We start from the raw sequence: 55,275 nt of genomic DNA on the forward strand, positions 1-55,275 counted from the left end.
GGCGTCGAACTTCTCACCGGTCAAGAAGTAGCGGCTCGCGGCCCGCTGGTCCAGCCGCGGCACCAGGGTGAGCGAGATCATGAACGGCGCCATCCCGATGCGCACCTCGGTGAGCGCGAAACTACTGCCCGGCCCCGCGACGACGAGGTCGCAGGCCCCGATGATGCCCATGCCACCGGCGCGGACATTGCCGTCGATCTGCGCGATCACCGGCTTGGGCGAGGCGAGGATGCCGCGCAGCACGTCGATCATCACGCGGGTGCGCTCGTCGGCCGCCACCGCGGGATCGGCGGTGCTCGCCTCCTTGAGGTCTGCGCCCGCGCAGAAGGTGTCGCCGGTGTGGGCCAGGACGATGCCGCGCACCGCGGGATCGGTTGCCGCGGCATCTAATCCGGCGAGCAGCTCACGAACGAGCTTGGACGAGAGCGCATTACGGTTGTGCGGCGAATCGAAGGTCAGCGTGGCGAAACCGTCGACGACCTCGTAGCGGACGAACGGTGTTTCCGTCGCGTCACTCATCGGGACTCCTGTTCATCCGGTAGAGGGTGGTCGCCCCGCCGTCGAGGCGACCACCGAGTGTCCTAGTACGAGCGCGGCAGACCGAGCGAGTGCTGGGAGACGAAGTTGAGGATCATCTCGCGGCTCACCGGGGCGATGCGCATGATCCGCGCCGCTTGGAGCATGGCCGCCAGGCCGACCTCACGGGTCAGACCCGAACCGCCGTGGGTCTGGATCGACTGATCGAGGGCCTTGATGCTGGCCTCGGCCGCCGCGTACTTGGCCATATTGGCGGCCTCGGCGGCGCCGAACTCGTCGCCCGTGTCGTAGAGGGTCGCGGCCTTCTGCATCATCAGCTTGGCCAGTTCCAGCTCGATCTTGATCTGCGCGAGGGGATGCGAAATGCCCTGGTGCGCACCGATCGGGGTCTTCCAGACCGTACGCTCCTTGGCGTATTCCACCGCGCGGTCGATGGCGTAGCGGCCGAGGCCGATCGCCATGGCCGAGCCCATGATGCGCTCGGGGTTCAGCCCGGCGAACAGCTGCGCCAGCGCCGCGTCCTCGGAGCCGACCAGGGCGTCGCCGGGCAGGCGCACGTCGTCGAAGAACAGCGTGTACTGGTGGTCGGGTTCGATGACGTCCATCTCCTGGACGTTCTTCACCAGGCCGGGCGCGTCGACCGGCACGATGAACAGCGCGGGCTTGAGCTTGCCGGTCTTGTGGTCGGAGGTACGCGAGACCACCAGGATGGCCTCGGCCTGATCGACACCGGAGATGAAGATCTTGCGGCCGTTGAGGATCCAGTCGTCACCGTCGCGGCGGGCCGTGGTGGTGATCTGGTGCGAGTTGGAGCCCGCGTCGGGCTCGGTGATCGCGAAGACCATCTTCGAGGTGCCGTCGGCGAGCTTGGGCAGCCAGGTCTGCTTCTGCGCGTCGGTGCCGTACTTGGTGATGATGGTGCCGCAGATAGCCGGGGACACGACCATCAGCAGCAGGCCCGCACCCTGGGCCGAGAGCTCTTCCTGCACGAGCGCCAGCTCGTACATGCCCGCGCCACCGCCGCCGAACTCCTCCGGCAGGTTCACGCCGAGGAAGCCGAGCTTGCCCGCTTCGTCCCACAGTTCGGTGAGCGGCTCGCTCTTGCGCGAGAGCGGCAGCACGTAGTCGCGGTAGTTGTACTTCGACGCGAGCGACGCGACCGCCGCCCGCAGCGCCTTCTGCTCTTCGGTTTCGATGAAACTCATGCCTGCTCCTGCTCTTCTTCCTCGACGACGGCGAGGACGGTTCCGACCTCGACCTGCTGGCCGACGGTCACATTGAGTGCACTGAGAATGCCGGTGGCGGGCGCGGCGATGGTGTGTTCCATCTTCATCGCCTCCAGCCACAGGATCGGCTGCCCCTGCTTGACCTGGTCTCCTTCGGCGGCGCCGAGGCGGATCACGCTGCCCGGCATCGGCGCGAGCAACGAACCCGCCGCGACCTGCTCGGACGGGTCGGTGAAGCGCGGCAACCTGCGCACGGCCACCGGGCCGAGCGGGGAGTCGATCGCGACGAGGTCGTCGTAGCGGGCGATCTCGAATTGCCTACGCACCGAGCCACGTTCGCCGGGAACACCGAGAACGACGCGGTCGGCGGCCACCGAGATCAGCTCGAGGCCCTCATGACCCTCGACCGCGACACCGGTGCGAGTGAAGCGGTAGCGCACCTCGTGCGTACCGGTGGTGCGGCTCTCGTAGGACTTGGTCTGCGGCTGCGAAGGCAGGTTGCGCCAGCCGCTCGGGGTGAGTCCGGCCAGGCGCGAGGTGCTGCGGTTGGCAGCTGAATCAGCCAGTGCCGCAGCCACGATCGAGAGCGCCTCGTCGGCCTCCGACGCCAGCGGCGCCGAGAGCACGGCCAGGTCGTGGGTGGCGAAGAAGGCGGTGTCGGTGTCACCGGCGAGGAATGCCGGGTGCCGCAGCACCCGCACGAGCAGATCACGGTTGGTGACCAGGCCGTGGAGCTTGGCGCGCTGGAGCGCGGTGGCGAGCAGATGCGCTGCCTCCGCGCGGGTTTCGGCGTAGGAGATCACCTTGGCCAGCATCGGGTCGTAGTGCACACCGACCAGCGAGTTGTCCACGACGCCGGTGTCGAGTCGTACGCCGGGCTGATCGAGGACGGTGAATTCACCGGCGGTGAAGGGAATCTCGATCTTGTGCACCGGGCCGCTCTGTGGCTGCCAGTCGTTGGCGGGGTCCTCGGCGTAGAGGCGGACCTCGATCGAGTGACCGCGCTGCGCGGGCTGGTTCGCGGGCAGCGGCAGACCGGAGGCCACCTGCAATTGCAGGCGGACCAGGTCGAGGCCGGTGGTCTGCTCGGTGACCGGATGTTCCACCTGGAGGCGGGTATTCATCTCCAGGAAGAAGAAGTCGCCCTTCTCGTCGGCCAGGAACTCGACGGTGCCCGCACCCTCGTACCCGATCGCCTCGGCCGCCAGACGCGCCGCCTCGAACAGCCGCTCACGCATGCCGTCGATCTTCTCGACCAGCGGCGACGGGGCTTCCTCGACGACCTTCTGATGACGACGCTGGATCGAGCACTCACGCTCGCCCACCGCCCAGGTCTTGCCGAAAGTGTCCGACATGATCTGGACTTCGATGTGACGGCCGGTCTCGAGGTAGCGCTCACAGAACACCGTCGGATCGCCGAAGGCCGACTCGGCCTCGCGCTGGGCGCCGGCGATCTGATCCCGCAGTTCGGCCAGGTCGCGCACGACACGCATGCCGCGACCACCACCACCGGCGGACGCCTTGATCAGCACGGGCAGGTGCGCGTCGGTGACCTCGGCCGGGTCGAGCTCGGCGAGCACGGGAACACCGGCGGCGTCCATCATCTTCTTGGACTCGACCTTGGAGCCCATCTGCTCGATCGCCGCGACCGGCGGACCGATCCACACCAGACCCGCGTCGAGCACCGCCCGCGCGAATTCGGCGTTCTCGGAGAGGAATCCGTAGCCGGGGTGGATCGCGTCGGCACCGGCCGACAAGGCGGCCTCGATGATCAGCTCGCCGCGCAGGTAGGTCTCGGCGGGCGTGTTGCCGGGCAGCCGGATGGCGGCGTCGGCCTCGGACACGTGCGGCGACGCGGCATCCGCATCGGAATAGACCGCGGTGGTGCCGATGCCCATCCGCCTGCACGTGGCGAAGACACGGCGCGCGATCTCACCGCGATTGGCAACGAGAACGTTAGTAATAGGCCCGCCCGTCGCCCGACCGCCGCCCCTCACCGAATCGCTTCGCGATGCAGTCATTGTTTGCCTCACATTCGGAAGACGCCGAAGCCATCGGCGCCCTTGATCGGGGCTGTGTGAATGGCCGACAGGGCCATTCCCAGCACGGTGCGGGTGTCGCGGGGGTCGATGATGCCGTCGTCGAAAAGCCTGCCCGACAGGAACATCGGCATGGCCTCGGCCTCGATCTGCGCCTCGACCATCGCGGCGAGACCGGCGGCGGCCTCCTCGTCGAACGGCAGGCCCTTGGACTCGGCCGCGCCGCGCTGCACGATGGTGAGCACGCCGCCCAGCTGCGCGCCGCCCATGACGGCGGACTTCGCACTCGGCCAGGCGAACAGGAAGCGCGGGTTGAACGCGCGCCCGCACATGCCGTAGTGCCCGGCCCCGTAGGAGGCACCGACCAGCAGCGAGATGTGCGGCACCGTCGAGTTGGCGACGGCGTTGATCATCATCGCGCCGTGCTTGATGATGCCGCCGTGCTCGTACTCCTTGCCGACCATGTAGCCGGTGGTGTTGTGCAGGAACAACAGTGGCGTGTTCTTCTTGTTCGCCAGCTGGATGAACTGGGTGGCCTTCTGCGATTCCTCGGAGAACAGCACGCCGCGCGCGTTGGCGAGGATGCCGATCGGGTAGCCGTTGATCTCGGCCCACCCGGTGACCAGCGAGGAACCGTAGAGCGGCTTGAACTCGTCGAAATCGGAGCCGTCCACGACGCGAGCGATGATCTCGCGGGGGTCGAACGGGATCTTCAGGTCCGAGGGCACGATGCCGAGCAGTTCCTCGGGATCGTAGAGCGGCGAGATGACCTCGGCGCGCGGCTCGGGGCCCTGCTTCTTCCAGTTCAGGCGGCGAACGATATTGCGGCCCAACCGGATCGCGTCCTGCTCGTCGGCGGCCAGATAGTCGGCCAGACCCGACGTGCGGGCGTGCATCTCGGCGCCGCCGAGGGTCTCGTCGTCGGAGTCCTCACCGGTGGCCATCTTCACCAGCGGCGGGCCCGCGAGGAAGACCTTCGCGCCCTCCTTGACCATCACGACGTAGTCGGACATGCCGGGGATATAGGCGCCACCGGCAGTGGAGTTGCCGAAAACCAGCGAGATGGTGGGGATTCCGGCGGCCGAGGCCTGGGTGAGATCGCGGAACATCGCGCCGCCGGGGATGAAGACTTCCTTCTGCGTCGGCAGATCCGCACCGGCGGATTCGACCAGCGAGATCACCGGCAGCCGGTTCTCCCTGATGATCTCGTTGATCCGGAACTGCTTGCGCAGTGTCCACGGATTCGAGGCGCCACCACGCACGGTCGGATCGGGCGCGACGATCATGCACTCGACACCCTCGACGAGGCCGATTCCGGCGATCGTCGAGGCGCCGACCTGGAAGTCGCTGCCCCAGGCCGCGAGTGGGCACAGTTCGAGGAACGGCGAGTCCTCGTCGAGCAGCAGTTCGATGCGCTCACGCGCCGTCAGCTTGCCGCGCTTGTGGTGGCGGGCCACCTTGTCGGCGCCGCCACCGGCGATCGCCTTGGCGAACTCCGCCTCGACCTCGGTGAGCTTGACCGACATCGCCTCGGCGGCCGCGGTGTACTCGGGCGAGGTGTTGTCGAGGATGGAACGGAAGGTCGTCATGCCTGGTACCCCAATACTTTCGACGCCAGCATGGTCAGGATCTCGTTGGTGCCGCCGCCGATGCCGATGATGCGCACATCGCGGTAGATGCGCTCGACCTCGGCCTCGCGCATGTAGCCCATCCCGCCGTGCAGCTGCACGGCCTGGTTGGCCACCCATTCGGCGGTCTCGACGGCGTTGTTCTTCGCGAAGCACACCTGGGCGATCAGGTTCTCGTCACCGGCGACGTAGCGCTCCACCAGCGCCCGGGTATAGGTGCGCGAAATGTCCACGCGCTGGGCCATATCGGTGAGCGTCATCTGCACCTTCTGGCGACTGATCAGCGGACGACCGAAGGTCTCGCGATCACGGCACCACTGCACGGTGAGATCGAGCGCGCGCTGGGCCAGCGAATACGCCTGCACCGCGAGGCCGACCCGCTCGCTGACGAACGCGGCGGCGATCTGCGCGAAGCCGCTGTTCTCGGCCCCGACCAGGTTCGACGCGGGCACTCGCACGTCCACGTACGACAGCTCGGCGGTATCGGAAGCCAGCCAGCCCATCTTCTCCAGCTTGCGGCTGACGGTGAAGCCGGGCGTGTCCTTCGGCACGAGGATCAGCGAAACACCCGCCGCGCCAGGGCCTCCCGTGCGCACCGCGGTGACGACGAAGTCGGCCCGACAACCCGAGGTGATGAACGTCTTGGCGCCGTTGATGATGAAGTCCTCACCGTCGCGCACGGCGGTGGTGGTGAGGTGGCCGACATCGGAACCGCCGCCGGGCTCGGTGATGGCCAGCGAGCCGATCAGGTCACCGGTCAGCGTCGGCTTCGCCCACTGATCGATCTGCGCCTGGTTGCCCGAGGCGATCATGTGCGGCAACGCGATTCCGCAGGTCAGTAGCGAAGCCCACAGTCCACCGGACGCGCCTGCGACATGGATCTCCTCGCCCACGATCACCGAGTCGATGGCAGTGCCGCCCTCGCCACCCGCCGATTCCGGGTACTCGATGCCGAGCAGGCCCAGTTCGCCCGCCTTCTTGTGCAGTTCGCGCGGGAGCTCGCCCGCGCGCTCCCAGGCGTCGAGGTCGGGCAGGATGTCCCGCTCCACGAACCCGCGCACGGTGGCGCGCAGCTCTTTTCGCTCCGGCGTTTCCCAAACAGACGTCATACGAGCAGCTCCGTCGGCAGATCGATGTGGCGGGAGCGCAGCCATTCGCCGAGCCCCTTGGCCTGCGGGTCGAAACGCGCCTGATAGGCGACGCCCTTGCCGAGCAGGCCGGAAATGATGAAGTTGACCGCGCGCAGATTGGGCAGCACGTGGCGGGTGACGGTCAGTTCGGCCGTCTCGGGGAGAAGTTCCCGAAGCTTTTCGACGGTGAGGGTGTGCACCAGCCAGCGCCACTGATCGTCGGTGCGCACCCACACGCCGATATTGGCATCACCGCCCTTGTCGCCGCTGCGGGCGAGAGCGATCGTGCCGAGCGGCACGCGACGGGTCTCGGCGGCGGGCAGCGGCGCGGGGAGCTCGGGGTCGGAAACAGGTTCGAGGACCAGGGTTTCCGTGGCGGGGGCGATATCGACTCGGCTGCCGTCGGCCAGCACCGCCACGTGCGGCACCTCGTGCGCGTCGACGAAGCCGGGGGTGAAGACGCCGTAGGGGGAACCGTTCCCGGGCAGCGCGGTGAAGCTGGCGCCCGGGTAGCTGGCCAGTGCCAATTCCACGGCGACACTGGAGAAGCCGCGGCCGACCTTGTTCGGATCGGAATCGCGCACCACACAGCGCAGCATCGCGCTGGCCTGCTCTTCGGTCTCGGCATCGGGGCGATCGAGGCGGGCCAGCGTCCAGGTGAGCTCGGCGGGCTTGTCCGGCAGCCAGGATTCCAGCTGCCGTTGCGCCAGTTCGGCTTTGGCTTCGATGTCGAGGCCGGTGAGAATGAACGACATCTCGTTGCGGAAACCGCCCAGGGTGTTGAGCGAGACCTTGAGCTGCGGCGGCGGCGCCTCACCGGTGACGCCGCTGATCAGTACGCGGTCCTTGCCCTCCTGGCTCAGCGCGATGCTGTCCAGGCGGGTGGTGACGTCGGGTCCGGCGTAGCGCGCGCTCTGGATTTCGTACATGAGCTGGGCTTCGACGGTGTCGACGGTGACCGCGCCGCCGGTGCCGTCGTGCTTGGTGATCACGCAGGACCCGTCGCGACGGATCTCGGCGATCGGGAAGCCGGGGCGGCCGATGTCACCGAGTTCGGTGAAGAAGGCGAAGTTGCCGCCGGTGGCCTGGGTGCTGCATTCGATCACGTGCCCGGCCACCACGGCGCCTGCCAACGCGTCGTAATCGGTGCGGCCCCAGCCGAAGTGGGCCGCCGCCGGGCCGACGATCACCGAGGCGTCGGTGACCCGGCCGGTGACGACGATGTCGGCGCCGGAATTCAGGCATTCGACGATCCCCCACGCGCCGAGGTAGGCGTTGGCCGTGAGCGGCTGACCCAGGTCGAGCTCGGCGGCGCGGGCGACCAGGTCGTCGCCCTCGACGTAGGCGATCTTGGCGTCCAGCCCGAGGTCGGCCGCGACCTTGCGCAGCCGCTCGGCCAGCCCGGCCGGATTGAGCCCGCCCGCGTTGGTGACGATCTGGACGTTCTTCTCCAGCGCGAGGGCCAGGCAGTCCTCGATCTGGCGCACGAAGGTCTTGGCGTAGCCGAGGCTGGGGTCCTTCATCCGGTCGCGGCCCAGGATCAGCATGGTGAGCTCGGCGAGGTAGTCGCCGGTCAGCACGTCGAGTTGCCCGCCCTCCAGCATCTCGCGCATGGCGCTGAGCCGGTCACCGTAGAACCCGGAACAATTCCCGATCCGGATCAGGTCCGGATCAGCGGAGAGAGCACTCATGGCACCCAGGATCGCAGCGGTTCAGAAAAAAAGCAAGCACGCGTGCTTGTTAATCTCGGCGAATCGACCAGGCAAGATGGAGCCCATGCTGTCCGTCCTCCTCTTCGCCCTCGCCGGATTCCTGCTCGGCGGCGCGTACACGACCTGGAAGAACAACCGCGCGATGTCGATCGGTTTGATCGTCGCCGCCGTCCTCGCGGGGCTCGGCGCCGCGCTCTGGCCCGAGTAGCAAGACTTTCGCAAGGCCAGGGCAAGGCGAGCGCTGTTGGCTTGCCCCCATGTTCACCTGGTATGTCGGCCTGCTCGCAGTCAGCGGCCTCGCGATGATCATCATGGCCAACATCGACAACGGCCGCAGCGCGCTCTCTCGCGGCCTCAACGCCGTGTTCGGCATCGCGTTCCTCGGCTACGCCGGGTATCTGGCGTTCGTGTTCGAAGGCGGCGACTACCTGATCTTCTTTCAGGCGTTCATCCTGCCGGTGCTGCTGACGATCGACTTCGTGCGCTCGACGAACTGGCGGGCGCTGACCACCAAGCCGACCCCGACCCAGCAGGCGTTCCGGGCCTACTGGAAAGAACAGGATCGGCTGGCGAAGCGCTCAGCCCGTCGTGAGTAGCTTGAAGATCCTGACGTCTTCGGGCACGCCGTTCAGCGGCGCGGCCCAGAAATTCCGCTTGTACGGTTTGGCGACAACACCCAGCTCATCCAGCGTTTCCGGGCGCAGGGCGGCCAACGTGACGCTGGATATCATCATGTTTCCGTTACCGCCCGCCTCCATCATGCGGGCGGCGATATTGACGTCGACGCCGAGCCAGTCGCCACCGATCTCACGAGGAGAACCGGTGTGCAGGCCGACCCGCATGCGCGGGCGGTAACCGGCGATCTCGACCTCGGCGAGATTGCGGCGAGCCGCCAGCGCGGCGCGCACGGCCCGGTCAGGCGAGGAGAACACGGCCATCAGACCGTCGCCCATCCGCTTGACCACCTGACCGCCGCGCTCGACGATCGGCGGCTCGATGGCCCTGGCGACCTTGCGCAGCAGTTCCAGGGTGAGCTCGTCGCCCACCGACAGCGACCAACTGGAGAACCCGACGAGGTCGGTGAACACGATGGTCACCTCCTCGGTGCCACGCCCACGACCGATCCGCTCCAGCCCGGCCTGCCACACCTGCAGGGCGCCGAACCCGATCTCCCTGGCCGCGGTCGGCGCGCCGCCGACGATCTTGTCCGCGGCTCTCGCTACCGCGCGCGCACCACCGGGGCCCGTCACCGACAGCGGATCGCCGAACGAGGGATCACCGGGCAGCTGTTGGCGCGCCTTGCGCAGCGCACCGATCACGTCGGCCCGACGGTTGGCGGCCTGTAATTTCGACGAGAGCTGGGGGCGCTTCCGCCCCGCGCGCACGCCGGAGTCGGATTCGGCGGATCCACTGACGATCGGCTCCAACGGGATGGACACGTCCGCAGCGGCGTCGCGCCGCGGATTCACCCCGCCAGAAGGCGTTTCACTCACGCTCAAAAGGTTATATCACCCGACGACGACCGCCGGTCCGCTGCTTGTGTGCAGCGGACCGGCGGTCCTACCTTCGAGCTACCGGGCAGCGGAAGCCCGAAGGTCGGGTCACGCGACCTCCCGACAAGGTCGCGGCCCTCGCGGCCCGGGCGATTACGAGGGCGGCCCGGGCTGGATTATCAGGCGTCGCGGCGGTTGACCAGCACGAGCGCCCCGGCGAAAACGACCGCCACGAAGACGGCGAAGTAGATCAGACTGCCCCATACGCCCCAGTGCCAGTCGCCCGCGTACTCCTCGACGCTCAGGAATCGGTTCGCGTTCTGGAACGGCAGGAACGGCTTCACGGTGCGGCCGAAGCTGCCGAACGCGCCGAGCAGATTCTCCACCAGCAGCGACCACAGCACGATCAGCGAGATCGCCGCGGCGGACTGCCGGACCAGCACACCGACGCCGATGGCGAGCATGACGCACAGGAAGGCATAGATCGGAACGCTGTAGAGCGCTCGCCAGTTGCCGTCGAGCACGAGACCGGGAGCGTCGTCACCGACGATCACCTTGGCCACGATGAAGGCGATGAGCGAGAGGACACCGGTCAGCACCGCCGCGTACACGCCGACCAGGGCGGTCTTGGACAGCACGACCTTGGACCGGTTCGGGACGGCGAGGAAGCTGGAGCGGATCACGCCGAAGCGATATTCGCTGGTCACCGTCAACGCGGCCATGATCATCAGCACCATCACGCCGAAGCTGGAGACACCCGATACCGCGACAGTCGGGGTGAGCAACGGCGGGCCCTCCTCCGAGGTGCCCGCGGTGTCGGCATTCGTGACCAGCGCGATCAGCAAAGCGAGGCCGATGCCGAGGACCACTACGACCGCCGAGCACCACCAGGGCGAGCGGGTCGAGGTGAGTTTGATTCGTTCCGCCGCGAGCACGCCCATCAGAGCGCACCTCCCATCGCCTGGTCGAAGCTTTCACCGTGGTACTCCACGGCACCGCCGGTCATCCGCATGAACGCTTCCTCGAGCGAGGCCTGCTGCGGCGCCAGCTCGTAGAGCGTGACGTTGTTCGTGCCCGCCACCTTGCCGACCTCGTCGGAGGTGACGCCCGCGACGATCAGCGCGGCGTCGCCGTCTTCCTTCACGGTCATGCCGTGCGAGGTGAGCAGGCTGCGCAGCTGATCCAGCTGCGGGCTGCGCACGCGCACCGACTGCTCGGAGGCGCGATCGATGAACTCCTGGGTGGTGCCGTCGAACATCAGCTGACCACGACCGATGACGATGAGCTGCTCGGCGGTCTGCGACATCTCCGAGAGCAGGTGGCTCGACACGAGCACCGTGCGCCCCTCGGCGGCCAGGCGCTGCATGAACCGGCGGATCCACAGGATGCCCTCCGGGTCGAGGCCGTTGACCGGCTCGTCGAACAGCAGCACCTTCGGGTCGCCGAGCAGCGCGCCCGCGAGGCCGAGACGCTGGGACATACCGAGCGAGAATCCGCCCGCGTTCTTGTTCGCCACCTCGGACAAGCCGACCAGGCGCAGGACTTCTTCGACCCGCGACTTCGGGATGTCGTTGGAGGCGGCCAGCCACTCCAGGTGGGCGCGCGCCGAGCGGTTCGGATGCACCCACTTGGCATCCAGCAGCGCGCCGACCTGCGTGAGCGGGCGTTCCAGCTGCTGGTACTTCTTGCCGTCGATGAGCGCACTGCCCGCCGTCGGCTTGTCCAATCCGAGGATCATCCGCATGGTCGTCGATTTACCGGCGCCGTTGGGTCCGAGGAACCCGGTCACCAGTCCTGGTCGGACGGTGAACGTGAGGTCCTGCACCGCGACGGTCTGGCCGAATTGCTTCGTCAGGCCCTTCAGCTCGATCATGAGCCCTAGCTTGCCTGACAACCCACGCAACGCGCGTCGCCGGGAAGTAGCGAGTCGGGTCATCCTCGAGGATGACCTTCGACCCTTAGACGGCCGGGGAAGAAGCCTGAGCCCAGAAACGCTTGGGGATACGGCCCGCCTGCCTGGCCAGATAGCCCGCGCGCACCGCCGCCGACATGGCCGATGCCATGAGTTCGGGCTCCTTCGCCCTGGTCACGGCGGTAGCGAGCAGGACTGCCGAACAGCCGAGTTCCATGGCGAGAGCGGCGTCGCTGGCGGTGCCGATGCCCGCGTCGAGGATCACGGGGACCGCTGCGGCGGCGACGATCATCTCGATGTTGTGGGGGTTGGCGATGCCCAAGCCGGTGCCGATCGGGGAGCCGAGGGGCATCACGGCGGCACAGCCGGCTTCTTCGAGGCGGCGGGCGAGAATGGGGTCGTCGGTGGTGTACGGCAGGACCACGAAACCGTCGTCGACGAGCTTCTCGGCGGCGTCGAGGAGTTCGAAGGGGTCGGGCAGGAGGGTGCGGTCGTCGGCGACCACCTCGAGCTTGACCCAGTTGGTGTCGAGGGCCTCGCGGGCCAGCTGGGCGGTGAGCACGGCCTCGGCGGCGGTGCGACAGCCCGCGGTGTTGGGCAGCAGAGTGATGTCGAGGCGCTTGAGCAGATCGAGCACGCCGGTGCCGCCCGCGGCGTCGACGCGGCGCATGGCGACAGTGGTGAGCTCGGTGCCCGACGCGATCAGTGCCTGTTCCAGGACGGCGAGGTTTTCGGCGCCGCCGGTGCCCATGATCAGGCGCGAACCGAACTCCTTGTCCGCGATACGCAACGGCGCGACGGCCTCAGCCACCCTGCACCGCCGTGAGCACCTCGATGGTCCAGCCGCGGCCGACCGGTTCGTCCCAGCGCGACTTCGAGAAGACCGCGCCGTCGACCGCCAATGCCACACCCCGGCAGGGCAATTCGAGCTTTGCCAGCAGTTCGCGGACGCTGAGCGGCTCGGGGAACTCGTGGTCGACACCGTTGACGGTGACGCCGATCGGGATGGTCGAGGTCATCGAACTCCTCCTTGCGACAGAGATGGCATCTGCGATGCCGGAAAACGTTGGGGTGAAGCGGCTTCGACTACCGCGGGGGTGGCGCCGTCGAGCAGTGCGGGCACGACCGCGGCGGTGAGCGCCAGGGTGAGCATGCCGTTGCGACCGTGCCCGGTGGCGGCGACGACCCGATCGTCGAGGTGGCCGAGCAACGGGAGGTTGTCGGGTGTTCCCGGCCTCGAACCCGCATTCGCCTCGGCCAGTTCGTATTCGGCGATGCCGGGCAGGATGGTCTCGGCGTCGGCGATCAAGTCACGGACGCCACCGACGGTCACGGTGGTGTCGAAGCCCGCTTCGTATTGTGTTGCACCGACGACGATTCCGTCTTCGCGAGGAACCAAGTAGACCTGTCGGCCGTGGACCCGGGCACGGATCACCCTGGTCGGTGGCGGGCTGACGCCGGGCCTGCGACGCAACCGGAGGATTTCGCCCTTCACCGGGCGCACCGGCAGGCCGGGCCAGAGCTCGGCGGAGCGGGCGCCCGCCGCGAGGACGACCCGGTCGTGCGGTAGATCATCCAGGGCGACAACAGCTTCGGCGCGGATTTCGACATCTGCCGCGGCGCAGGCGGACTGGAGAGCACGCAACACCCGCCGGTTGTCGATGGCGGGTTCGGTCTTCGCGTGCAGGCCCGCGCGGACGGTGCGCGCGAGTGCGGGTTCCAGCGCGCGGACTCCCGCCCGGTCGAGTACCCGCAGGTCGTGGCCGAACCCGGCCAGCCACTCCGAGACGGTGCGCAGGTCGGTGGCATCGGCGCCGTCGAGAGCGACGGTCAGCGTCTCATCGGCCACGAACATCGACTCGCCGGCGATCGCGCGCAGGCTGTCTCCGAAGGCGGACCACTCGGCCAGCGCGGCCGCGCCGAAGGCGAGCACGCGATCCTCACCGGGCCAGCCTTCCGACAGTGGAGCGAGCATTCCACCGGCCACGAAGGAAGCGCCGCGCGCCGGCTCGGGGTCGTACACGGTGACCGTCCAGCCCGCCTCGGCGGCCCGCCATGCGACGGCGAGTCCGACGGCGCCGCCGCCAACGACCGCCAGAGTCCGCATCACGTTCCACCTGTCTTTTTTCGCCTATCGCCAGCCACGGCGTTCGCACTCCAACGGTAGCGCGACTACCGTCGTGGACGTGCAGCCCTCCCATCCGAACCGTTCCGTCCCGCCCAGGGAGCGTCTGTCGAGTGCGCTGCTGTATCTGTGCACCGACGCGCGCCGGGAGAAGGGCGATCTGGCCAGATTCGTCGACGCCGCGCTAGCCGGTGGCGTCGACATCGTGCAGCTCAGGGACAAGGGGTCGCCGGGCGAGGCCGAATTCGGGGCGCTGGAGGCCAAGGCCGAGCTGGGCGCGCTCGCCGAGATCAAGGCCGCGACGCGCCGCCACGGCGCCTTGCTCGCGGTGAACGACCGCGCCGATATCGCACTGGCCGCGGGCGCGGACGTGCTGCACCTCGGCCAGGGTGACCTGCCGCCCACCTACGCACGACGCGTCGTCGGCCCCGATGTGGTGATCGGCCGCTCCACCCACAACCGCAATCAGGCGGGCCTGGCCGCCATCGACGGCCACCTCGACTACTTCTGCACCGGCCCGATCTGGACCACGCCCACCAAGCCCGGCCGCCAAGCCGCAGGCGTGGACTTCGTACGCTCGACCGCCGAGTCCCATCCCACGCTCCCCTGGTTCGCCATCGGCGGCGTCGACGCGCAGCGACTACCGGAGGTGTTGGCCGCCGGCGCCCGCCGCGTCGTCGTGGTCAGGGCGATCACCGAAGCCGCCGATCCGGAAGCCGCGGCCCGCGAACTCAAACAGGCACTCCTCGACGCGAACTGAGCTCGGGCGGACAGCGCCGCTGCCCGCCACTCAGGCGAGGACGTCAGCCCTGGTGAGGATCGGGCCCTCGGTCGGCTCGGCGTCGAGAACCACTTCGATGCCGGGGCCGTCGGCCCGCGCGTGCAGCCAGAAGAAGCCCTGGTCTGGCAGTTCGACTGTGCGGGGAAGCGCCTGCGCGAGTTCGGTATCGGCCTCGAGCCGCACCCGCAACGGCACCGCGCGCAGTTCGATCCAGGCGGTGGCGAAGCCTGGGTGCAACGGGAGGTCGGCGACCTCGTCCTCGGGAACCCAGGCCAGTTCGGCGGATTCCTTGTTGGCGACCGTGGGGAGTTGGCTGTCGGCGTCGGCGATGACGGTGATGTAGGTCCAGCCGCTCGCGGCGGTCATCGTCAAGCGTTCGGCGCGTACGCGGAGCAGGTCGGCGGTGATGCCCGCCTCCTCCTCTGCCTCCCTGACGGCCGCGTGCTCGGGTGACTCGTGCGAATCACGTGCGCCGCCGGGCAGCGCCCAGGTGCCGCCCTGATGACTCCACGGCGCCCGGTGCTGCAACAGCACCGCCGACCCGCCACCGGGCAACGGCGCGCGCAGCAGTAGCCCCGCCGCACCGAACTTGCCCCAGTGCTTGACCCCGTCAGGGCTCTTGTACCAGCCGTCTCCGTCGCCGCGCATCCCATACTCTTTCCTCCGAGCAGCCGAACAGCAACCGCTTCGGGGGTATGTGAGGGGCTGCGCTACCCGTAGGCCCACAATAAACTCCGCACAGGTAGGTGTGCACGAACAGCGCCGGGAGGTGAACGATGGACGAACCGGGGAATCGCAATGCCTCGACCGAGGTGGCGGCCGTCCGTGTTCGCCCGTCGTCGCAGGCCGAGGTGGGTGCGAAGCCTTCCGACACCACGGGAGCCGCGCCGGTAGCACCGCGCTGGGCGCCGTTGCGCCGACCGACTGCGCCCGTGGACCGACCGCCCGCGCCCGACGTCAGAGCGTTGCGCGCGCAGTTCCAACCCGCCCGCTTGCGCAGCTTCGCGCACTCCTCGCCAGGGCGGCTGGTTGCCGCCGGACTGGTCCTGATGGTGCTGTGCGTGACCGCGGGCGCGGTGACTTCGACGACCGTGAGTGAGCGTCAGCAAGCTCTCGGCGTCCTGCTCGACGACACCGAACCCGACGCGCATTCGGCCAATCACCTGTACACCTCGCTCTCCATCGCCGACGCCGCCGCGGGCACCGCCTTCATCGCGGGCGGACTCGAACCCCAGGCAGTGCGCGACCGCTACACCCAGGCCATCGGCGAAGCAGCCGCGGAGTTGGTGACGCAGGCCGGACACGTCTCCGACGAAGAAGCGGCCGACCCGTCGGGCACCGATCGCAGGCTGCGCACCGGCATCGCGACCGGGCTGCCCGTCTACAGCGGGCTGATCGAGACCGCACGGGTGAACAACCGCAACGGCTATCCCGTGGGCGCGGCGTATCTGAGCGAGGCATCGCATCAGATGCAGACCGGGCTGCTGCCGATGGCCGAGGAGCTGGAAGACCATCGGTTCGACGCGGTCACCGCCGCGCAGCACCGGCACGTGCAACCACCGTGGACGGCGATCGCGCTGCTGGTGGTGGCGCTCGGTGCGCTGATCTGGGTGCAGGTCGAGCTGGCGCGGCGCTCGCGTCGGTTCTTCAATATGGGCCTGCTGATCGGCACCGGCGCGCTGGCACTGACGCTGATCTGGACGGTGGCGGCCGGATCGCTGTCCGCGGTGGCGATGATTCGCTGCCGGGACGAAGGAGCGGTGCCGTCGGCGCGACTGGCCGAGAGCCGAATCCTGGTGCAGCAAGCCAGGTCAGCGGAAATGGTGAAGCTGGTTCGCCGCGACGCGACCGGCGACTACGACCGCACATTCGATACCAATGCCGCCCGGCTCAACGAGTTGCTCGCCGGCTATCCCGATGACGCCCCCGCGCGCGACGAAGTGGCGTACGCGCGAGCCGCGCTGACCCGCTGGCAGTCAGCCCATCAGCGGATGAACGACACCCTCGAGCGTGGCGATTTCATGGGCGCGGCCACCGTGGCCACCGGTCCGAGCGCCGCCGATTCGGCCGCCCAGGTCGACGCACTCGACCGGGCACTGGACAAAGCGGGCGCGGTGACACGAGACACCCTGCGCGCGAAGGTCTCTCAGGCGATCGACGTGCTGTCTTTCCTCGCCCCCGGCGCATTCGTGCTCGGGATCGCGGCGGCGGCCTGCGTCGCGCTCGGGTTGTGGCCGCGGCTGCGGGAGTACCGGTGAGGCGCGGGCGCGTCCTCGCGGCGCTGGTGCTGGTCGGGCTGCTCGCCGGCTGCTCCGACGGCACAACCACGCCCGCTGAGCGAGGCGTCTATTCGGAACCGCCGTTGCCCGCCAAGGCGATTCCGATCGGCACCGATACCCCCGTGCCCGCTACCGGTGGCGAACAGTGCGGCGATCCGACCGCGAGCCTGCGGCCGAGCACCGCGTCCGGCCCGACGATCGATGCCATCCGCGCGCGCGGCAGGCTCATCGTGGGACTCGACGCGGGCAGCAATCTGTTCAGCTTCCGCGATCCGCTCAGTGGTCGCATCGTCGGCTTCGACGCCGACATCGCCCGCGAGATCGCCCGCGACCTGCTCGGCAATCCTGATCTGATCGAATACCGCAGTCTCGCTTCGGAAGAACGCGAGCGAGCACTGCAGGATCACACCGTCGACCTGATCGCGAAGACGATGACCATCACCTGCGAGCGACGTCAGCGAGTGGCGTTCTCGACGGTGTATCTGCGGGCCGACCAGCGGGTGCTCGCGGTGAAGGATTCCGGTATCGGCGGCCTCGCCGATCTGGCGGGCAAGCGCGTGTGCGTGGTGCGCGGCACCACCTCCCTCGATCACATCCGCCGCGACCAACCCGCCGCCACGATTCTGACGGTGCCGACCTGGGCCGACTGCCTGGTGGTGCTGCAACAGCGCCAGGTGGACGCGGTGAGCACCGACGACTCGATCCTGGCCGGTCTGGCCGCCCAGGACCCCTACACCGAGGTGGTCGGCGGCAGCATCAGCGCCGAGCCGTACGGCATCGGTATCCCCAAGGGCGACGACGACCTGGTGCGTTTCGTCAACGCCACCCTGGAGCGCATCCGCAACGACGGCACCTGGACCCGGATCCACCGCCGCTGGCTCGCGACCCTCGGCGAGACACCGAGCCCACCCGCACCGAAGTACCAGGACTGACGGCCATGAGTACCGATCCCGCCAATGGCGAACTGGGACAAGCCGATCCGGACCCGAAGCTCGGCGCCGAGTCGACGCCTCACGATCCGGCACCCGACCCGGAACGGCGCGAGCCGACACAGCTGACCCAGCGTCAGCGTCCGGGCACGCTACCGGGTGGGTGGACGCTGCCCGGCGACGACGAGACGCGACCGTTGCCCAAACTCACCGCCGAGGCGGCCGCGGAGTTCGCCCGACAGCAGGCGAGCAGCCGCGACCACACCCCGGCGACCGATGCGACCCAGCGGGCCGAAGCGTCCGGCGCCGTCGAGCGATCGGGCGAGATTCCCCAGACCGCATCGGCACAACAGGCGGAAGAGCAGCTCGCCACACAGCGGGCGAATCGTCCCCCGGCAACCGAGTCAGCGGCGTACGCGCCGACCGAAGCCGCACCGCGAACAGCACCGTACGCGCCGACCGAAGCCGCGCAGCGGGACCCCATGACCGCACCGTACGCGGCGACCGAGGCCGCTCAGCGCACCGAACAGCCCGGCACGCAGGCGACTCCGGTCGATCCCGAATCCTGGCCGTCCGCGCCGCAAACCGGCGGGGGTACCGCACGGTCGGGGCGCAGTGTGCGAACGGCGCGGTCGCGGCCCACCCGACGGCTCGGGGCCGGGCTGGTGCCGATTCCGACGGTGACCCCGGCCGATCCGCGTGATGCCGTGCTGGCGGATCCGATGGTGTCGGAAGGTCGGCGGTTCTGCTGGCGCTGTAGCAATCCGGTCGGGCGTTCGACGCCGGCGCGCGCCGCCTCGACCAGTGGCGAATGCGAAACCTGCGGGGCCGCTTACGATTTTCGGCCGTCACTGCACGAAGGCGACATGGTCGCCGGGCAGTACGAGATCCAGGGTTGCATCGCGCACGGCGGGCTCGGCTGGATCTATCTGGCCATCGACCGCAATGTGAGCGATCGTTGGGTGGTGCTCAAGGGGCTGTTGCACGCGGGTGACGCCGAAGCGCAGGCCGTGGCGGTAGCCGAGCGGCAGTTCCTGGCCGAGGTGGCGCACCCGAGCATCGTCAAGATCCACAACTTCGTCGAGCACACCGCGGGTGACGGGTCCATCGGCTACATCGTGATGGAGTACGTGGGCGGCCATTCGCTGCGTGACATCCTCGACGCCAAGCCGCGTGGCGAGCAGATGCCGCTGGCCGAGGCCATCGCGTATGTGCTGGAGATCCTGCCCGCGCTGGAATATCTGCACTCGATCGGTCTCACCTACAACGACCTCAAGCCCGACAATGTGATGGTCACCGAGGACCAGGTGAAGCTGATCGACCTCGGCGCGGTCGCCACCATCGACGCCTACGGAAACCTGTACGGCACCAAGGGTTTCCAGGCGCCGGAGATCGCCAGGACCGGGCCGACGCCGGCCTCCGACGTCTACACCGTCGGCCGCACGATCGCCGCGCTCACGCTGGCGCTGCCCAGCGAACACGGCCGCTATCTCGACGGCATCCCCGACCCCGCCGACGAACCGCTGCTCGCCCGCTACGAGTTCTTCCATCGATTCCTGCTCACCGCCACCGATCTCGATCCGGCACTTCGTTTTCCGTCGGCGCGGGCGATGTCGGCGCAGCTGGCCGGTGTACTGCGCGAGATCCTCGCCTACGACACCGGCACCGAACATCCACAGCTGTCCACAGTGTTCAGTCCACAGCGCACCAGCTTCGGAACCGAGGAGCTGATCAGCCAGACCGACTCCTACCTCGACGGTGTCGGTCGCTCGCCGCTACTGGATTCCCGCGATGTGGTCGCCGCGCTCCCGATTCCGCTGATCGACCCCGCCGACCCGTCGGCTCCGCTGCTGGCCGCGACCGCCAACCCGGAACCCGAGCGGGTGCTGGAGGCGCTGCACGACTCCCGCGAGCGGGCCGAAGCCGACCCCGACAATGCGCCCGAGACGCTGGCGGGCGAGCTGCTCTTCGCCGAGGCGCGTGCGCGGCTGGAACTGGGCGAGTCGGCGGCGGTGCTGCATATGCTCGACCGGGTTCGGAACGACACCGATTGGCGCACGGACTGGTTCACCGGTCAGGCGCATCTGCTCGAACTCGACTACGAAGCCGCCTTCGCGTCGTTCGAGGCGGTGCTGCGGGTACTGCCGGGTGAGATCGCGCCCAAGCTGGCGCTGGCCGCCACCGCGGAACTCATCCTGCAACACTGGGATTCCGCGGCGCCCGAACAGTGGCGCAGTTTCGCCGAACGCTATTACGACACCGTATGGCGCACCGACCGGGCCGTGGTGAGCGCGGCATTCGGCCTCGCCAGGCAGCTTGCGGTGGCGGGACGAGTCGGCGAAGCGGTACACGCGCTCGACGACGTGCCCGCCGCGTCCCGCCACTTCACCACCGCCCAGACCACGGCGATCCTGTTGCTGCTCACCAGCTCCCCCGTCGCCGAACTCGACGAACAGATCCTGCGACTGGCCGCCTCGCGCGCCCAGTCCATCGCCCCCGGCGAACACCGGGCCACCCTCATGCGCACGCTGGTCCAGGGCACCGCGTTGGCCTGGCTACAGGCCGGCAACACACCGAAACGTAAGGACGCCAAGCTGTTCGGGCGCGGCTTCACCGAACGCGACCTGCGCGACGGCACCGAATCCGGCCTGCGTTCCCTCGCCCGCAACGCACCGGACCGGGACCACCGCTACGCTCTCGTCGACCTCGCCAACTCGCTGCGCCCCAAATCCTGGTTCTGAGCCGGAGCTCAGCGCGCGCCGACCAGTTCGTGAGCAGCGCGCGCGATGGCCAGCTCCTCGTTGGTTGGCACCACCAGGACCGTCACCGGGGCGAAGTCCGGCGAAATGCGACGGATGCCAGGGGCTCTCGTCTCGTTGCGGGCGGGATCGATCTCGATACCGAGGGCCTGTAGCCCCGCCAAGGCGTCGGCGCGCACCGCCGGACTGTTCTCGCCCACACCGGCGGTGAAGACGATGTCGTCGACGGTGCCGAGTTCTACGAGATAGGCGCCGAGGTAGCGGCGCAGGCGGTGGATGTAGACGTCGTAGGCGAGCTTCGCCTGGGTGTCGCCGCCGTCGATCAGCTTCTGCAGCTCGCGGAAGTCGTTCACCCCGGACAGGCCCTTGATGCCCGAGTTGCGATTGAGTAGTTGTTCCACCTCGCTCACGTCGAGGTCGGCCGCGCGCATGAGGAACGGCAGCACGCCGGGGTCTAGGTCGCCCGGCCTGGTTCCCATCACCAGACCTTCGAGCGGGGTCATGCCCATGGTGGTGTCGATCGCGACGCCGCCCTGGATCGACGAGGCGGACGCACCGTTGCCCAGGTGGAAGACGATCTGGTTCAGCTCTTCGGTCGGTCGGCCCAGGTATTCGGCGGCCTTCTCCGACACGTACTGGTGTGAGGTGCCGTGGAAGCCGTACTTGCGAATCCCGTGGGCGGCAGCAATTTTCGCGTCGATCGCGTAGGTCTTGGCGGCATCGGGCATGGCATGGAAGAAGGCGGTGTCGAAGACCGCGACCTCGGGAACGCCGGGCAGCAGCTCTCGCGTCGACTCGATGCCGACCACATTGGCGGGATTGTGCAGCGGCGCGAGCACCGACAGCTCGTCGATCGTGTGCAGCACGTCGTCGGTGATCAGGGTCGGCTCCCAGAACACCTCGCCGCCGTGGACCACCCGGTGCCCGACCGCGCCGATTCCGATCGTGGTCAGATCGAGGCCGGTTTCACGGAACATCTCGAACGCCCGCAGCAGACCGGCCTTGTGATCCTCGATCGTGCCGTCGTACTCGAGCTTGGCGGGGCCCGCCTCGTGCACGATCCGTCCGCCGTGCGACTCGCCGATCTTCTCGACCAGCCCGGATGCCAATACCTCTGCCGAGACGGCGTGCAGCAGTTGATATTTGATCGACGAAGAGCCGCTGTTGAGCACCAGGACGAGATCGCTCACTTGCCGTCTCCCTGTGCCTGGATGGCGGTGATCTCCACGGTGTTGACGATGTCGGCGACCAGCGCGCCGCGCGAGAGGTCGTTCACCGGTTTACGCAGCCCCTGCAGCACCGGCCCGATCGCGACCGCACCCGCGCTGCGCTGCACCGCCTTGTAGGTGTTGTTGCCGGTATTGAGGTCGGGGAAGACGAAAACCGTGGCCTTGCCCGCTACTTCGGAATCGGGCAGCTTGGCGCTGGCGACGGCGGGCTCGATCGCGGCGTCGTACTGGATCGGACCTTCCACCGGCAGTTCCGGCGCGCGCTCGCGCACGAGTTCGGTTGCCGCGCGGACCTTGTCGACGTCGGCGCCGGTTCCGGACGCACCGGTCGAGTACGACAGCATCGCCACCCGCGGGTCGATCCCGAACCGGGCGGCCGTGCCCGCCGAAGACACCGCGATATCGGCCAGCTGCTCCGAGGTCGGGTCCGGCACCACGGCGCAATCGCCATAGGCGAGAACACGATCGGCCAAGCACATCAGGAACACGCTCGACACAGTGGAGACGCCGGGCACCGTCTTGATGATCTCGAACGAGGGCCGAATCGTGTGCGCGGTGGTGTGCGCGGCGCCGGAGACCATGCCGTCGGCGATCCCCTTGTAGACCATCATGGTGCCGAAATACGATATGTCGGCCATGGTTTCGCGCGCGCGCTCGAGCGTCATGCCCTTGTGCTTGCGCAGTTCGGTGTATTCGGCGGCGAAGTCGTCGAGGTAGCCGGAGGTGCGCGGCGCCAGCACCTCGGCGTCGGCGATGTCGACGCCGAGTTCGGCGGCACGGGCTCGCACCGAGGCCTCGTCACCGAGGATGGTGAGGTCGGCGATCTTGCGCTGTAGTACTCGTCCGGCGGCGCGGATGATGCGGTCGTCGTCACCCTCGGGCAGCACGATGCGTTTGCGATCGGCGCGGGCGCGTTCGATCAGCCGGTACTCGAACATCTGCGGTGTCACGACCGTCGAAGTCGGAACCTGAATGCGCCGCAACAGTTCCGGTGCGTCGACTCGCTGCTCCATCAGCGCGAGCGCGGTGTCCACCTTTCCCGGACTGCCCGCCCACATCCGGCCACGGGTGCCGTGCACGGCACTCGCGGTGTCGTAGGTGCCGAGTTCGGTGGCGAGGATAGGCAGCCTGGGTTGCAGTCCCTCCATCAGCCGCGCGATCGCCGGATGCGGGCGAAGGCCGCCGTTCATGATGACCCCGGCCAGGGACGGAAAGCCCGCTGCCTCATGGGCATTCACCAGACTGAGCAGCACGTCGGACCGGTCGCCGGGCGCGATCACCACCACACCGTCGGAGAGTCGTTCCAAGATGTGTTCGGCGGTCATGCCGCCGACCATGATGCGCAGCGCTTCACGCTGCAACAATTCCGGGTCGCCACTGTAGATTTCGCCCTCGATGGACTCGCACAGCTCGGCCATCGTCGGCGCCATCAGCAGCGGCACCTCGGGCAGAGTCCACGACGGAACATCGAAACTCGCCAGTGTGGTGGCGATTTCGTCCAGCTCGTCAGGGGCGCAGCGATTGGCCACGATCGCGACGAGGTGAGCGTGCTCGGTGGTGAGCTCGCTGGTACACAGTTCGACCAGTTGCTTGACCTCGCCGGGCGTGCGATCCGCGCCGCGAACGACCAGCAGTACCGGCGCGCCCAGGTTCACCGCGATGCGGGCATTGAAGCGCAGCTCGCTCGGGCTGGCGACGTCGGTGTAGTCGCTGCCGACGATCACCACCGCGTCGCAGGCCTTCGCGACGTCGTGGAACCGCATCACGATGTCGCTGATCGCGGCGGTGGGGTCGCGGTGCACGTCCTCGTAGGTGACGCCGATGGCCTGTTCGTAGCTGATATCGGCGGTACTGTGCTCGAGCAGCAGTTCGAGGATGTAGTCGGGTTCGTCGGCCGAGCGGGTGATCGGACGGAATACGCCGACGCGTGCGGTGGTTGCGCACAGCATGCCGAGGACACCCAGTGCGACCGTAGATTTTCCGGTGTCACCCTCGGGTGAGGCGATGTACACGGTGGACGGCGCTTGTTCGACCATGCTCGCGAGCTTAATGAATCGTCAGCGATTCAGGGGCGCGGTGTGGTCCGATCGGTCGCGTTATAGTCCGCCCCGGTCGGGCTATAGTCCGCCCCAAATGACACTCAGTGCCCGGATCGTGGTGCGATCGGTCGGGCTATAGTCCGCCCCATGACATCGCAGTTCCCGGATCGGCAGTGGGGTTCGCGCACCAATCCCCTGTCCCGCGCAGCCAACCGTTTCGCCGCGACCAAGCCGGGGTCCTGGCTGGTCCGCACGATCACCCCGCTCGACCGTGCCCTGCTGGAACGCACCGACGCCAAGTACACCGTGCTCGGCCCGATCGGCGCGCCGGTGATCCTGCTCACCACCACCGGCCGCAAGTCCGGCGTCGCCCGCACCCAGCCGCTGCTCTACGTCCACGACGGCGACACCCTGTATGTGATCGGCTCCAACTTCGGCCAGCAGCACCACCCCGCGTGGACCGCCAACCTGCTCGCCGACCCGTCGGCCACCGTCGCTATCGCGGGCGAGCGCATCCCGGTCACCGCCACCCCGGTCCCCGACGCGGACCAGGACGCGATCTTCGCCCGCTTCGTCGAGATCACCGGCGCCTACGCCGCCTACCGCGACCGCACCACCCGCGATCTACGCATGTTCGCCCTGCGCCGGACTACCTGACCGGGTCATAGACCGCGGCAGCCCCCGCGACGCCCCGGGCTTGTCAGGCCCGGGACGCCCTCGCTCATCAGACCTTGTCGACTTCGCCGTTCGACAGTGCCTTCTGCAAGGAGTTGAACACCGTCAGCCCCTGACCGACCATGCCGTTGAGCAGTTCGCCGACGCCGTCGGGGCCGTTGAGGACGGTGAGGTTGGCGCCAGCCAGGCCGTGTGCGGCCTGCTTGACGATTTCGGGGAGTTGCTCGATGAGCATCTGGTCCAGCGCGATTCGGTTGTTGGACGCTGCCGCTTCGGCCTGAATGCGGGTGCGGTCGGCTTCGGCCACCGCGAGGATGCGGACGCGTTCCGCCTCCGCCTCAGCGGGTTTCACCACTTCGGCTTGGAGTTGCTGTTCGCGGAGTTCGGCGTTCTTGCGCGCCTGCTCGGCCTGGGCGTGCAGGACGGCCTGCCTGGCGATGGCGTCGGCGAGCGGACCTGCCTGTGCCGCTTCGGCGTTGGCCTTGTCGATGTCGCGCTGGTACTCGGCCTTGAGAATGGAGGTTTCGCGCTCGTATTCGGCGCGACGACGCAACGACTCCTGTTCGGCTTCGGCGGAGCGCTGGGCGGCCTGGGCCTGGGCGATCTGGGCATCGCGCTGGACCGCCGCGTTGTGCGGAGCCGCGAGCGCGTTGATGTAGCCGAGATTGCCGTCGTCGATGCTCTGGATCTGGAACGAGTCGACCCACAGGCCGATATTGCTCATCTCCACCTTGGAGGCGATGAGGACCTCGTCGGCCAGCTTCTGGCGTTCACGAATGATCTCCTCGACGGTCATCGAGCCGACGATCGAGCGCAGGTGACCGGAGAAGATCCGGCCGGTGAGCACCGACATCTCCTGTTCCTGTTCGGACAGGAAGCGTTGTGCCGCATTGACAATCGACTGGGTGTCGTTGGCGACCTTGAACGCGATCACCGCACGCACATCGAGTTGGATGGCCTGCTTGGTGACGCAGCGCTCGCGGATCTCGGACTCGAACATGGCCAGCGACAGGTAGCGGACCTTGCGGAACAGCGGCACCACCCAGGTGCCGCGGCCGATGACCACCTTGAACGGGGTGTCGTCCTTGGTCTTGGCACCACTGACCAGCATGGCTTCGTCGGGATCGGGAACGTGATAGCCCAGCATCGCGGGCCCCTTTCATTCTGAGGGAAGCGGAATCCAAGTGACCACATCGACCAGCCGCCCCGGATGGACCGCGACGATCAACACGGTGGTCCAGGCGGCGATCGGCTCATCGGCACGGGCGAGGTAGAGCTCCGTACCCCCGCGAATCGAGATCAGCACCTCACCCAGTGCGCCCGCCTCCCGAATCGGTGACGTGATGGTGCCCGTCATGCCGTGCACGGAGTCGGTCATCGCGGGTGAACCTCCCTGTCTCGCACCGGATGCCGTCAGAGTACGGAGCGGCGGCTATAAGCCGGTAGTAAAATTCTTATTGACAGTATCCTGTCAAACATGACAGCATGTTGTCATGTCGATCACAACAGTTCACGTGGCCGTTTACGACACCCTCGCCGACTGGGAAGTGGGGGCCGCCACGGCACACATCGCCAACGGAAACTGGCACCGGGAGCCCGGAACGTTCGAGGTCGCGACGGTCGGCCTCACCACCGAACCGATCACCACCATGGGGCGCCTGCGGGTAACGCCCGACCTCGCCCTCGCCGATCTCGATCCCGCCGACAGCGCGATGCTGATCCTGCCGGGCGCGGACCTGTGGATGAGTGGGGACCTGATCGCGTTCGCGCACAAGGCGAAGGAGTTCGTCGACGCCGGAGTGCCGGTGGCCGCGATCTGCGGCGCCACCTTCGGACTGGCCGCGGCGGGCTTGCTCGATGACCGCGCACACACCAGCAATGCGGCGGAACTCCTTGTCTACAGCGGATATTCGGGGGCCGAGCACTACGTCGAGACGGCGGCGATCACCGACCGTGACGTGATCACCGCGGACGGCATGTCACCGTTCGAATTCGCGAGAGAGATCTTCGCGCGTCTGGACCTGTACGAACCGCACGTACTCGAGGCCTGGTACAAGCTGTATGCGCAGAAGGACCCGGCCGGGTACGCCGCGCTGGCCGAATACGAGGGGACCCACGCAGCTTGAACTCCGAACAGGACCTACTCGACGGCGCCGCGCTCACCGTCTTCCGGCTCAACGGTCAGTTCCTGACCATCGGTGACGGACTGTCCGCACCGGCCGGGATCTCGGTGGCCTGGTGGCAGGTGATGGCCGCCGTGCAGGAGCAGCCACAGCCGGTGGCCGGCATCGCCCGCGCGATGGGCATCACCCGGCAGAGCGTGCAGCGGATCGCGGACCTGCTGGTCGGCAAGGGTATGTGCGAGTACCGACCCAACCCGGCGCACAAGCGAGCCAAGCTGGTCGCGATGACCGAGGAAGGCCACGCCGCCATTCGGCGCATCAACCCGCAGCACGCGGCCATGGCGCACCGGCTGGCGCAGGCGCTCGGTCCGGCGGAGTTCGCCGCGACGGTCGCGACCCTCACCCACCTCGCGGCGACCCTCGACAGGATCATCGCCGACGAGGACTAGCCGCAACGCGTCGACGCCCCCACCACCGGACGGGTGATGGGGGCGTCGATTCGGCGCGGAGCTCAGCTCTGCAGGCCGGCCTCGATCTCGAGGGTGAGGGTGATCTTGTCGCCGATCACGGCGCCACCGTCGGGCAGCGGCATGTCGATGTCGAGGCCGAAGTCGCGGCGTGAGACCACGGTCTTGGCTTCGAAGCCGGCGACCGGGCCGTTGCCCATGCCCGGGCTGACACCGAGGAACTCGACCTCGAGGGTGACCGGCTTGGTGTTGCCGCGCACGGTGAACTCGCCGTCGACGACGAAATCGCTACCCTCGCCGCGGAATCCGGTGGACTTGAAGGTCATCAGCGGGAACTGCTCGACGTGGAAGAAGTCGGCGGTGCGCAGGTGACCGTCGCGCTGGGCGTTGTCGGTGGTGAGGGAGTCGACGCGGATCTCGGCGTGTGCGGTGGCGGTGCCGTCCTCGGCGATCACGAGGGCGCCGTCGAAGTCGGTGAAGCGACCGCGGACCTTGCTCACCATCAGGTGGCGTACGGAGAAGCCGACGGTGGAGTGGGTGGGGTCGATGGCCCAGGTGCCTGCGGTGAGTCCCTTGGCGATGGCGTTGGTCATGAGTGTGCTCCTTCTGAATGGGTGTGGATCAGTGGGGAAGATTTGCCGCGAGTAGGTCTTCGAACGGGGTCGTGTCGAGATAGGGATCGGTCGGTCGGGTTGCCGTCCTGCCGAGTAGCAAGGCGCTGAATTCACCTGCGGCACGGTCTATTCGGTTGTTCAGCGCCTGGTCGGCGCCGTTGGCGCCCCAATCGGTCGAGGCCGCGTACACCGCGGTGGGCACGACGATCGAGCGCAGATAGGCGAACAGCGGACGCACCGCGTGCTCGAGCGCGAGGGAGTGCCGTTCGGTGCCGCCGGTAGCGCCGGCCAGCACCGGCATCGCGGCCAGCGAATCCGGTTCCAGCACATCGAAGAACGTCTTGAACAGACCGCTGTAGGAGGCGCTGAAAATCGGGGTGACGGCGATCAGACCGTCGGCGGTGACGACCTTGTCGATCGCCGCCCGCAGCGACGGGGCGGGGAACCCGGTGAGCAGGTTGTCGGCCAGCTCACGGGCGTGATCACGCAGGTCGATGAAGTCCAGCTCCGCCTCGCCGCCCAGTTCTCGTGCCGTCGCGGCGGCCAGCCGGTCGGCCAGCAGTCGGGTGGACGAGGGCTGTGACAGCCCGGCCGACACCACGGCGATGCGGGTGGTCATGCGGTCAACTCCTTCGTTCGTGCGGCGGCCAACAGCGATGCATGGGTGGGCGCGTCGGGTACCTGCGCGGGACGTCGGGCCGCGAATTCCTTGCGCAGCACCGGAATCACCTCCTCGCCGAGCAGGTCGAGCTGCTCGAGCACCGTCTTCAACGGCAGTCCGGCATGGTCGACCAGGAACAGCTGGCGCTGGTAGTCGCCGAAGTGCTCGCGGAAGGTGAGCGTCTTCTCGATGACCTGCTCCGGGCTGCCCACGGTGAGCGGGGTCTGCTCGGTGAACTCCTCCAGCGACGGTCCGTGTCCGTAGACGGGCGCGTTGTCGAAGTAGGGGCGGAACTCGCGGACCGCGTCCTGAGAGTTCTTGCGCAGGAACACTTGTCCGCCGAGTCCGACGATGGCCTGGTCGGCACTGCCGTGGCCGTAGTGCTCGTAGCGACGGCGGTACAGGTCGATCAGCCGCTTGAAGTGGTCAGTAGGCCAGAAGATGTGGTTGGCGAAGAAGCCGTCGCCGTAGTAGGCGGCCTGTTCGGCGATCTCCGGGCTACGAATCGACCCGTGCCAGACGAACGGCGGCACGTCGTCGAGCGGACGCGGGGTCGAGGTGAACGATTGCAGCGGCGTACGGAACTTGCCTTCCCAGTTCACGACGTCTTCGCGCCACAGCCGGTGCAGCAGTGCGTAGTTCTCGATGGCCAGGGGGATGCCGTCACGGATGTCCTTGCCGAACCACGGATAGACCGGGCCGGTGTTGCCGCGGCCGAGCATCAGGTCCACCCGGCCGTCGGCCAGGTGCTGCAGCATCGCGAAGTCCTCGGCGATCTTGACCGGGTCGTTCGTGGTGATCAGCGTGGTGGAGGTGGACAGCAAGATGTTGTCGGTACGCCCGGCGATATAGCCGAGCATCGTGGTCGGCGAGGACGGCACGAAGGGTCGATTGTGGTGCTCGCCCATCGCGAACACATCCAGACCCACTTCCTCGGCCTTCTGCGCGATCGCGACCATCGCCTTGATCCGCTCGGCCTCGGTGGGGGTGCGGCCGGTGGTGGGATCGGTGGTCACATCGCCGACGCTGAAGATTCCGAACTGCACGGGCCCTCCTTTGGTTGCCATGGCAACTATAACCAGCGGAGGGGGAACCTTATTCCGATGAGTCGCAGGTCACATGATCAGGCGGAGAACGGGCGGCGGGTCCGGCCGATCAGGTCGGCCACCGAGTCGACCACCATGGTCGGCCGGAACGGGTAGGCCTCCACCGAGGACTCGGTCGAGATGCCGGAGGTCACCAGCACCGTGCGCAGACCTGCCTCCAGCCCCGCGATCACATCGGTGTCCATCCGGTCGCCGATCATCACCGTCGACTGCGAATGCGCGCCGATCTGGCGCAGCGCCGAGCGCATCATCAGCGGGTTCGGCTTGCCGACGTAGTACGGCTCCTTACCGGTGGCCCTGGTGATCAGGGCCGCGACCGAACCGGTGGCGGGCAGGACGCCGTCGCGGGAGGGGCCCGTGGCGTCGGGGTTGGTGGCGATGAACTTGGCGCCCCGATCGACCAGGCGGATCGCGGTGGTGATGGCCTCGAAGGAGTAGGTGCGGGTCTCGCCGAGCACCACGTAGTCGGGATCGCTGTCGGTGAGCACGTAGCCGATCTCGTGCAGCGCGGTGGTGAGGCCGGATTCGCCGACCACATACGCGGTGCCGTTGGGGCGCTGGTCGGCGAGGAACGTCGCCGTGGCCAGCGCCGAGGTCCAGATCGACTCCTCGGGAATGTCGAGACCGGTGTGGCGCAGGCGGGCCTGCAGGTCGCGCGGGGTGCGGATCGAGTTATTGGTGAGCACGAGGAACGGGATCTCGTTGGCGCGCAGTTCGGCGAGGAACTCGTCGGCGCCGGGGATCAGCTGATCCTCGTGCACCAGCACGCCGTCCATGTCGGTGAGGTACGACAAGATCTGCTCATCCTTGGTGGTCACTAGTTAATTGTCCGCTAAAACTCGGCATGGTGGGTGACGAAACAGCGTGGGCGCGGATGACCGACCGCGCGCTAGTGTCGTGATGGCAGGGGTCAACGGACGACAGGAGTGGCTGGAATGGTTGAGCTCAAGCTCGGGTACAAGGCATCGGCAGAGCAGTTCGGGCCGCGAGAGCTGGTCGAACTCGGCGTCGCCGCCGAGCAGCACGGCCTCGACAGCGCGACCGTGAGTGACCACTTCCAGCCGTGGCGCCACGACGGCGGCCACGCCCCGTTCTCGCTGGCCTGGCTGGCGGCCGTCGGCGAGCGCACCGAGCGCATCCAGCTCGGCACCTCGGTCCTCACCCCGACCTTCCGCTACAACCCGGCCGTAATCGCCCAGGCCTTCGCCACGCTGGGCTGCCTGTACCCGAACCGGGTGATGCTCGGAGTCGGCACCGGTGAGGCGCTCAACGAGATCGCCACCGGTTACAAGGGCGAATGGCCCGACTTCAAGGAGCGTTTCGCGCGTCTGCGTGAAGCGGTGAAGATGATGCGCGAACTGTGGACCGGCGATCGCGTCGATTTCGAGGGCGAGTACTACCACACCGTCGGCGCGTCCATCTACGACGTTCCCAAGGGCGGCATCCCCGTCTACATCGCCGCAGGCGGCCCGGTGGTGGCCAGGTACGCCGGTCGCGCGGGCGACGGCTTCATCTGCACCTCGGGCAAGGGCATGGACCTCTACACCGAGAAGCTGCTGCCCGCGGTCACCGAAGGCGCCGAGAAGGTCGAGCGCGATGTCGCCGAGATCGACAAGATGATCGAGATCAAGATCTCCTACGACACCGATCCCGAACTGGCCCTGCAGAACACCCGCTTCTGGGCCCCCCTCTCACTGACCCCCGAACAGAAGCACGACATCACCGACCCCATCGAAATGGAGAAGGCCGCCGACGCCCTCCCGATCGAACAGGTCGCCAAGCGCTGGATCGTCGCCAGCGACCCCGACGAAGCCGTCGCCAAGATCAAGCCCTACCTCGACGCCGGCCTCAACCACCTGGTCTTCCACGCCCCCGGTCATGACCAACTCCGCTTCCTCGACCTCTTCAAGCGAGATCTGGCCCCGCGTTTGCGCGCGCTGGGCTGAGACCGGCCTGTTCAGATCCCTGGCCGGGCGCCATTAACAGCGCCCGGCCAGATGTCGATCCATGGTGACGAACACCGGAACGACACAAGGAAATGAACCATGGGATTGTGGATCGGTAGCCCCGCGCTGAACGCCTCCGAGAACGTCGTCTGGCAGAAGCTCGCCAATCGAACACAGGGCGGCAGGGCCGTCGGCGGACGCCTCCACCTGACCGAAACCCGACTGCTCTTCGTACCCAATCACCTCGATGCGATCACCGGCGGCAAGCGCTGGGAAGCGAGCCTGACCCAACTGCGCGCCGTCGGGCGGCAAAGCCCGGATGGCGGCCTGTTCAGCGGCGGCCTCCGCACACGTCTGCGCGTCGACACCGACGCCGGAACCGAACTTTTCGTCATCGATCCGCTCGACGAGGCGATCGCGATTCTGGACGCCGCGAAGACCCCGTGACGCCTAGGAGGCGACGAGGTAGTGAGACCAACTCCGATTCCTCGACCTCTCCGAGCGAGACCTGGCCCCGCGCCTGCGCACCCGGGCTGAGCACTCTGGCGCCCCGAAAGTCCCGCCCGGCCGGAAACACCCTGGCCGAACGCGTCCGCTTTCGGCCAGGTTTCGTGGGCTAGTTCTACGCTCAGGTGCGCGCTATTGCGGGATCGCATGCCATGGGACCCACGATGCCAACTCTGCTTCGTGTGACGGCGAGCCGTCCCATGGCCGCTTGTAGAATTCCTCGGCGAGGATTCCCGCATAGTTTTTCGAGCTGTTCTCGGGCGTCAGGTTCGACACATACAGGTCGGCGACCGGAAAATCGTAGGGCATCGTCTTGACCACGTGCGCAATCGCGGTCGCCGCAGGTCGCAGGTCATCCAGCTTGCCTTTGGAGTCGGCGACCGAGAGGTAGATGTTCACACCCAGGACGCCCTTCTCGTCGTTCTTGTTGATGCTCACGTTGTACAGGCAATAGCCCGCGGGCAACGAGTCAGCCTTTTCGATCGCTGCCCTGGTCTCGCGCTCGGACTCTTCGGTTTCCAGCTTCGCCGTCGTCACTTCGCACTGCTGCGAGTCGCTGTCCGCCGTCATGCACCCGGTCGCGATCATCGATGTCGCGGCAAGTGAGATTGCCGACCACAGTGCCCTTCTGAGCCGAGTAGGCGGTCGCGAATTGTTACCCATCAGTCCTCACCGTCCAGTTTCACTTCGTAGAAATCGGTTGTGCCCGTAGCTACGGGAGGATGATCAGGGTCGGTCGATAGTGGCGCATTGCGGTCAGTACCTGTTCCGCTGACGCGCCCAGCATCGATTCCGGCAGGTTCACTGCGCCGTAACCGAGCTTCTGATTCAGCTTGGCCAGCAGCCGAATTCGCCGGGAACTTCGCGCGAAGTATGCCTCCGGGTCGTGGAGGCCGAGCTGGACGTAGCGCACCTTGGACAGGGCCGAGGTTCGCTGGACGAATACGCGCGCGTAAGCCACTTCGTCCCAGGCGAACCGACCGGACTGGCGATGGTCCAGTCCATCGTCGGTCAATACCAGTTCCGGTCGACGCCAGATCAGTCGGCCGACGAAGACGAGCCCGGCGCCGAGTCCGAGCGGTATGCACAGCACCCCTGCGATGAGCGGCACCAACGGTGCATCATCGGACAACACGATCCAAACGCCGAGCGCGACGAACACGGCCGAAAGCGTGATCATCGCCATCGAACGCGGGATCGACGGGTAGTAGAACGTCGCAGGCTGCGCGACTCCCCCAGCAGTCATGCTCGCAGTGTAAATCCTTGACAGCGAACGACTTTGGTCGTCGAACCCGGAGCTAGCTCAGGGCGTGGTCGAGGTCGCCGAGGAGATCCTCGAGGTCTTCCAGGCCGACCGAGATGCGGACTACGCCGTCGGACAAGCCGATCGAGGCACGGCCTTCCGGGCCCATGGCTCGGTGGGTGGTGGTGGCGGGGTGGGTGATCATGGTTTTGGCGTCGCCGAGGTTGTTGGAGATGTCGATGATGCGGAGGCGGTTGAGGACCTCGAAGGCTCGCTTCTTGCCGTCGTCGCCGTTGAGGGCGAAGGTGACGACTGTGCCGCCGCCGGTCATCTGTTCCTTGGCGAGGGCGTGCTGTGGATGTGATTCCAGGAAGGGGTATTTCACCCAGTCGATCGAGTTCTTGGTCTCCAGGAACTCGGCCACTCGCAGGGCCGACTCGGTGGAGTGGCGGACGCGCAACGGCATGGTTTCCAGGCCTTTGAGCAAGGTCCAGGCGTTGAAGGGGCTCAAGGCCGGGCCCGTGTGGCGCATCAGGGTTTTGACGGGGCCGTCGATGTAGTCCTTGGCGCCGAGGATGGCGCCGCCGAGGACGCGGCCCTGGCCGTCGATGTGCTTGGTGCCGGAGTAGACGACCACATCGGCGCCGAGCTCGAAGCCGCGCTGGAGCAGGGGGGTGGCGAAGACGTTGTCCAGCACCACCTTCGCGCCCGCGGCGTGGGCGAGCTCGGTGACCTTGCGGACGTCGACGAGGGTCTGCATCGGGTTGGCGGGGGTCTCGAAGAAGACGGCCTGGGTGGGGACGGAGAGAGCCTGTTCCCACTGGTCGAGGTCGTCACCGTCGACGAAGATGGTTTCGATGCCCCAGCGCGGGAGGATCTCGTTGCAGACCACGAAACAGGAACCGAACAGGCTGCGGGCGGCGACGAGACGGTCGCCCGCCTTCAGCAGCGCGCCGAGCGCGGTGAACACCGCCGACATACCGGACGCGGTCGCGAAGGCCGCTTCGGCGCCGTCGAGCAGGCGGATGCGCTCCTCGAACATCGCCACGGTCGGGTTGCCGAAGCGGGAGTAGACGAAGTGCTCGACGTCGCCGGTGAACGCGGCTTCGGCGGCTTCGGCGTTCTCGTAGACGAAACCCGAGGTCAGATACAGCGCCTCGGACGTCTCGTCGAAACCGGAACGGCGCAGGCCACCGCGCACGCCGAGCGTGCCCGGACCGACGCCCTCTGGCAGTGGCTTGTCGAACGAACCACCGGTGATCATGCTTTTCTCCTTATGCCTGACGCCACGGCAGGCCGACGGCGCGCCAACCGGTGCTGCCGCGCTGACCGAACGCGTCGGGACCACCTTCGAAACCGTCGAGCACGTTGTAGGACGGTGCCACGCCCGCCGCCGTCGCCAGGTTCGCCGCGTGCGCGGAACGCTGGCCGGAGCGACACAGGAACACCACCGGTGCGTCGTCGGGGCGACCGGCGAGTGCCTTCTCCAGCTGCACGCCGAACTCCGGGTTGCGCGTGCCGGTGCCGTCGACCCATTCGATGAAATGGGCCGGGCGTTCGATGGAGCTGGTGTCGGGGATGCCGATGTTCGCCCACTCGCCTTCGGTGCGCACGTCGATCAGGACGGCGCCGGGGTGCTCGGTGAGCAGCTCCCACGCCTTCTCAGGGGTGATGTCGCCGGCGTAAGTCATGTCGATCCTCCTGCGTGAATCCGCTCTTGCCGTGCCGGAAGTCCCCGAACACACGGCCAGGTCGTCACCCGGAGCACCCCACCGCGGAGGAGGGTTGCCGACCAGCGAGCCGGGGCTTGACGCTGGCACTCATGACCTTGCGATCTGAGATTGCCTCGGCACAGGTCACCGTGTCAAACGATTCAGAAAGTGCACACCAGCCACGCGCCGTCGACGCTGGTCAGTTTCCAGTTGATCGTGGCCGGTTTGCCGTCGACCACCACGGTCGCGTCGATTTTCGCGCGGTCGCCGTTCACGGTCGCGTTCTCGAAACCCTTGCCGTCGATCGTGACAACCGATTTCGGGCCACCCAGCCGTTCGTCGAGGCCGGAGGACTCTTCGTCGAAGCCGGGGCAGGCCACACCGGTCGGCGGACGCAGATCGCTGCGCGAGCGGGCGTCGATATAGTTGGTGACAGCGGCCGCGAGACGGTCGGCCTCTGTGACATTTTTCTCAGCGGGCGAGAGCAGTCCGCCCGCCACGATGCCGATGAGCACGATGATCGCGATCACCGCGGCCGCGACGAACGGGACGATGGAACGCTTGTCGGTCTGATCCACCACTACGGGCTGGTCATCCGAGCCTGTTTGCTCCTCGTTCATTGGGTGCCGTAGCGCGGAAGCGCGGTCATCCATGACCGGCAGGAGCACGACAAGTTGATGCCTGGCGCGCCCAGCGCTACTCCTCCTTTCGGAAAGTCAGTTTACGAACAAGCATGTTAATTTGTGAGGCATGAGCGAGGTGGTGAAGCGGGCTTTCAAGTACCGGTTTCGCCCGACCCCGGAGCAAGCCGCTGAGTTGGAACGAACCTTCGGATGTGTACGCAAGGTATACAACCTCGCGCTCGAAGCCCGGACTGCCGCGTGGCAGCGGGGCGAGCGGGTCAACTACAACGCCACGTCGGCGATGCTGACCGAATGGAAACGCGGCGAAGACCTCGCCTACTTAGGTGAGGTTTCGTCGGTGCCGTTGCAGCAGTCGTTGCGGCACCTGCAAGCCGCGTTCGCCAGCTTTTGGGCCAAACGGGCGAGGTATCCGCGCTTCAAATCCCGTAAGAAGTCCAGGCCCAGTGCCGAGTACACCCGGTCAGGGTTCCGATGGAGTACCGGGAAACTGACCTTGGCGAAGATGAGCGAACCGCTCGATATCGTCTGGTCGCGCGGGCTGCCCGGCGATCCCTCCTCGGTGACGGTGTCGCGAGACGCGGCCGGGCGCTGGTTCGTGTCCTTGCTGTGCGAGGACCCCACGGTGGGATCGCTGCCTCGCACCGATCAGGTGGTCGGGATCGACGCCGGGCTGACTCATTTGCTCACCCTGTCGAGCGGCGAGAAGATCACCAACCCGCGCCACGAACGCGCTGACCGTGCCCGATTGGCGAAAGCTCAGCGCAACTTGTCCCGCAAGGAGAAGGGCTCAGCCAACCGAGCCAAGGCTCGGCGCAAAGTCGCTCGCGTCCACGCTCGCATCGCCGACCGCAGACGCGACTACCTGCACAAGATCACTACTCGGCTCGTGCGTGAGAACCAAACGCTCGTGATCGAGGACTTGACCGTCCGCAACATGATCCGAGATCACTCGCTCGCGCGAGCGATCTCGGATGCGTCGTGGTCGAATTTCCGGTCGATGCTGGAGTACAAAGCCAACTGGTACGGCCGCGAAGTGGTTGCAATAGATCGCTGGTATCCCTCGTCGAAGCTGTGCTCGGCGTGTGGTGTCCTGCGGAACAAGATGCCGCTCGAGGTGCGTGGATGGGTGTGTGGTTGCGGTGTCCGACATGATCGGGATGTGAACGCCGCGAAGAATATTTTGGCCGCCGGGCTGGCGGTGACAGTCTGTGGAGATGGTGTGAGACCTCAACGGAACCCTCCGGGCGGGCAGTCGTCGATGAAGCAGAAAACCCGACCCGCGAGGGTGGGGATCCCGGTTCTTCATGGCCAGGACGATGTCAAGCTGTAATCCTGACAGGAAAAACAACCGTGCGGGCAGCCACACCGCGCCCCTGGATGCCATATGCGTCGCAGCTAGAATCACACGTGATTGCGGCCTGCTGCCGCAACTCGGCAGCTGCCGGTAAGCCGAAACGGCGACTTAGCCTAAGCTAAGTTGACGCCGTCAAATCAGTTCTCGACCAAAGGGTGCGCGTAGAAATGACCGAACAGAGTGCAGCGACTCGCCCACTTCGCATTGCGATCGTGGGTGCGGGACCGGCCGGTATCTACGCCGCCGACGCGTTGATGAAGTCCGATGCCGACGTGAGCATCGACCTCTACGAGCGCATGCCCGCGCCCTTCGGCCTGATCCGCTACGGCGTCGCCCCCGACCACCCGCGCATCAAGGGCATCATCACCGCCCTGCACAAGGTCCTCGACAAGGACCAGGTCCGCCTGCTCGGCAACATCGACTACGGCACCGACATCACCCTCGACGACCTGCGCCAGTTCTACGACGCGGTCATCTTCTCCACCGGCGCCAACGCCGACCGCGCCCTGGCCATCCCCGGCATCGACCTCGACGGTTCCTACGGTGCCGCCGACTTCGTGTCCTGGTACGACGGCCACCCGGATGTCCCGCGTTCGTGGCCCCTCGAGGCCGAGAAGGTCGCCGTCCTCGGTGTCGGCAACGTCGCCCTCGACGTCGCGCGCGTGCTCGCCAAGACCGGTGACGAGCTGCTGCCGACCGAGATCCCGCCGAACGTCTACGAAGGCCTCAAGGGCAACAAGGCCATCGAGGTCCACGTGTTCGGTCGTCGTGGCCCCGCGCAGGCCAAGTTCACGCCCCTCGAGCTGCGCGAACTGGATCACTCGCCGACGATCGAGGTCATCGTCAACCCCGAAGACATCGACTACGACGAGGGCTCCGAAGCCGCGCGCCGTAACTCCAAGCAGGTCGACATGGTCGCCAACACCTTGGAGCAGTGGGCCATCCGCGATCACGGCGACCGCCCGCACAAGCTGTTCCTGCACTTCTTCGAATCGCCCTCGGAGATCCTCGGCGCCGACGGCAAGGTCGTCGGCCTGAAGACCGAACGCACCCAGCTCGACGGCACCGGCAACGTCAAGGGCACCGGCAACTTCACCGACTGGGACATCCAGGCCGTGTACCGCGCCGTCGGCTACCTCTCGCAGAACGTCACCCAGCTGCCGTTCGACGATCAGGCGGGCACGGTGCCCAACGAGGCAGGCCGCGTGATCTCCGACGACACCGCCGAGGGCGACGCCCGGTTCATGCCTGCCACCTACGTGACCGGCTGGATCAAGCGCGGCCCGGTCGGCCTCATCGGCCACACCAAGGGCGACGCCAACGAGACCATCGCCTGCCTGCTCGACGACGCCAAGGGCTTCGCCCCCGCGCCGAAGCCCGAGCTCGACGCCGTCACCGAGTTCCTCGAGGGCAAGGGCATCCCGTTCACCACCTGGGCGGGCTGGTACCGCCTCGACGCCCACGAGCGCGCCCTCGGCGAGCCCGAAGGCCGTGAGCGCGTGAAGGTCGTCGAGCGCGAGGACATGCTGCGCGCGTCCGAGCCGAACAAGGCCTGAGCTGCCGCCGCTCCCGAGATAGGGCATTCTGTACTGGTGTTCGATGCCCACGTCCACATCATCGATCCGCGGTTTCCGCTGATCGAGAACGAAGGCTATCTACCCGAGCCCTACGTGATCGATGACTATCGAAAGCGTATGGCGCACTTCGAGGTTCGCGGCGGTGCTGTCGTCAGCGCGTCTTTCCAAGGCGCTGATCAGACGTATCTGAAGGCAGCTCTGTCCGCGCTCGGTCCCGACTGGGTCGGCGTGACCCGTCTCGATCTCGATGCCACCGACGACGAGATCCTCGAGCTGGACCGAGCCGGCGTGCGGGCCCTGCGGTTCAATCTCAAGCGCGCCGCCGCCGACATCACCGAGATGACGTTGCAGGCGTTGCGCGCGCACGAACTGGTGGGTTGGCACGTCGAGCTCTACATCGACGGTCAGATGTTGGCCTCGCTGCAACCGGTGATCTCGAAACTGCCCGCGCTCTCGATCGACCATCTCGGTATGTCCGAGGAGGGTCTGCCGTACCTGCTCGACCTGGTCGACCGCGGCGCCAGGGTGAAGGCGACCGGGTTCGGGCGGGTCGAGATGGATGTGGCCGAGACCCTGCGTCGCATCCACACGGTCAACCCGGGTGCGTTGATGTTCGGCAGCGATCTGCCCGGCACGCGCGCCGGGAGACCGTTCGAGGAGCGCGATGTGGACCTGATCTGCCAGGTGGTCGGCGCGGATATGCACGCGGTCCTCGAGGACAACGCCCGCGAGTTCTACCGGCTGCCCGCGGTGCGCCGCGAACCGGTGCCGCTCCCGCGTGCCGAGAACCCGACCATTCCGATCCCGCGCAACCAACTGCCCGGTGCGGACGAGCACACCCGCCCGCTGCCGGTGATCGAATAGATCAGCTCACCATCGCGCCGGTGAGCCATACGCCGGCGGCGATCAGCGCGCCGAACAGCTCCACCAGCATCGACAGGCCGACGCCCTTGAGCGCGTGCACCGTCGCGGGCCACGCCAGGTCGTTGGTCTTCAAGCGGTACAGCTCGGCCAGGTAGACGCCGAGCACGAAGCCGATGAACAGGCCGACGATCGGGATCACGAAGAAGCCGACGATCCCGAGCACCCCTCCGACCAGCAGCGCACGGTTCGACACCCCGGCTTCGCGCATCCGCTTTCCCGGCCAGGTGTACTTCACGACGCCGGAGAGCACCAGCGCGACGGTCGCGACCGCGAGCACCGTCCAGGCCGTCGCGCCGCCGGTCATGAACGCCCACACCGCGATCGCCGCGAAGACGAGGATCACCCCCGGCAGAATCGGAACGATCACGCCGACGATGCCGACCAGAATGACGAGGCCGACAAGGACCTCACCCCACACGCCCACTACCGGGTCCTCCCGTTGCCGCGCCGAGTCGCGCTCGTGCGAATTCTCGCCCATGCTCTACTCGAGCCGCCACCCCAACGCTATTGTCAAAGTGTCAATACCGTTCGACAACGAACTGAGGTCACCGCGTGAGCACGGAGTCCACCGCCAAGCAGGGGCCCCTTGCGGGCATCAAGGTCATCGAGTTGGCAGGCATCGGGCCTGGCCCGCACGCCGCGCTACTACTGGCCGACCTCGGCGCCGACGTGGTGCGCGTGCAGCGCCCGAACCAGCTGCCCGGCTTCATGGAGCGCCCGCAGTGGCGTGGGCGAACGATCGTCGAGGCGAATCTGAAGGACCCCGCCGACGTCGCCAAGATCCTCGACCTGGTCGAGAAGGCCGACGTGCTGCTCGAGGGCTTCCGTCCCGGCGTCACCGAGCGCATGGGCCTCGGGCCCGATGATGTGCTGGCCCGCAACCCGCGCCTGGTGTACGGCCGGATGACCGGCTGGGGCCAGCACGGCCCGCTCGCCGATCGCGCGGGACACGACATCAACTACATCTCGCTCACCGGCGTGCTCAATGCCATCGGGCGCAAGGGCGAGCGGCCGGTACCGCCGCTGAACATGGTCGGCGACTTCGGCGGCGGCTCGATGTTCCTGGTGTTCGGCGTGCTCGCCGCGCTGGTGGAGCGGCAGAGTTCCGGCAAGGGCCAGGTGATCGACGCCGCGATGATCGATGGGGCGCTTTCCCTTTCGCACATGATCTGGGGCATGCGCGGGGTCGGCCTGTGGTCCGACGAGCGCGGCACCAATCTGCTCGATACCGGCATGGCGTTCTACGACACCTACGAGACCTCCGACGGCAAGTACATGGCCGTCGGCGCGATCGAGCCGCAGTTCTACGCCGAGCTGCTGGCGGGGCTGGAGATCGATCCCGAAGGTCTGCCGATGCAGATCGACCCGAACGGTCAGGAGCAGCTGCGCAAGTTGTTCACCGACAAGTTCCTGACGAAGACCCGCGACGAGTGGGCCGCGATCTTCGACGGCACCGACGCCTGCACCACGCCCGTGCTGACCTTCACCGAGGCCACCGAGAACCCGCATATCGTGGCCCGTACCGGCCTGATCGAGATCGACGGTGTGGTGCAGCACGCGCCGGCGCCGCGGTTCTCACGCACGCCGGGCGGCACGCCCACTCCCCCGCCGAACGTCGCGACACCGATCGAAACGGTCTGGGCTGACTGATTTGTCGGCCTGTCGTCGGTAAAGTTTTCCACTATCGACGACAGGCCGAGGATCCGAACCGATCGAACGCCACCGAAGGTGCTCGCCGCCCTCATCGCGGCCACCACCTTCGGCGCCGCGGTGCTGTGCTTCATCCTGGCCGAGGGATTGTTCGACACCCGTAGAGCGCAGATCGCCGAAACCCATTGCCACACCGAGGCACCGGTACCGGTGATGGTGACCGTGCTGAACGGGCTCGCGACCGGGCTACTGCTGGCCGCCGCGATCTCGCTGCTGTGCCTGCTGGTGCTGTTTTTCCGCTATCCGTCCGAACGCAGCGCCGTCGCGGTGCCGCTGACGGCGGTGGGTTCGGTGCTCGCGGTGCTGTTCATGTTCGGGGCGGGGTACGAGACCGTCCGCCCGGAGCCCGCGTCCACCGGGCACAACCCGTGCGCGTTCAGTAGCAGGTGAGCGGTTGGAGTGGGTCTGCGGCGCGCGGGGTGAGGGCGTCGTAGGCGGCGGCGATGGATTTTACGGCGATACGCAGGTCGGCCGCGGGGTGGGTGTAGGGCAGTCGGACGAAACGTTCGAAGGCGCCTTGGACGCCGAAACGTGGCCCGGCGGCGAGTAGTACACCGTGATTGGGGGCGGTGGCGGCCAGCGCGGTGGAGACCGGGCTCGGCAGCTGGGCCCACACCGACATGCCGCCCGCGCCGACCGCGATGTGCCAGCCGGGGAGGTCTTCGGCGACAGCGTCGAGCAGAGCGGTGCGCTGGGTGCGTAGCTGTTCGCGGCGGCGCTCGAGGATCGGTTCGGCGTTCTCGAGCAGGTGGACGGTGGCGAGCTGGTCCATCACCGGGGTGCCGAGGTCGACGGTGGAGCGGATGCCGAGCAGCTTGGCGATCAGGGGTTGATTGGTGCGGATCCAGCCGACGCGCAGGCCACCCCAGAACGACTTCGACGCCGAACCGATCGTGACGATCTCGGAGCCTTTCGCGAACGCGGCGACCGGCGGGGGCATCGTCGCGTCCGACAGGTTCAGTTCGCCCATCGACTCGTCGACGACGACGGTCATCCTGGTGTCACGAGCGATGGCGGCCAGTTCGGCGCGCCCTTCGGCGTTCAGCAGCAGACCGGTGGGGTTGTTGAAGTCGGGAACCAAATAGGCGAGGGTGGCCGCGGTCTGCCGCGCGGTGCTGCGCAGACCTTCGAGATCCCAACCGGCGTCGGGGAATTCGGGTCGCAGCGGGATCGGGATGGGGCGGGCGCCGACATCGCGAATGGCCTCGATGGCGTTCGGGTAGGACGGGTGCTCGATCAGCACTCGCGCGCCCGGCGAGGCGAGCACGTTGAGGAGCAGCCGAAGTCCGTGTTGCGCACCGAGAGTCACCAGGATCTGTTCCGGTTCCGTCGGCAGGCCACGGGCGGTGTAGCGACGGGCCAGCGCTTCGCGCAGCGCGAGAATTCCCACCGGGTCCATACCGTGGGTGCCGAGGTAGGACGGAATCCCTTGCAGTGCGATGGAATACGCATCGTGCAATTCAGGCGAAGCAGGCATCGCGGCGTAGGTCATGTCGATGGTCGGCAGTTCCGGCTGCGCCATCAGGGCCATGATGCCGCGGCTCGGCTTGGCTCCGTCGTGCTGGATCGCGGGCGGTAGCGCGACCGTGCTGCGCGAACCCTGGCGACTGATCAGGTAGCCGTGTTCACGCAGCAGCGAATACGTGGAGGTGATGGTGGTGCGGCTGACGCCGAGCGTGCCCGCCAGATCGCGCTCGCTGGGCAGCGCGACGCCGAGCGGGGCGCGACCGTCGTGGATCAGCAGCCGGATGGCCTCGGCCAAGGCCAGGTAGGCGGGCCGGTGCGGGCGACGTTCGGCATCGCCGTCGGTTTCCGGGTCACGCCACCGGCCGAGGTCGCGAGCCAAGCCTGCCGCGCCGATCACTCTTGTCGCCATAAAGTCCAGTATTCCCTAAGTGGATATTTCTAAGCAAGGCCAGTGGGTGGATTCTTACTGACATGACCACTTTCCTCGCCCTCGCCGTTGCCGTTGCCTTCGGGTTGGCGGTCTACCACTTCTCGCCCAAGAAGGGCGAGCTGCCGTTCTGGCCATTCCAATATCTGCCGCATGACCGGGCTTTCAGCACCTACGACGAGCAACGACTCTACCGGGATCTCGATGCGATGCGGGCGCACGAGGTCAACGATAAGGCAGTCCAGTTGCCCAAAACTGGCCTTAACAATGGTTCGGCGGACACGCAGCCGGGGTCGCTCGCCGCGTGAGCGTGTCTTTGTCGGTGGGTCGGCGCACACTGTGATCATGAGTGACTCGACGCAGACCGAGACGGTGGTCTCGGCACTGTTCGACACCGCTATCGGGCTGTGCGCGATCGCCTGGCACGGTGATTCCGTTGTCCGGTTCCAGCTGCCGGAGGCCAGCGAGGAGGAGACCCTCGCGCGGATCACCCGGCCGTTCGACGGGTCCGTGGTGCCGGAGAGCGCGCCGGGGCCGGTGATCGTCGAGGCGATCGCGGGAATCCGCGCCCACCTCGACGGGGCGCTCGATTCGCTGCGCTGGATCGAGGTGGATCTGCGGGGTGTGCCGGACTTCCATCGCGCGGTGTACGCGGTGACGCGCGACATCGACCCAGGTCACACGCTCAGCTACGGCGATATCGCGAGCCGCGTCGGCGCTCCCGGCTCCGCGCAAGCCGTCGGGCAAGCATTGGGACGCAATCCGGTGCCGCTCATCATTCCGTGCCACCGGGTGCTCGCGGCCGATCACGCATTGCACGGGTTCTCGGCGCCGGGCGGGATCGGCACCAAAGCGCGGCTGTTGGAGATCGAACGGACGCCGGGTTTCGGCGAGCCGATGTTGTTCTGATCGACATCCAGGTCGCTACCGATGAATTCCCTCGGCGGCCACCGTCTCAACGAGCAAGATCGAACTCGCCCGACTTGGTGGTCAACTGCCGGGTCCGCGAAACCCGCGCGGACCTGCGGTCGAGGCGATCGCGTACCGTCGAGCGCGGCGGCCCGTTATCGAGAGGAATTCCCCATGCATACTGTGACGTCGGCCGACGGCACCACGATTGCCTACGACCGGATCGGCGAGGGGACGGCCGGGACCGTGATCCTGATCGGTGGAGCCTTCAGCTACCGCGAGTTCCCGACGATGGTCGAACTCGCGCAGGCGCTGGCCGACGATTACGGGCTGACGGTGCTGAACTACGACCGGCGCGGCCGTGGCGACAGCACGGACTCTCCCGGTGTGTACGACGCGGCCAACGAGGTCGCCGATATCGCGGCGCTGGTCGAGGCCGAGGGCCCGAAGGCGGCGCTGTTCGGCTGGTCCTCCGGCGCCGCGCTCGCACTGCTGGCCGCGCAGTCGGTACCGGGCGTCACCGAGGTGGTGGCTTTCGAGCCCCCGTTCGTGGTCGACACGAAAGGCCATGTGCCGCCGAAGGATCTGGAAGTCAAACTCCATCCGATGATCGCCGCGGGTGAGCGCGGGAAAACCGTGCGCTACTACATGACAAAGGCGATGGGGATGCCGTTGCTCATGGTGGCGGCGATGCGGGTGACGCCGTTCTGGAAAACGCTTGCGGCCACCTCGAATTCGACAGCCCACGACTGGGCGGTGATGAAGCCGTACATGCAGGGCAAGAAGCTGGATCCGGCCGATTGGCAGGGTGTCGAGGTTCCGGTGCTCGTCCTCGCGGGCGAGCGCACCGCGCCACTGCTCATCAAGGGCTCGAAGGCCGCGGCCGCTGTGCTGCCGAAGGCGGAGTTCGCCGAGCTCCCCGGGGTGAGTCACAACCCGAAGGTCTCGGTTCTCGCCCCCGCTGTCGGCGAATTCCTCACCCGCACAAGGTAATCAGGGCGGCGGTGGGTGGTCGCGGAAGAACTGGCACGGCTCACCGGTGAGGTAACCGTCCATACAGGCGAAGTAGGCCTGAACGCAGCTGTTACTCGTACAACCGGCGCTGTAGAGCATCCCGCGAATGCGCTCGTTGCGCTGTTGCGAGGGGGCCAGCGTCTGCGCGGGCGGCAACACCGAAGTCACCGGGGCGGTACTGGGCGAGGGGGCGGGGGCGTCCGGCGCGGCGCATCCCGGTAGCACCACCAGCGCGAGCAACGCCGCAGCGGCGAAAACACTACGCATCGCCATCGTCCATCTCCCTCCGAAACCCGTCTCGACGCTACCCGGCGAACGTTCGACTGTCAGACAGTGGCGCCGTAACCGCTGCCGAGCACGCCCGCGATCGCGGATGCCACACATTGATAGCGATAGATGTCCGGTACCCCGACCAAAACAAAGGTCCGGTGCCGTAAACCGGCACCGGACCCCTGGTTAGTTCTTCGGTCTCACATCACGCGAGCACGTCGTGGCGAACGATCGTCTGGTCGCGACCCGGACCCACTCCGATGCACGAGATCCGCGCACCCGACAGCTCTTCGAGCCGCAGCACATACGCCTGAGCGTTGGCGGGCAGCTCCTCGAAGGTGCGGGCGTGGGAGATGTCCTCCCACCAACCCGGCAGCTCCTCGTAGATCGGCTTGGCGTGATGGAACCCGGTCTGTGTGGTGGGCATCTGCTCGACCCGCTTGCCGTCGACCTCGTAGGCCACGCAGATCGGCACCGTGTCCAGGCCGGACAGCACGTCCAGCTTGGTGAGGAAGTAGTCGGTGACGCCGTTGACGCGGGTGGCGTACCGGCTGATCACCGCGTCGAACCAACCACAGCGCCGCGCACGACCGGTGGTGACACCGACCTCGCCGCCGTTCTTGGCCAGGAACTCACCGAAGTTGTCGAACAGCTCGGTCGGGAACGGGCCGGAGCCGACGCGGGTGGTGTAGCACTTCAGGATGCCGAGCACCGTGTCGATCTTGTTCGGACCGATGCCCGAACCCACCGCGGCCCCGCCCGCGGTCGGGTTGGACGAGGTGACGAACGGATAGGTGCCGTGGTCGACATCGAGCAGCGTGCCCTGCGAGCCTTCCAGCAGCACGGTGTCGCCGCGCTCGAGCGCCAGGTTCAGCTCGAGCCGGGTGTCGGAGATGCGGTGCTTGAACGATTCGGCCTGCTCGAGCACCTCGTCCACCACCTGCTGCGGATCGAGCGCGCGGCGGTTGTAGATCTTGACCAGCACCTGGTTCTTGAATTCCAGGGCGGCTTCGACCTTCTGGGTGAGGATCTTCTCGTCGAGCACATCCGCCACGCGGACGCCGACGCGAGCGACCTTGTCCTGGTAGCAGGGGCCGATACCGCGACCGGTGGTGCCGATCTTACGGTTGCCGAGGAAGCGTTCGGTGACCTTATCGATGGCCACGTGGTACGGCATGATCAGGTGCGCGTCCGCGGAGAGCAGCAGGCCGGAGGTATCGACTCCGCGCTCTTCCAGACCGGCGAGTTCGTCGAGCAGCACGCCGGGATCGACGACGACACCGTTACCGATGACGTTCTTGACGCCAGGGGTGAGGATGCCGGACGGAATCAGGTGCAGCGCGAACTTGTCGCCATTGGGGAGAACTACCGTGTGACCGGCGTTGTTGCCGCCTTGGTATCGGACCACCCACTGCAACCGCTCACCGAGCAGGTCTGTAGCTTTGCCCTTACCCTCGTCGCCCCATTGGGCACCGATGAGGACGATTGCCGGCATTTCGGAGTCTCCTACAGATCGACGGCAGCGCACGCGGCACTGCAGCTACCTGCCGTAGACGCTGGCGCGTCTAACACTGAGGCGGCGGCCGGAGACACAGTCTAGCCGACGCCTGATCAGGTCCTGTCGACCTGCCCTGCGGAGCGCGCCGACCCCGCCCTACCGCACCTGCCCTGATCGGTTACGGTTACCAGTCGGCAGTGAGTTTGCGTGACCGAGGAGGGTGTACCGCAGTTTGAGTACCCATGTTCTCCGATGCGGTGAAATGCCGGTCCCGATCGCCCTCTCCTCGTTACCCAATACCCAGACCGGGCGGGTTCCCGATGTCGCGGTGATCGATGAGCTGCTGCCGGTGCTGGCCGCCGACAGCCTCCCGCGCCTGATCGTGCTCGGCGCCGATGCCTCGCTCGCCGCCGTGCTCACCCATTTGATGCGCACCGAGCGGTTGCACGTCGAAGTCGGTTTCGTGCCCGTCGATACCACCTACGCCTCGCGGGTCTATCAGACCGGAACCGGGAACGGCGCCGCGAAGCGAGCGGTGGAGGGCCGGGCGATCGAGACGCCGCTGATCCGTGACGACACCGGCACCGTGCTGGTCGGGCGCGCGAGCATCACCGGCGTCGACGGCGAGAAGCTCGAAGGCGAAGCCTATGTCGACGACACGCTGCTGTTCACCGGCAAAGTCACCACGATGCTGATCTCGCCGACGATGACCATGCCCGGCGTCCGCGCGCGAGTGCGTAAAGGTCTGCGCAAGCGCACCTGGGTTTCCGGTCGCGCCGCCCAACTCGGCACGCCGCGGGCCGTGGTCACCCGCGACGGGATCACCGCCGAACGCACCGTTCCCCGCTCGACGTTCTATCGATTCGAACAACCCTGGTTACTGGTGCGATGACTTACTCCTTCCCCTCGGAACGGCGGTCCGGGCACAGCGCGGTCCGGCCGAGCCCGGTTTTCCTGCTGATCGTGCTGGTCACCGTGGGCGGCGGTGCACTCGCCTGGGACGCCGACATCGACTCGGTGCGCGCCAAGGTCGGCGTGTTCCTGCTCGTGGTGTTCGGCTGGATCATCAGTTTGTGCCTGCACGAGTTCTCCCACGCGTACGTGGCGTGGCGAGCGGGCGATCACGAAGTGGAGGTGCGTGGGTATCTCACGCTGAATCCGCTGAAGTACAGCCACCCGGTGCTGTCGATCGGCCTGCCGCTGGTATTCATCGCGCTCGGCGGGATCGGTTTGCCCGGCGGCGCGGTGTATGTCGACACGACACGGTTCAAGACGAGTGTGCAACGCCTGGTGAGCGCGGTCGGGCCGGCATCGAACGCGCTGTGCGCGGTGGTGCTGCTGATCGTGATCCGGGCTTTCGGATCGGTCACCGAGCATGCCGCGTTCTGGTGCGGGCTCAGTTTTCTGGCGTTTTTGCAGATCACCGCGTTTCTGCTGAACGTTCTTCCGGTTCCGGGGCTGGACGGCTACGGGATCATCGAGCCGTCGCTGAGCTACCAGACACGGCGCTCGCTCGATCAGTTCAAGCCGTACGGCATGCTGATCCTGTTCGCGGTCATCTTCTTCACGCCGCTCAACCAGGTGTTCTTCAACGGTGTTTACGCATTGTTCGAACTCTCGGGGGTACCTGAGGTGTGGGCTGCGTACGGCGGCCAATTGACCCGATTCTGGCGTTGATAGCCTCGGGTCAAAATCGACCCTGGAACGGAAATTGCGTATGAGCTCTACCGAATCGTCCGCTGTCCTGTCCGTCGTCATCCCGACACTCGACGAAGCAGCGGTTATCGCCGCATGCCTCGAGCGCCTCGTCAGCCAGGATGCGATCGATGAGATCGTGGTCGTCGACAACGGCAGCACCGACGACACCCGCGAGATCGTCGCCGAACTAGCCGCTCGACATCCCCAGATCGAACTGATCTCCGAGCCGCAGCCCGGCGTCGCGTTCGCTCGCAACACCGGTTTCGACAAGGCGCGCGGCGACATCCTCGGCCGCATCGACGCCGACACCCTCGTCTCCCCCGAGTGGGGCGCCACCGTGCGCGCCCACCTCGACTCCCACCCGGACACCGAGGCGGTGACCGGCATCAGCACCTATCACGACTCCCCGATCGGCATCTTCCTCGCCGCCGCGATCGGCGGCCAGGAGCGGCTCGGGCTGATCAAGAGCCAGCCCGTCGGCAATGTGCACGGCGCCAATATGGCGATCCGGCGCTCGGCGTGGGAGCAGGTGCGTTCGGCCACCACTACCCGCCGTGACCTGCACGAAGACCTCGATCTGGCGCTGTGCCTCTCGAAGGCGAAGCTGCGCATCGACCAGCTGCCGACGTTGCGGGCCGAGATCTCCGCACGCCGCCGCAAGACCCCGCCGAGCGTGTGGTGGAAATACCAGCTGCGCGGGCTACAGACCATCGCCAACCAGGGCTACGCCGTCGTGCCGTTCCATCGTGCGGTGATCACCGGCGCCTGGATCATGCACACCTCGCAGTGGCCGATCTACCGGGCGTGGGATTTCGATCGCAAGCGTTTCTCGCTGCGTTCGGGACGCCCGCGCGTTTCCCCCGTCGGCGACTGAGTCACTCCTCGGGCGTCACATACGGATTGGGCACGGTGGGTGGGAGCAGTGCGATCGCCGAGATGCGCTGCATCCCACACACCACCATCAGATCCACCACGATCGAACGAAGCTGCGCGAACACCACGTGCGCCGACAATCCCGCCCCGACAACGAGTTCGGGGCGGGCGCCTTTGGCGACGCTGCGCACCGACTTGAGGGCTTCGGCCTGATCGGGTTGTTCGCCCGGGTCGGCGAGCATCATCTTGCGGACCACGTCGGTGGCGTGGCCCAACTGGTCGAGAAGGTCGATCAAGCGCGGATCGAGGACCTCGTCGTCACGGACGAGGGTGAGCGAACGGCGAAGCAGTACACGGGTATTGCGGACGGCGTTGTCGAGCGGGTCGGCCGCGTTGTGGATGCGTTCCAAGCGTTTTCGGGAATTCCAGTACAGCGGTGAGATGCGGCTGATCTCACGGCCGCCCGCGAGCGCGTCGCGGAGAGCGTCGATCTTGGGCTGGGTGTCACGCACCGCCGACAGCGAGTCGGACACCTTCGTCGAGTTCTGTTCGAGCAGGCCCTCGGCGCAGGTGATCATCGATTTACTCATCACCGACAGCACGTCGGCGGCATGTTCGCGGGCGCGGCGCACCGGATGCAGCGGGATCAGCGCGACCATCAGCACGCCGACGAGTCCGCCGATCAAGGCGTCGATCATGCGGTTGGGGCCCGCGCCGGGCGCCTGATTCAAGGTCGAGACCAGCACGGCCGAACCAGCAGCCTGGATCGTCATGAGCGCGCCGCTGCCGAGAAAGATCGACACCGACATAGCGCCGCCGACCACCAGAGCCACCTGCCAGACACCGGTGCCTACCTGGGCGATGAACAGGTCACCGATGCCGATGCCCACCGCGACACCCACCACCAGTTCCACCGACCGGCGCACTCGCGCACCGAACGAGACGCCGATGGAGACCACCGCGGCGGTCGGCGCGAAGAACGGTTCGACGTGGCCGATGAGGTTGTGGGCGATGAACCAGGCCAGCGCGGCGCCGAGCGCGCACTGGATGATCGGGACCGCCGAGAGCCGCAGGCGCTCGATCGACGCCCGGTACCGGCCGACGGTGCTGACCTTGGCGGCCGCGACCACCGGAGTGGCGACGGCGACGAATGGCCTGTGTTCGCTCACCTACGACTCGGACCCGACCGCTGACTCAGTCCAGGCCGAGTTCGCTCGCCGCGCGCGGATCGCAGTCTTCGAGCAGGTCGAGGCAGCGGGCGTACTCCTCGGTCTCGCCGATCGTCTTCGCGGCGCTCGCCAGCGCGCCGACGCTGCGCAGGAACCCCTGGTTGGCTTCGTGGCTCCACGGGACGGGGCCGAAACCCTTCCAGCCGTTGCGACGCAGCAGGTCGAGGCCGCGGTGGTAACCGGTGCGGGCGAAGGCGTACGCGGCGACGGTGTCGTGGTTCACCTCGCCACCGGCGCGCTTCAGAGCGGCCTCTGCCAGCTGGGCCCATGCGATCGATGCGGCCGGGTATTGCGCGGCGACCTCGACGGGGTCGGTGCCCGCGGCAATGGCGTCTTCGGCGTCGGTCAGTTCGGGAAGGAGGACCGGCTGCGGTCCGAGCAGGTCACCGAAGGAGGTCATGGGTTCATTGTGCACCGAGGGTCCTGCGGGCGCCGACCGGCCCGCCGCAGCGCTCCCCCACGCGCCGCATTCCCGCGAAACGCACCCGACTGGGAGCCGCTCGCCGGGCGTACCTCCGCCTTCGCTACGACCGTGCGCGCGAGAGTTGGGACCGCTTCGCGTCCGTGCCTATTAGGCTGAGCGCAGAGTGCAACGTTCGAGCCTGAGCGAGGGGTACAGAGGTGTCCGACCCGACCGACGAGAACAACCCGGCAGCAAAGTCTGCCGGTCCCGGCGCGCCCGGCCAGCGTGACGATTCGTCCGCGTCTCCTCCCGGCGCACCGGAGTCGGTCACCGAGCCGGACCGCGCGACGAGGGCGCCGGTGAGTGCGGACCAGACGGTGGTGATTCGGCGAGGGGATCTGCCGCGTCAGCCCGATGATGCCGCGCGCGTGCAGGACGCTCGTTCCGGTGGGACGCCCCCTGCCGCGGGGCAGGGTGATCAGCCCGGTGGTCCGCAGCGCTCGGGTGGCCCCGGTGCGGATGGACCTCGAGCAAGCGCGCAGGGCAATGGGGGCGGATCCCCGCAGGGTGGATCTCGGGCTCCGCAGGGCAATCCCGCCGGTGGACGACCGGGCGGCGCCGCACCCGGTGTGGGGCAGGGCTCCGCGCGGTCGGGGAATACACCTGGTGGACAACAGCCTTCGGGTCCGGGGGCTCAGCAGTCCTGGGGTCGGCCAGGGTTCACGCCAGGTGGTTCGCGGCCGGGTAGCGGCCCCGGCGCGGGACAGCCGGGCAATGCGCCCGGCGCACAGCAATTTTCGGGTCGACCTGGCAACGCGCCTGGTGCACAACAGCATCCGGGCCAGGGTGGACCACGGCCCGGGGCTCCGGCCGGTGGGCCCGGCCCGGTGAACGGACCCCAAGCGGGACGCGGGCCGTCGCAAGGCGGTGGACGCGGGCCCAATGGTGGACCGGGCTCGCAGGCTGGTAGACCACGAGTAGGAGGCGGCCCTGCCGGCGCGCCCGGTGCTCGGCAGCCAGGCGGGCCGGGTAACGCGGGACCGCGCCCTGCCGGACCGGGCGGCGCTCCGCGTGTGAGCGGACCCGGCGGACCGGCACCGGTCGGTCGGCAAGGGAACGCCCCTGCGGGGCGGCCGGGAGAGCAAGGACCGGAGCAGGATTCGGCCGGTGCCGGGTCGCCGTTGGCCGGGCTGGCGAAGGGATTACCCGGCAAGAATCAGGGCGGCAAGCCGGACGCTCCGAGCTCCGCGCCTCGTGCCGAGCAGGACGCTGATCTCGCGGGCCCGGACGCACCGACGACCGCGATGTCGATTCCCGGGCGGAGTCCGGCGGCTGGACGTGGCTCGGCGGATGACAGCACGGTGAAAATAGGTGGCGACCAAGCGAAGTCGGCTCAAGCGGATGTACCGACGGCCGCGATGAGCCGGGCTGATCTCACCATCGACCCAGCAGACGCGGCGGACGACAATGCCTCCGCACCGAGCGACAAGTCCGAACTCGGCTCGGTTGCCGCGGCGGCGGGTGCGGCCGCAGGTGCCGCGGTAGCGGCAGGGACCGACGGATCCGACGAGCAGTCGGAAGCTCGGGACCCGAAGGCCGACGGCGACTCCGGCACCCGCGTGCAGGACGGCGGTGCGCCCCCGAGCGACACCGATAAGACTGCGGCCGAGGCTGATTCGAAGGAGTCCGAGACCACTCGCAGTGCTGCCCCGGCGGCAGAGCCCGAAGAAGACCCGACTGCCGCTTCGGCCGAAGTGCCCGACGCCGATTCGTCCGAGGCTGCAGCGGCGGCCTCGCGGGACGACAAGCCGGTCGACGTCGAGGCGACAGAGAAGTTCAGCACGAGCAAGCCGACGGGCAACGGCCCCTCTTCCGAGGATCAGACCGTGGCGATGAAGGTGGCGTCTGCGGATTCGCCGACTACCGCCATGCCGGTACAGCGGGCGAAGACCGCCGGTCCGGGTGGGACCGATCGGGTGGTGCCGCCCGCCGGTGGACGGCCGGCGATGACTCCGCCGCCGAATACGCCGCGTGGTCCGGCCGGACCACGGCAGGCCGGACAGCCGGGGCCCGGCCAGCTCGGACCCGCCGGTCCGGGCCAGTCCCCTGCCGGTCCGGGGCAACACGGGCCGGCGGGCCCGGGTCAGCAAGGGCCGCCGCGCGGTCCGCAGCAAGGACCTGTCGGCCCCAGGCCCGGTGGACCGGGGCAGCAGGCGCCGGTCGGCTCGGGACAACAGGGACTCGGCCAGCAGGGTCCGACGGGCCCCGGCCCGCAGGGTCCGCGCGGTGCGGAGCAGCTGGGGGTCGAAGAGACTCAGCCTTCACCGCCGCGCGGGCCGGGTGCGCCGCAGCGGACGGGTGGATCGGCGCCTTCGCCTGCCGACATTCAGCCCACTAGACCCGCGCAGCAGTTGGCGGAGGGGCAGCGGCAGGTCGCGCCGCCCCAGCGCATCGGGGCGCAGGGCGAGGCCCCGGCCGAACCCGGCGCGAAGCAGTCGAAAAAATGGCTGCTGGCCGCCGGTGGTGCCGCGGTGCTGGTCGTCGCCTTGATCGCGACAGTCGTGGCGTTGATGGGCGGCACCGACGATTCGCCCGAGGGCCAGGTGAAGGCCGTGATCGGGGACTACACCGACGCGCTGCGCAGCGGTGACCTGGAGGACCTGCGGGCGAGCACGTGCGGCGAGCTGCACACGTTCTATCAGGGCATCACCGCCGAACAGTTCAAGGGCGTGCACGAAGTCTCGACCGAGCGCGGTTCCATCCCGGTCGTCGACAGTGTGGACGCGGTGCGGATCACCGGCGACACCGCGCTGGCTCAGGCCACGGTGTACACCTCGGCGGATCCGTCGAAGCGGACCGCGCGGACGTTCGACCTGCAGCGCACCGACGGTAGCTGGAAGGTGTGTGATCCCGCGGGTACCCCCTGATCGTGCCTCGACCCGTCCTAGTGGGCACTTCTGCCTGCTATGACGGGTCACACATAACTGGTGATCCAGACCAGTAAACAAGTAAGTTTTCTGGATCATGAGCAGGGAACAGACAGTGGAGCAGCCGGACATCGATGCTGTGGTCCCGGATGCGACACCGGTCGGTCGGCGCTTCGGGTTCCGCGATCACTACGAAGTCGGCCGCGAGAAGATCCGAGAATTCGCCAGGGCGGTGCAGAACCTGCACCCGGCCCATCAGCAGGAAGTCGACGCGCGCAAGCTCGGCTACGACGGCGTGATCGCCCCGCCGACCTTCGCCTCGGTGATCGGCATGACGGCCACCCGCGCCCTGCTCGACAGCGTGCTCAGCGAGTACGACCTGTCGCAGGTGCTGCAGACCGACCAGGTGTTCGAGCTGTTCCAGCCGATGCTGGCCGGCGACCGGATCAGCACCGAGCTCGAGATCGAGTCGATCCGCCAGTTCAGCGACAACGACTTCATCAACGTCGGCTTCACGCTGCGCAACCAGCACGGCCAGGTCGCCGTGCAGGGCACCACCATGATCGTGGCCCGCCGCGGTGTCGAGGTGGACCCCAATATCGTCGAGGCCGTCGAGAACATCAGCATGCACCCGCACCCCGACACCGTCGGCGGCGACGGCACCGGCGACCCCCTGATCCGCCTCACCGGCCCCGCCCCCGCCCTCCCCCAGCGCGAAACCGTAGCGGTCAACACCACCCCCGAATTCGACACTCTGGCAAAGGGAACCGAACTTCCCCCCGCCACCGCCCGCCTGACCCGCGGCGACCTGGCCAATTACGCAGGCGTCTCCGGCGACCCCAACCCGATCCACTTCAGCGATCGCGCAGCCGAACTTGCGGGCCTGCCCACCGTGGTGGCCCACGGTCTACTCACCATGGGCCTGGCCGCGCAGTACCTGACCGATTGGCTCGGCGACCCCACCGCCATCGAGAAGCTGAGCGTCCGCTTCTCGGGATTCGTCCCGGTTCCCCCCGCCGAGGCAGGCGTCATCGAGTTCTCCGGAAAGATCAAGTCGATAGACTCCGACCGCCGCGCGGCAACAGTCCTGTTGAGCGGAATCTCCGAGGGCCGCAAGCTCTTCGGCCGAGCAGCAGCCGAAATCCGCCTGACGTAACCCCGATAAATACCCCGTGTCCGCGGCCTGCACCCTCGAGGCCGCGGACACCCCTACTTCACGGCGATGAACACCAAAACGGTCCCACCGATACGGATTACATCCCCATCGGCCAACAACGCACCGCTATCAATCGGCACCTCATTGACATAAACCCCGTTGGCCGAGTGCAGATCCTTGATCAACAACCCGGCCCGGCTGGGCATGATGTGTGCGTGATACCGACTGGCCTTCGGATCATCGAGCACCAGCTCGTTGTCCGTCATCCGGCCGATCCGGATCCCCCCGTGCGGAATCGGCAGCGTACGCCCATCGGCGAATCG

The 55,275-nt window shown here is 67.4% G+C and carries 57 protein-coding genes and 1 riboswitch (2 of these 58 cut by a window edge); of the genes, 24 read left to right on the top strand and 33 right to left on the bottom strand.

Annotated elements, in window-relative coordinates:
• From OHS03_RS26355 to OHS03_RS26380, 6 genes are all read right to left on the bottom strand, one after another.
• Positions 1-519: the 5' portion of an enoyl-CoA hydratase family protein gene (locus tag OHS03_RS26355; RefSeq protein WP_328657797.1), read on the bottom strand. The gene continues 264 nt to the left of window position 1, outside the view; only the first 519 of its 783 coding nucleotides appear in the window; its start codon is at positions 517-519; its stop codon lies off the left edge, out of view.
• A 62-nt stretch (positions 520-581) separates the two neighbouring features.
• Positions 582-1,742, bottom strand: a complete 1,161-nt coding sequence (locus OHS03_RS26360) for an acyl-CoA dehydrogenase family protein (RefSeq protein WP_328657799.1) — start codon at positions 1,740-1,742, stop codon at positions 582-584.
• Positions 1,739-3,784, bottom strand: a complete 2,046-nt coding sequence (locus OHS03_RS26365; RefSeq protein ID WP_328657801.1) for an acetyl/propionyl/methylcrotonyl-CoA carboxylase subunit alpha — start codon at positions 3,782-3,784, stop codon at positions 1,739-1,741. Before OHS03_RS26365 ends, OHS03_RS26360 begins: the two co-directional genes overlap by 4 nt.
• An 8-nt stretch (positions 3,785-3,792) precedes the next feature.
• Complete coding sequence (locus OHS03_RS26370; RefSeq protein WP_063054538.1) at positions 3,793-5,391, bottom strand: acyl-CoA carboxylase subunit beta; 1,599 nt, start codon at positions 5,389-5,391, stop codon at positions 3,793-3,795.
• Positions 5,388-6,539 (bottom strand): acyl-CoA dehydrogenase family protein, encoded by a 1,152-nt coding sequence (locus OHS03_RS26375; RefSeq protein WP_063006237.1) that lies wholly within the window; start codon positions 6,537-6,539, stop codon positions 5,388-5,390. The genes OHS03_RS26370 and OHS03_RS26375 overlap by 4 nt, the downstream gene beginning before the upstream one ends.
• Positions 6,536-8,251, bottom strand: a complete 1,716-nt coding sequence (locus OHS03_RS26380) for an acyclic terpene utilization AtuA family protein (protein ID WP_328657804.1) — start codon at positions 8,249-8,251, stop codon at positions 6,536-6,538. The genes OHS03_RS26375 and OHS03_RS26380 overlap by 4 nt, the downstream gene beginning before the upstream one ends.
• 85 nt (positions 8,252-8,336) lie before the next feature.
• Here OHS03_RS26380 and OHS03_RS26385 point away from each other — a divergent pair, with 85 nt between their 5' ends.
• Both OHS03_RS26385 and OHS03_RS26390 read left to right on the top strand, forming a co-directional pair.
• Positions 8,337-8,480 carry a CG2302 family histidine operon protein gene (locus OHS03_RS26385; RefSeq protein ID WP_328657807.1) on the top strand — a complete coding sequence of 48 codons (144 nt, stop codon included), beginning with the start codon at positions 8,337-8,339 and terminating at the stop codon, positions 8,478-8,480.
• A gap of 49 nt (positions 8,481-8,529) precedes the next feature.
• Positions 8,530-8,868, top strand: a complete 339-nt coding sequence (locus OHS03_RS26390; protein ID WP_328657809.1) for a hypothetical protein — start codon at positions 8,530-8,532, stop codon at positions 8,866-8,868.
• On the opposite strand, the gene OHS03_RS26395 is transcribed toward OHS03_RS26390, so the two are convergent.
• From OHS03_RS26395 to thiO, 6 genes are all read right to left on the bottom strand, one after another.
• Positions 8,851-9,657: an adenylate/guanylate cyclase domain-containing protein gene (locus OHS03_RS26395; protein WP_357366518.1), complete on the bottom strand. Its 807-nt coding sequence runs from the start codon at positions 9,655-9,657 to the stop codon at positions 8,851-8,853. The two genes, OHS03_RS26390 and OHS03_RS26395, sit on opposite strands and share 18 nt — an antisense overlap.
• A 287-nt stretch (positions 9,658-9,944) precedes the next feature.
• The gene (locus tag OHS03_RS26400; RefSeq protein ID WP_063006236.1) at positions 9,945-10,706 is read right to left on the bottom strand and encodes an ABC transporter permease; all 762 of its coding nucleotides are present in this window, start codon (positions 10,704-10,706) and stop codon (positions 9,945-9,947) included.
• Positions 10,706-11,638 carry an ABC transporter ATP-binding protein gene (locus tag OHS03_RS26405; RefSeq protein WP_056814962.1) on the bottom strand — a complete coding sequence of 311 codons (933 nt, stop codon included), beginning with the start codon at positions 11,636-11,638 and terminating at the stop codon, positions 10,706-10,708. The genes OHS03_RS26400 and OHS03_RS26405 overlap by 1 nt, the downstream gene beginning before the upstream one ends.
• A gap of 85 nt (positions 11,639-11,723) precedes the next feature.
• A complete protein-coding gene (locus OHS03_RS26410; RefSeq protein WP_056816291.1) occupies positions 11,724-12,428 on the bottom strand; it encodes a thiazole synthase in 705 nt (234 codons plus the stop codon).
• A 52-nt stretch (positions 12,429-12,480) separates the two neighbouring features.
• Positions 12,481-12,696, bottom strand: a complete 216-nt coding sequence (thiS, locus tag OHS03_RS26415) for a sulfur carrier protein ThiS (protein ID WP_056814965.1) — start codon at positions 12,694-12,696, stop codon at positions 12,481-12,483.
• Positions 12,693-13,784, bottom strand: a complete 1,092-nt coding sequence (gene thiO, locus OHS03_RS26420; protein WP_328657810.1) for a glycine oxidase ThiO — start codon at positions 13,782-13,784, stop codon at positions 12,693-12,695. Before thiO ends, thiS begins: the two co-directional genes overlap by 4 nt.
• 79 nt (positions 13,785-13,863) lie before the next feature.
• Here thiO and thiE point away from each other — a divergent pair, with 79 nt between their 5' ends.
• Positions 13,864-14,562, top strand: coding sequence for a thiamine phosphate synthase (gene thiE, locus OHS03_RS26425; RefSeq protein ID WP_062986412.1), 699 nt, complete (start codon positions 13,864-13,866; stop codon positions 14,560-14,562).
• 30 nt (positions 14,563-14,592) lie between these two features.
• Here the strand turns inward: thiE and OHS03_RS26430 are convergent, their stop codons facing one another.
• Positions 14,593-15,231, bottom strand: a complete 639-nt coding sequence (locus tag OHS03_RS26430; protein ID WP_328657812.1) for an NUDIX domain-containing protein — start codon at positions 15,229-15,231, stop codon at positions 14,593-14,595.
• Positions 15,232-15,359: 128 nt separating this feature from the next.
• On the opposite strand from OHS03_RS26430, the gene OHS03_RS26435 reads away from it, so the two are divergent.
• From OHS03_RS26435 to OHS03_RS26445, 3 genes are read left to right on the top strand one after another with little or no spacing between them, the layout of a single operon-like run.
• Entirely contained in the window at positions 15,360-16,841 is a 1,482-nt protein-coding gene (locus OHS03_RS26435; RefSeq protein WP_328657814.1) for a GlnX family signal transduction membrane protein, read from the top strand.
• Positions 16,838-17,794 carry a glutamate ABC transporter substrate-binding protein gene (locus OHS03_RS26440; RefSeq protein ID WP_328657815.1) on the top strand — a complete coding sequence of 319 codons (957 nt, stop codon included), beginning with the start codon at positions 16,838-16,840 and terminating at the stop codon, positions 17,792-17,794. Before OHS03_RS26435 ends, OHS03_RS26440 begins: the two co-directional genes overlap by 4 nt.
• A gap of 5 nt (positions 17,795-17,799) precedes the next feature.
• Positions 17,800-20,532, top strand: a complete 2,733-nt coding sequence (locus OHS03_RS26445) for a serine/threonine-protein kinase (protein ID WP_328657817.1) — start codon at positions 17,800-17,802, stop codon at positions 20,530-20,532.
• Positions 20,533-20,540: 8 nt separating this feature from the next.
• On the opposite strand, the gene OHS03_RS26450 is transcribed toward OHS03_RS26445, so the two are convergent.
• Complete coding sequence (locus OHS03_RS26450; protein WP_328657818.1) at positions 20,541-21,740, bottom strand: acetate kinase; 1,200 nt, start codon at positions 21,738-21,740, stop codon at positions 20,541-20,543.
• The gene (gene pta / locus OHS03_RS26455) at positions 21,737-23,815 is read right to left on the bottom strand and encodes a phosphate acetyltransferase (RefSeq protein ID WP_328657820.1); all 2,079 of its coding nucleotides are present in this window, start codon (positions 23,813-23,815) and stop codon (positions 21,737-21,739) included. The genes OHS03_RS26450 and pta overlap by 4 nt, the downstream gene beginning before the upstream one ends.
• A gap of 150 nt (positions 23,816-23,965) precedes the next feature.
• Here pta and OHS03_RS26460 point away from each other — a divergent pair, with 150 nt between their 5' ends.
• The gene (locus tag OHS03_RS26460) at positions 23,966-24,475 is read left to right on the top strand and encodes a nitroreductase family deazaflavin-dependent oxidoreductase (protein WP_063054542.1); all 510 of its coding nucleotides are present in this window, start codon (positions 23,966-23,968) and stop codon (positions 24,473-24,475) included.
• Between the two features lie 67 nt (positions 24,476-24,542).
• On the opposite strand, the gene OHS03_RS26465 is transcribed toward OHS03_RS26460, so the two are convergent.
• Positions 24,543-25,640 carry an SPFH domain-containing protein gene (locus tag OHS03_RS26465; RefSeq protein WP_056814982.1) on the bottom strand — a complete coding sequence of 366 codons (1,098 nt, stop codon included), beginning with the start codon at positions 25,638-25,640 and terminating at the stop codon, positions 24,543-24,545.
• A 12-nt stretch (positions 25,641-25,652) separates the two neighbouring features.
• Positions 25,653-25,871, bottom strand: coding sequence for an NfeD C-terminal domain-containing protein (locus OHS03_RS26470; protein ID WP_056814983.1), 219 nt, complete (start codon positions 25,869-25,871; stop codon positions 25,653-25,655).
• Positions 25,872-25,986: 115 nt separating this feature from the next.
• Between OHS03_RS26470 and OHS03_RS26475 the strand changes: the two genes are divergently transcribed.
• Together OHS03_RS26475 and OHS03_RS26480 are read left to right on the top strand one after the other, a co-directional pair.
• Positions 25,987-26,619 (top strand): DJ-1/PfpI family protein, encoded by a 633-nt coding sequence (locus tag OHS03_RS26475; RefSeq protein ID WP_328657823.1) that lies wholly within the window; start codon positions 25,987-25,989, stop codon positions 26,617-26,619.
• Complete coding sequence (locus OHS03_RS26480; protein ID WP_062986137.1) at positions 26,616-27,065, top strand: MarR family winged helix-turn-helix transcriptional regulator; 450 nt, start codon at positions 26,616-26,618, stop codon at positions 27,063-27,065. Before OHS03_RS26475 ends, OHS03_RS26480 begins: the two co-directional genes overlap by 4 nt.
• Before the next feature lie 62 nt (positions 27,066-27,127).
• Here OHS03_RS26480 and OHS03_RS26485 read toward each other — a convergent pair whose 3' ends face one another.
• The 4 genes from OHS03_RS26485 to OHS03_RS26500 form a co-directional block, all read right to left on the bottom strand.
• Positions 27,128-27,676 (bottom strand): YceI family protein, encoded by a 549-nt coding sequence (locus OHS03_RS26485; protein WP_328657825.1) that lies wholly within the window; start codon positions 27,674-27,676, stop codon positions 27,128-27,130.
• A gap of 28 nt (positions 27,677-27,704) precedes the next feature.
• Positions 27,705-28,316, bottom strand: a complete 612-nt coding sequence (locus tag OHS03_RS26490) for an FMN reductase (RefSeq protein ID WP_328657827.1) — start codon at positions 28,314-28,316, stop codon at positions 27,705-27,707.
• A complete protein-coding gene (locus tag OHS03_RS26495) occupies positions 28,313-29,404 on the bottom strand; it encodes an LLM class flavin-dependent oxidoreductase (protein ID WP_056814995.1) in 1,092 nt (363 codons plus the stop codon). Before OHS03_RS26495 ends, OHS03_RS26490 begins: the two co-directional genes overlap by 4 nt.
• A gap of 77 nt (positions 29,405-29,481) precedes the next feature.
• Entirely contained in the window at positions 29,482-30,240 is a 759-nt protein-coding gene (locus OHS03_RS26500; RefSeq protein WP_371852038.1) for an HAD-IIA family hydrolase, read from the bottom strand.
• Between the two features lie 159 nt (positions 30,241-30,399).
• Between OHS03_RS26500 and fgd the strand changes: the two genes are divergently transcribed.
• Both fgd and OHS03_RS26510 read left to right on the top strand, forming a co-directional pair.
• Positions 30,400-31,410 (top strand): glucose-6-phosphate dehydrogenase (coenzyme-F420), encoded by a 1,011-nt coding sequence (gene fgd / locus OHS03_RS26505; protein WP_328657829.1) that lies wholly within the window; start codon positions 30,400-30,402, stop codon positions 31,408-31,410.
• Positions 31,411-31,509: 99 nt separating this feature from the next.
• Positions 31,510-31,857, top strand: a complete 348-nt coding sequence (locus tag OHS03_RS26510; RefSeq protein ID WP_328657831.1) for a hypothetical protein — start codon at positions 31,510-31,512, stop codon at positions 31,855-31,857.
• A 192-nt stretch (positions 31,858-32,049) separates the two neighbouring features.
• Here OHS03_RS26510 and OHS03_RS26515 read toward each other — a convergent pair whose 3' ends face one another.
• From OHS03_RS26515 to OHS03_RS26535, 5 genes are all read right to left on the bottom strand, one after another.
• The gene (locus tag OHS03_RS26515) at positions 32,050-32,487 is read right to left on the bottom strand and encodes a hypothetical protein (RefSeq protein WP_328657833.1); all 438 of its coding nucleotides are present in this window, start codon (positions 32,485-32,487) and stop codon (positions 32,050-32,052) included.
• A gap of 142 nt (positions 32,488-32,629) precedes the next feature.
• Positions 32,630-33,163, bottom strand: coding sequence for an STM3941 family protein (locus OHS03_RS26520; protein WP_328657835.1), 534 nt, complete (start codon positions 33,161-33,163; stop codon positions 32,630-32,632).
• Between the two features lie 52 nt (positions 33,164-33,215).
• A complete protein-coding gene (locus tag OHS03_RS26525) occupies positions 33,216-34,424 on the bottom strand; it encodes an O-succinylhomoserine sulfhydrylase (RefSeq protein ID WP_328657837.1) in 1,209 nt (402 codons plus the stop codon).
• Positions 34,425-34,434: 10 nt separating this feature from the next.
• Positions 34,435-34,851, bottom strand: a complete 417-nt coding sequence (locus tag OHS03_RS26530; RefSeq protein WP_301903931.1) for a rhodanese-like domain-containing protein — start codon at positions 34,849-34,851, stop codon at positions 34,435-34,437.
• Between the two features lie 17 nt (positions 34,852-34,868).
• A riboswitch (SAM riboswitch) is annotated at positions 34,869-34,988 on the bottom strand.
• Between the two features lie 45 nt (positions 34,989-35,033).
• Positions 35,034-35,450 (bottom strand): Rv0361 family membrane protein, encoded by a 417-nt coding sequence (locus tag OHS03_RS26535; RefSeq protein ID WP_328657838.1) that lies wholly within the window; start codon positions 35,448-35,450, stop codon positions 35,034-35,036.
• A gap of 172 nt (positions 35,451-35,622) precedes the next feature.
• Here OHS03_RS26535 and OHS03_RS26540 point away from each other — a divergent pair, with 172 nt between their 5' ends.
• The 3 genes from OHS03_RS26540 (at position 35,623) to OHS03_RS26550 (ending at position 39,311) form a co-directional block, all read left to right on the top strand.
• Positions 35,623-36,846 (top strand): RNA-guided endonuclease InsQ/TnpB family protein, encoded by a 1,224-nt coding sequence (locus OHS03_RS26540; RefSeq protein WP_328657840.1) that lies wholly within the window; start codon positions 35,623-35,625, stop codon positions 36,844-36,846.
• A gap of 191 nt (positions 36,847-37,037) precedes the next feature.
• Complete coding sequence (locus OHS03_RS26545) at positions 37,038-38,426, top strand: FAD-dependent oxidoreductase (RefSeq protein WP_328657842.1); 1,389 nt, start codon at positions 37,038-37,040, stop codon at positions 38,424-38,426.
• Positions 38,427-38,462: 36 nt separating this feature from the next.
• Complete coding sequence (locus OHS03_RS26550) at positions 38,463-39,311, top strand: amidohydrolase family protein (RefSeq protein WP_328657843.1); 849 nt, start codon at positions 38,463-38,465, stop codon at positions 39,309-39,311.
• A 1-nt stretch (position 39,312) separates the two neighbouring features.
• On the opposite strand, the gene OHS03_RS26555 is transcribed toward OHS03_RS26550, so the two are convergent.
• On the bottom strand, positions 39,313-39,795 hold the full coding sequence (locus OHS03_RS26555) for a DUF456 domain-containing protein (protein WP_328664408.1): 483 nt from the start codon (positions 39,793-39,795) through the stop codon (positions 39,313-39,315).
• A 128-nt stretch (positions 39,796-39,923) separates the two neighbouring features.
• Here OHS03_RS26555 and OHS03_RS26560 point away from each other — a divergent pair, with 128 nt between their 5' ends.
• Together OHS03_RS26560 and OHS03_RS26565 are read left to right on the top strand one after the other, a co-directional pair.
• On the top strand, positions 39,924-41,021 hold the full coding sequence (locus OHS03_RS26560) for a CaiB/BaiF CoA transferase family protein (RefSeq protein ID WP_056823339.1): 1,098 nt from the start codon (positions 39,924-39,926) through the stop codon (positions 41,019-41,021).
• A 78-nt stretch (positions 41,022-41,099) separates the two neighbouring features.
• Positions 41,100-41,471 carry a hypothetical protein gene (locus OHS03_RS26565; RefSeq protein ID WP_328657846.1) on the top strand — a complete coding sequence of 124 codons (372 nt, stop codon included), beginning with the start codon at positions 41,100-41,102 and terminating at the stop codon, positions 41,469-41,471.
• Here the strand turns inward: OHS03_RS26565 and yczR are convergent.
• Positions 41,458-42,957, bottom strand: a complete 1,500-nt coding sequence (yczR, locus tag OHS03_RS26570; protein ID WP_328657848.1) for a MocR-like transcription factor YczR — start codon at positions 42,955-42,957, stop codon at positions 41,458-41,460. The genes OHS03_RS26565 and yczR overlap by 14 nt on opposite strands.
• Before the next feature lie 62 nt (positions 42,958-43,019).
• On the opposite strand from yczR, the gene OHS03_RS26575 reads away from it, so the two are divergent.
• From OHS03_RS26575 to OHS03_RS26585, 3 genes are all read left to right on the top strand, one after another.
• A complete protein-coding gene (locus tag OHS03_RS26575) occupies positions 43,020-43,283 on the top strand; it encodes a hypothetical protein (protein WP_328657850.1) in 264 nt (87 codons plus the stop codon).
• Positions 43,284-43,320: 37 nt separating this feature from the next.
• Positions 43,321-43,884, top strand: a complete 564-nt coding sequence (locus OHS03_RS26580; RefSeq protein WP_328657851.1) for a methylated-DNA--[protein]-cysteine S-methyltransferase — start codon at positions 43,321-43,323, stop codon at positions 43,882-43,884.
• A gap of 174 nt (positions 43,885-44,058) precedes the next feature.
• Positions 44,059-44,877 carry an alpha/beta fold hydrolase gene (locus tag OHS03_RS26585; RefSeq protein ID WP_328657854.1) on the top strand — a complete coding sequence of 273 codons (819 nt, stop codon included), beginning with the start codon at positions 44,059-44,061 and terminating at the stop codon, positions 44,875-44,877.
• Here the strand turns inward: OHS03_RS26585 and OHS03_RS26590 are convergent, their stop codons facing one another.
• Together OHS03_RS26590 and OHS03_RS26595 are read right to left on the bottom strand one after the other, a co-directional pair.
• Positions 44,878-45,171, bottom strand: coding sequence for a hypothetical protein (locus tag OHS03_RS26590; protein WP_328657856.1), 294 nt, complete (start codon positions 45,169-45,171; stop codon positions 44,878-44,880).
• Positions 45,172-45,373: 202 nt separating this feature from the next.
• Entirely contained in the window at positions 45,374-46,663 is a 1,290-nt protein-coding gene (locus OHS03_RS26595; RefSeq protein ID WP_301903942.1) for an adenylosuccinate synthase, read from the bottom strand.
• Positions 46,664-46,928: 265 nt separating this feature from the next.
• On the opposite strand from OHS03_RS26595, the gene OHS03_RS26600 reads away from it, so the two are divergent.
• From OHS03_RS26600 to OHS03_RS26610, 3 genes are read left to right on the top strand one after another with little or no spacing between them, the layout of a single operon-like run.
• A complete protein-coding gene (locus OHS03_RS26600; protein ID WP_084504760.1) occupies positions 46,929-47,558 on the top strand; it encodes a hypothetical protein in 630 nt (209 codons plus the stop codon).
• Positions 47,555-48,343 carry a site-2 protease family protein gene (locus tag OHS03_RS26605; protein WP_062991737.1) on the top strand — a complete coding sequence of 263 codons (789 nt, stop codon included), beginning with the start codon at positions 47,555-47,557 and terminating at the stop codon, positions 48,341-48,343. The genes OHS03_RS26600 and OHS03_RS26605 overlap by 4 nt, the downstream gene beginning before the upstream one ends.
• Positions 48,344-48,383: 40 nt before the next feature.
• A complete protein-coding gene (locus OHS03_RS26610; protein ID WP_328657858.1) occupies positions 48,384-49,238 on the top strand; it encodes a glycosyltransferase family 2 protein in 855 nt (284 codons plus the stop codon).
• 1 nt (position 49,239) lies between these two features.
• Here the strand turns inward: OHS03_RS26610 and OHS03_RS26615 are convergent, their stop codons facing one another.
• Both OHS03_RS26615 and OHS03_RS26620 read right to left on the bottom strand, forming a co-directional pair.
• A complete protein-coding gene (locus OHS03_RS26615; RefSeq protein WP_194827061.1) occupies positions 49,240-50,406 on the bottom strand; it encodes an FUSC family protein in 1,167 nt (388 codons plus the stop codon).
• Positions 50,407-50,431: 25 nt separating this feature from the next.
• A complete protein-coding gene (locus OHS03_RS26620; RefSeq protein WP_301903947.1) occupies positions 50,432-50,866 on the bottom strand; it encodes a DUF3151 domain-containing protein in 435 nt (144 codons plus the stop codon).
• 1,421 nt (positions 50,867-52,287) lie between these two features.
• On the opposite strand from OHS03_RS26620, the gene OHS03_RS26625 reads away from it, so the two are divergent.
• Positions 52,288-53,796, top strand: coding sequence for an Rv0361 family membrane protein (locus OHS03_RS26625; protein WP_328657860.1), 1,509 nt, complete (start codon positions 52,288-52,290; stop codon positions 53,794-53,796).
• 97 nt (positions 53,797-53,893) lie between these two features.
• A complete protein-coding gene (locus OHS03_RS26630) occupies positions 53,894-54,952 on the top strand; it encodes a fused (3R)-hydroxyacyl-ACP dehydratase subunits HadA/HadB (RefSeq protein ID WP_328657862.1) in 1,059 nt (352 codons plus the stop codon).
• A gap of 53 nt (positions 54,953-55,005) precedes the next feature.
• Here OHS03_RS26630 and OHS03_RS26635 read toward each other — a convergent pair whose 3' ends face one another.
• Positions 55,006-55,275, bottom strand: partial view of a BTAD domain-containing putative transcriptional regulator gene (locus OHS03_RS26635; protein WP_056823376.1) — the 3' end only. 849 nt of this gene lie beyond the right edge of the window; only the last 270 of its 1,119 coding nucleotides appear in the window; its start codon lies beyond the right edge, outside the window; it ends in the stop codon at positions 55,006-55,008.

Origin of the sequence: Nocardia salmonicida (assembly GCF_036142455.1) — a bacterium.
Taxonomy (GTDB): Bacteria; Actinomycetota; Actinomycetes; order Mycobacteriales; family Mycobacteriaceae; genus Nocardia; species Nocardia salmonicida.

Bases quoted from the DNA above. Each gene is read 5' to 3' on its own strand.
- OHS03_RS26525 (WP_328657837.1), bottom strand. From the start codon at position 34,424: ATGATCACCGGTGGTTCGTTCGACAAGCCACTGCCAGAGGGCGTCGGT.
- OHS03_RS26605 (WP_062991737.1), top strand. From the start codon at position 47,555: ATGACTTACTCCTTCCCCTCGGAACGGCGGTCCGGGCACAGCGCGGTC.
- OHS03_RS26445 (WP_328657817.1), top strand. From the start codon at position 17,800: ATGAGTACCGATCCCGCCAATGGCGAACTGGGACAAGCCGATCCGGAC.
- OHS03_RS26575 (WP_328657850.1), top strand. From the start codon at position 43,020: ATGACCACTTTCCTCGCCCTCGCCGTTGCCGTTGCCTTCGGGTTGGCG.
- OHS03_RS26580 (WP_328657851.1), top strand. From the start codon at position 43,321: ATGAGTGACTCGACGCAGACCGAGACGGTGGTCTCGGCACTGTTCGAC.
- OHS03_RS26410 (WP_056816291.1), bottom strand. From the start codon at position 12,428: ATGGGCACCGGCGGCGCCGAAAACCTCGCCGTCCTGGAACAGGCACTG.
- OHS03_RS26625 (WP_328657860.1), top strand. From the start codon at position 52,288: ATGAGCCGGGCTGATCTCACCATCGACCCAGCAGACGCGGCGGACGAC.
- OHS03_RS26510 (WP_328657831.1), top strand. From the start codon at position 31,510: ATGGGATTGTGGATCGGTAGCCCCGCGCTGAACGCCTCCGAGAACGTC.
- OHS03_RS26530 (WP_301903931.1), bottom strand. From the start codon at position 34,851: ATGACTTACGCCGGCGACATCACCCCTGAGAAGGCGTGGGAGCTGCTC.
- OHS03_RS26490 (WP_328657827.1), bottom strand. From the start codon at position 28,316: ATGACCACCCGCATCGCCGTGGTGTCGGCCGGGCTGTCACAGCCCTCG.
- OHS03_RS26545 (WP_328657842.1), top strand. From the start codon at position 37,038: ATGACCGAACAGAGTGCAGCGACTCGCCCACTTCGCATTGCGATCGTG.
- OHS03_RS26585 (WP_328657854.1), top strand. From the start codon at position 44,059: ATGCATACTGTGACGTCGGCCGACGGCACCACGATTGCCTACGACCGG.
- OHS03_RS26435 (WP_328657814.1), top strand. From the start codon at position 15,360: ATGGACGAACCGGGGAATCGCAATGCCTCGACCGAGGTGGCGGCCGTC.
- OHS03_RS26405 (WP_056814962.1), bottom strand. From the start codon at position 11,638: ATGATCGAGCTGAAGGGCCTGACGAAGCAATTCGGCCAGACCGTCGCG.
- OHS03_RS26610 (WP_328657858.1), top strand. From the start codon at position 48,384: ATGAGCTCTACCGAATCGTCCGCTGTCCTGTCCGTCGTCATCCCGACA.
- OHS03_RS26385 (WP_328657807.1), top strand. From the start codon at position 8,337: ATGCTGTCCGTCCTCCTCTTCGCCCTCGCCGGATTCCTGCTCGGCGGC.
- OHS03_RS26500 (WP_371852038.1), bottom strand. From the start codon at position 30,240: ATGGACGGCGTGCTGGTGCACGAGGATCAGCTGATCCCCGGCGCCGAC.
- OHS03_RS26600 (WP_084504760.1), top strand. From the start codon at position 46,929: ATGCCGGTCCCGATCGCCCTCTCCTCGTTACCCAATACCCAGACCGGG.
- thiS (WP_056814965.1), bottom strand. From the start codon at position 12,696: ATGACCTCGACCATCCCGATCGGCGTCACCGTCAACGGTGTCGACCAC.
- OHS03_RS26390 (WP_328657809.1), top strand. From the start codon at position 8,530: ATGTTCACCTGGTATGTCGGCCTGCTCGCAGTCAGCGGCCTCGCGATG.
- OHS03_RS26465 (WP_056814982.1), bottom strand. From the start codon at position 25,640: ATGCTGGGCTATCACGTTCCCGATCCCGACGAAGCCATGCTGGTCAGT.
- OHS03_RS26370 (WP_063054538.1), bottom strand. From the start codon at position 5,391: ATGACGACCTTCCGTTCCATCCTCGACAACACCTCGCCCGAGTACACC.
- yczR (WP_328657848.1), bottom strand. From the start codon at position 42,957: ATGGCGACAAGAGTGATCGGCGCGGCAGGCTTGGCTCGCGACCTCGGC.
- OHS03_RS26515 (WP_328657833.1), bottom strand. From the start codon at position 32,487: ATGACGGCGGACAGCGACTCGCAGCAGTGCGAAGTGACGACGGCGAAG.
- OHS03_RS26470 (WP_056814983.1), bottom strand. From the start codon at position 25,871: ATGACCGACTCCGTGCACGGCATGACGGGCACCATCACGTCACCGATT.
- OHS03_RS26630 (WP_328657862.1), top strand. From the start codon at position 53,894: ATGAGCAGGGAACAGACAGTGGAGCAGCCGGACATCGATGCTGTGGTC.
- OHS03_RS26540 (WP_328657840.1), top strand. From the start codon at position 35,623: ATGAGCGAGGTGGTGAAGCGGGCTTTCAAGTACCGGTTTCGCCCGACC.
- pta (WP_328657820.1), bottom strand. From the start codon at position 23,815: ATGGTCGAACAAGCGCCGTCCACCGTGTACATCGCCTCACCCGAGGGT.
- fgd (WP_328657829.1), top strand. From the start codon at position 30,400: ATGGTTGAGCTCAAGCTCGGGTACAAGGCATCGGCAGAGCAGTTCGGG.
- OHS03_RS26485 (WP_328657825.1), bottom strand. From the start codon at position 27,676: ATGACCAACGCCATCGCCAAGGGACTCACCGCAGGCACCTGGGCCATC.
- OHS03_RS26595 (WP_301903942.1), bottom strand. From the start codon at position 46,663: ATGCCGGCAATCGTCCTCATCGGTGCCCAATGGGGCGACGAGGGTAAG.
- OHS03_RS26360 (WP_328657799.1), bottom strand. From the start codon at position 1,742: ATGAGTTTCATCGAAACCGAAGAGCAGAAGGCGCTGCGGGCGGCGGTC.
- OHS03_RS26400 (WP_063006236.1), bottom strand. From the start codon at position 10,706: ATGGGCGTGCTCGCGGCGGAACGAATCAAACTCACCTCGACCCGCTCG.
- OHS03_RS26520 (WP_328657835.1), bottom strand. From the start codon at position 33,163: ATGACTGCTGGGGGAGTCGCGCAGCCTGCGACGTTCTACTACCCGTCG.
- OHS03_RS26590 (WP_328657856.1), bottom strand. From the start codon at position 45,171: ATGGCGATGCGTAGTGTTTTCGCCGCTGCGGCGTTGCTCGCGCTGGTG.
- OHS03_RS26475 (WP_328657823.1), top strand. From the start codon at position 25,987: ATGTCGATCACAACAGTTCACGTGGCCGTTTACGACACCCTCGCCGAC.
- OHS03_RS26430 (WP_328657812.1), bottom strand. From the start codon at position 15,231: ATGCGCGGCGACGGAGACGGCTGGTACAAGAGCCCTGACGGGGTCAAG.
- OHS03_RS26620 (WP_301903947.1), bottom strand. From the start codon at position 50,866: ATGACCTCCTTCGGTGACCTGCTCGGACCGCAGCCGGTCCTCCTTCCC.
- OHS03_RS26380 (WP_328657804.1), bottom strand. From the start codon at position 8,251: ATGAGTGCTCTCTCCGCTGATCCGGACCTGATCCGGATCGGGAATTGT.
- OHS03_RS26375 (WP_063006237.1), bottom strand. From the start codon at position 6,539: ATGACGTCTGTTTGGGAAACGCCGGAGCGAAAAGAGCTGCGCGCCACC.
- OHS03_RS26365 (WP_328657801.1), bottom strand. From the start codon at position 3,784: ATGACTGCATCGCGAAGCGATTCGGTGAGGGGCGGCGGTCGGGCGACG.
- thiO (WP_328657810.1), bottom strand. From the start codon at position 13,784: ATGCGGACTCTGGCGGTCGTTGGCGGCGGCGCCGTCGGACTCGCCGTC.
- OHS03_RS26460 (WP_063054542.1), top strand. From the start codon at position 23,966: ATGACATCGCAGTTCCCGGATCGGCAGTGGGGTTCGCGCACCAATCCC.